This is a genomic window from Paraburkholderia sp. JHI869, from assembly GCF_038900775.1.
Classification (GTDB): domain Bacteria; phylum Pseudomonadota; class Gammaproteobacteria; order Burkholderiales; family Burkholderiaceae; genus Paraburkholderia.
On sequence record NZ_JAYMSC010000015.1, the window covers coordinates 173015 to 218377 of the forward strand.

Below are 45363 nucleotides of genomic sequence, written 5' to 3' on the forward strand. Positions count from 1 at the left end.
CCGCCTGAACAGCGTGCGCGCCGGTTTGCTCGACTTCAAGGAGCGCGCCGCGTTGGTCCGCGTTCGTGCGGCGCTCTACGTGACGATCGACCAACCCGATATCGCGGTGGCGGTCGGCCTGCGCTATCTCGCCGAAGAAGCCGAAGTCGCGCTGCCGCTCATGCCGACAGCGGAAGACGTCGATCGCGAATACGAGCGGTTTCGCCAGTTCCATGCGGGACGCAGCATCGACGCGCTGCTCGGTTTGCCCATGCTGCAGGACGAAGGCATGCGCAACGCGATGGACGTACTCGCCGACCTGATTCCGGCGGCGTTGTTCACCAGCCAGCGTCTCTTCGAACTGCTCATTCTGCGCATGACGAATATGGGCCTGCAGCATGGCCATTCCGATGCGTCGTGTTACGCCTATGTTTGCCTCGGCTGCGTGGTCGGCGCGCGCTATAGCGATTACCCGACTGTCGCGCGATTCGGCGAACTGGCCATGCGCTTGCCGGCGGAGCGCGGCATTGCGCAATACCAGGGGCGCGTGCAGATGTGCTACGGCACGGTCAACCTGCCCTGGACCGGTGTGGCGTCGTCGGCGCGGCGCCATATCGAGGAATCGATACGCCGGACCGCGCAGGAAGGCGACATTACCTTCTCGGTCTACGCGCGGCGCAACCTGGGCGCGAACCTGATATTCGCGGGCGTATCGCTTTCCGATGCGCAGCAGTGCGTGGAAGACGCCATCAAGGTGGCTCGCCAGGCGGGATTTTCACTGGTCATCGATGCCGTGCTCGCCCAGGCGTGGTTGATTCGCGCCATGCGCGGCTTGCCCGTGGACGTGGGGGTAGAAGACCCGAACGCCGATTACATGGCATTGCTCAAGGAGTGTTTGAGCCGTGAGTCGAACCGCGACCTCGCGGCGTTTTCGTTCTGGACTTACCAGCTTCAAACGGCCTATTTGTTCGGGCACTACGCAACGGCGTTGCGCGCCGAGGATGAGGCCAGCCGCACGGCCTGGTCGTCGCCGGCGTTCATCGAAATGGTGGATTTCATCTTCTACCGCGCGCTGCTGCGGCTCAAGCTGAGCCGTCAATCGGCGGGCCAGGCGCGCGATGCGCATCTGCAGGTCGTGCACGAACAATTAGCGGTGCTTGACGTATGGGCGGACGAGTCGCCCGACAATTTCCGCTCGCGCGAGCGGCTGGTGCGGGCCGAACTGGCGTTCGCGCGGGGAGACACGGCGGGCGCGCAAGGGCTGTACGAGGAAGCGATAGCGCTCGCCGAGCAAACGCAGGCGTTCCATCTTCAAGGCCTTGCCCGCGAACTGGCGGCGCGCTTTTGTGCGCATCAGGGCTGGCATGCCGCGGAGCAGGGCTACCTCTTGCAGGCGCGCAGCGCCTATGCGTGCTGGGGCGCCGATGCGAAGGTCAGGCAGCTCGAAGACGAATTCCCTTCGCTGGGCATAGCGCGTGCCGCGACGCCGCGGGCCACGGGCCTCACGCTCGGCGGAACGGAGCATCAGTTCGACGTGGACGCGGTGATCCGCGCGGCGCAAGCCTTGTCGGGTGAAATCTCGCTGCCGCAACTCATTCAGGTCTTGCTGGACATTGCGCTTCAGTATGCTGGCGCCGACCGCGTCGTGCTGTGCCTGCTCGAACAAGGCATGCTCAATGTCGTTGCACAGGCAACGGTTGGCAACGGTGCGGTGGAAGTGAGCTTCGAGCGCACGACGGCGTTATCGGACATCGTGGCCGCCTCCATTGCGTACACCACGCTGCGCACCAAGGAATCGGTCCTGCTGGACGACGCGCTGGCCGATTCGCACTATGGCATCGACGCGTATGTTCGGTCGCACCGCTCGCGCTCGATCATGTGCGTCCCGCTCATCAAGCAAGGTGAGCTCACGGGCTTGCTTTATCTGGAGAATAGCCAGATTTCAGGCACGTTTACGCTGGCGCGATTGCGCATACTCGAAGTGCTCGCCTCGCAGGCGGCCATTTCGCTCGAGAACGCGAAGCTCTATCAGAATATCGAGTCAGAGCACGAGCGGCGCGCGGCGGCGGAACGGCATCTTCGCGACACGCAAGGCAAGCTGGACCGCGCCGCGAATCTCACGGCGCTCGGCGAACTCGTGGCGTTTATCGTGCACGAAGTCAGTCAGCCGGTCAGTGCGATCGGCATGAGTTCGATCGCCGCCATGCAGTGGCTCGAACGCGATGTGCCTAATCTGGGCGAGGCGATCGCCATGCTCGAACAGATTTCCACGAGCAGCCAGCGCGCGGCCAATATCGTCGAGAGCATCCGGGCGATGGTCAGGAAGTCGCCGCCGAAGATCGGGCCCATGGATATCCACGAAGCGATCCGCGAAGTCGTGGGGCTGCTGCGCGAGCAGATACAGAGTAGCGGCGTGCGGGTTATAGGCAACTTCTCGGCACAGACGCTCCTCGTTGAAGGCGACCGCATCCTGCTTCAGCAGGTGATCATGAACCTGATATTGAATGCGCTCGAAGCGATGAGCGAAGCCTCAGGGCGCGAAAAGCAGATCGAGATCCAGACGAGCGGTGACGCGCATGCGGCGCTTTGGGTGTCGGTCACGGACACGGGCCCGGGCATCGCCGCAAAGGTCGTGCACAACCTTTTCGACTCGCTCGCGACTACGAAAGACGCGGGCATGGGAATGGGGCTGTCGATCTGCAAGTCGATCGTCGAGGCTCACGGCGGCCAGATCGAAGCGACTTCGCTGGAGGGCAAGGGGGCGTGCTTCCGGTTTTCGCTGCCGCAGGACAAGGGCAGCGACACGGGCCACAACAAGCGCACTGGGTCGCTGTCCTGATTGCAGGCGGATGGACCCGCTTGTGTGATGGCTTATGTGCTGGAGCGGGAGACGAGTCTCGAACTCGCGACCTCAACCTTGGCAAGGTTGCGCTCTACCAACTGAGCTACTCCCGCATGTCTGGCTCCCCGACCTGGGCTCGAACCAGGGACCTACGGATTAACAGTCCGGCGCTCTACCGACTGAGCTATCGGGGAATCAAGGAGGCCGGATTGTACAGGAGATTTTTCGATATTGCAGCTTTTTCCTGATGAATCTCGCTCGGGTGGATTTAGAGCGATGGAGTCATGAATCTAACGGTTTACGGTGTATTACCTACGCTAGAAGGTCCGGCAGCCACTCCGTGGCCCCACCGCACAAAGCAAGTCTGGATCTACCCATGGGGCCACGCGTTGTCTATCGTAGGCGGCATCGCAACCCGAACCGTAGAGGAAGCAAACCGATGTCCCTTGCCGATGCCGTCAACGATCCCGCCGCCGACAACAGCGCGGCGCCTTCGCAACGTACGCGCGTGCGCCGGGTGGCGCGACGCGCGCACTACGACGCGGCGACGCTGCACGCGATTCTTGACGACGCCTACGTCTGCCATGTCGCCTTCGCCGACGAGCACGGCGTGCATTGCATACCCACCGCATGCTGGCGCGAGGGAGATCATCTCTACATTCATGGTTCGAACGGCAGCCGCATGCTGCGCCTCGCCGCCGATGGCGCCCAGGTTTGCGTGACCGTTACGCATCTGGACGGTCTGGTGCTCGCGCGCTCGGCGTTCAATCATTCGATGAACTATCGCTCCGCCGTAATTTACGGCGTGTTCGAGGTGGTGAAGGAGGCGCACATGGCTGCCGTGCTCGACGCCTTCATGGACCACATCGCGCCGGGCCGCAAGCATGAAGTGCGGGCGGGCAATCGCAAGGAGATGGCGGCGACCACAGTGATGCGCATTGCGCTCGCGGAGTCCGTGACGAAGATTCGCACGGGCGGCCCGAAGGACGACGAGGAGGATATGGATCGGCCCGTCTGGGCAGGCGTGCTGCCGTTGACGCTTGCACCGTTGCCGCCCGAGGCCGACACCGCAACGCCGGAGCGCGAGGCCCCCGCGTACGTGAAGGCCTGGACAAACCGGCACTGCGGCTGAGCATCGATTGCGGCGTTCAGCGTCTACCGCGCCGACGTGAGGGCGTGCACCTTCGCGCGCAGCGGGTCGATGGCGAACTCGCGCGCTCTACGCAACACGCGTCGAAGCTGCTCCCCCGCAAGGGGGAATTCAGCGAGCCTGCCGCGCCATGTGAGGACGACGAAATGCGACTCATACCAGCCTTTATGATTTGACCACCGCTCCTTGTAGCTCGAGAAGTATGGCCGGAAGTCAAAATCGCGGCCGTTCTCGAGCGCCCATCTGGCCATGCTATCGACCAGCAGGTTGCCGACGGAGCGCGCGGCATAGGCTTCGTCGTAGGTCGTGATGAAATATTCCAGTTTGCGCGGTCCGACCAGGTTGACGGCCGCCGCAATGGGCACGCCGTCGAGTTTGACGAATGAGACTAAAGGCGTCGCGGCGAGATCGGTCCGCTCGGCGAGGTCGATGAAGAAGTCGCGGACGTCGTCATTCATCAGATAGGGGGCGTCGAGGCCGCGCGCGAGCACCCAGTTGCGCTTTCTCTCAAAGAGCCAGGTCAATACCGCACGCGCGTCGCTTGCGTCCTGACACCAACCGTATTCGACTGCGCCATCCTCCGATAGCCGCCTGGCCAGTCGTCGCAATGGGCGACGCAGCGAGTCGGGCCGCGTGGCGATGAAGGCGTCAAAGGTGGGGAAGCGCGACAGCTCCATAGCGTAGCCGGACAGCAAACGCCAGCGCTCCGGAAGCGAGCGCAAGACCCACGACTGCGGCGCACGCAAAAGCGCCTCGTGAAGGAGACCCTTGCACTCGACGAAGCGTATCTCCAGCAAGTCGGCGTCGACGCAACGCAATGCCCGGTAGTCCGATTCGGCGGAGCGTCAATTTCACATTCGGCTCATCAATATGTACTTCGAAAGAGATGCATATGAATATCGGAGACATATCCATATGATCCATCGAAATAAGCGATGCAGCGCGCCAAAGTATTCCGATTGCTTGAAATTGGCGGGGGACGACTAATGCGTGGAAGAGGCGTGGTAAGAGGAATGCGCGCGTGCGGTAAAACGCACCGAACCATTCGCTGAATGCGTTTGCCGTTCAGTATGTGTTGCCGGTCGATTATTCAGTTGAATGATCAACCATATGGAGATCCGACCGACGGGAAATGCTGCGCCTGGCTGAACCCGCAAGGCTTGTGTGCGGATGGACGCGAGCGGTCGCGCTCAGTAGATGGCGGACCAGAGCATGGTGGCAATGGCGGCGACGTAGATCACTGCTGTGATGATTGCCGCTACGCGTAGCGGCCGGCCGACTGCCGAACTGCTGGTGATAATGACGAGGCTTATCCCGATGCCGATCAGGGCGAGCACGAAGAGTCGCGGCAGCAGGCTCCAGCCATCCAGCCCGACCTTGAAGATAGACCAGATCAGGGCAGCGGCGAACATGGCGAAATACCACCATAGTCCGGCAGAGCGGTTCCAAAGCATCAGGATGCCCGCGCCGATCAGTGCAACACCGGCTACGAAGTAGTAAGGCGCGTGGCCCATCCAGGGTATCCATCCGCCCAGCACTGCGAAAGCCGCGCCGACGAGGATGATCCATTCTGCGGTCTCGGCAGGAGACGTCCAGCGGCGGTAAGACATAAAAGCCCCCTAGTGCAAACAAAGCGGGCTTTGCGGGCAGCATCGCTGAAGTCGGAACTCGACTCACAATGAAACGGGTCAAAGCAAAGTCCGCAGGTCGATCGTAAGCAGCCCTCGTGCCCAGGTCAAGGGTGATAACCCCTTGAATTTGTAAGAACTTCGGAACGTATTCGCATTCAAATTACTCGCGCGAAAGAAATGCGCGTCGAAGGGATTGGCGATAGTCGACATTACCGGGTCGACGCCATTCGCCCGGCAAGAGTTGCGAAGCAAACCACGTGCGCGAAGGCGCAGGCGTCAACATTACTGCCGGCGCCTGTGGCGAGCATGGCGCGCTTCATCGCTGTATCTCAAGCGCTCATAACGTGGGGAAACCCGTGCCGTTGGTCCATATCGTTAGCGGCGCTTTCGATCTGAGAAATGCTTGGTTCCTTCGCACGCGTCGTACCGATAGGCTGCGTACTTCGCCAGCGCGAATGTCCGGTGTCAGCGCAACGGCAACAATAAGAAGGAAATTCGAAAATGAGAAAAAGCATCTGGGGCGCAGTGCCAGGCGCACTGTTGACGGCGCTTCTGGTCGTGGCATCGAGTGCTGCGCATGCGGATCGTTTGGACGACATCAAGCGGGCGGGCGTGTTGCGCGTGGCTGCATTCGACAGCAATCCGCCGTTCGGTTTCGTCGATCCGAAAGACAATCAGATCGCTGGGCTCGACGTGGATTATGCGCGCGCCGTGGCGAAGAGCCTCGGTGTGAAGCTCGAAATTCAGCCCACCAATCCCGCCAATCGCATCGCGTTCCTGAAGTCGGGCAAAGTCGATCTGGTATTTGCCAACTTTACGATTACCGACGATCGCAAAAAGGAAGTGGATTTCAGTACGCCGTATTTCGCGTCCGGCACGCAGTTCATTGCGAAGAAGGGCGTGCTCAAGTCTTCGGAACAACTCAACGGCCTGCGTATCGGCGCAGACAAAGGCACGACCAACGAGCAGCAGGTACGCGCGAAATTCCCGAACGCCACCATCGTCGCCTATGACGACACGCCGTTCGCATTCGCGGCGCTGCGCACGGGCAACGTGCAGGCCATTACGCAGGACGGTCCGAAACTCGTCGCGCTGCTTGCGCGTGCGCCGGACAAGGCGAACTACGAAATTTCCCCGTTCACGATCTCGAACGACTACGAAGGCGTTGGCGTGCCCAAAGGCGAAACGCGCTTGCTCGACGTGGTGAACAGCACGCTGACGCATCTGGAAGCCGACGGCGAAGCCGCGCAGATTTACGACAAATGGTTCGGCCCGAAGAGTGCGGCTCCGCTGCCCCGTCTCTTCAAGATCGGCGATCCGCAAAAGAACAGTTGAGCGCTGCGCCCGATTCATGCATAACTGGCTTGAACCGAAGTATCTCGCGTGGCTCGAACAGGGCTTCTTCGTTACGCTGATGCTCTCTGCCTGCGCGGCGTCGTGCGCGACGCCGCTGGGCTTTCTGCTGGCGGTTGCGCGCACCGCCCGCACCCGCGCGATTGCACGCGGGGCGGCGCTCTATGTGTTTGTCTTTCGCAATTCGCCGCTCCTCGTTCAATTGCTGTTTTGGTACTTCGGCGCCGCGGCCGTGTTGCCAGCCGCCTGGATGACCTGGCTTAACACCCCGCACGTGGCAACGCTCGGGCCGCTCGCGCTCCGCTGGCCGAGTTTCGAATGGTTCGCTGGCTGGGTCGGACTGACCTGCTATACCACCGCTTTCATCGGCGAAGAGTTTCTTGCGGGCATGCGCGGCGTGAACGGCGCCCAGTGGCACGCCGCTGCGGCGCTTGGCATGGGCCGCTACGCGACCCTGCGCCATGTGATCCTGCCGCAGGCATTGCGCATTGCGACGCCGCCGCTCGCCGGCCAATACATGAATGTGATCAAGAACTCGTCGCTGACGATGGCGATAGGCGTTGGCGAACTGTCGTACATGTCGCGCCAGGTCGACACCGAAAGCTTCAGGACGTTTCAGGCATTCGGAACCGCGACCGTATTCTATGTGCTGGCCATCGCGGTGATCGAGGTCGCGCTGGTGGTCTGGCAACGCGCAGGCCTGCGCGGTTGGCAGCGAGGCCGTGCATGAACGAATTCGAGTGGCTTCCTGCTTTGCGCTATCTGATGATCGGCGCGTTTCCCGCGGGGCCGCTGGGCGGCGTCGCGCTGACGATCGCGCTCTCGGTCGTCTCGGCGCTGCTCTCGGCGTTGATCGGACTCGCCGTTGGCGGCGCGCTCGCCATGACGCGCTCAGGCGTGCGTCTCGCACTGACCGCCGTTGTCGCGTTCTTTCGCGCGATACCCGTGCTGATGCTGATTTTCTGGACCTTCTTCCTGATGCCGATCTTGCTGCACGTGGACGTTCCGGGTCTTGCGGCCGTCGTATGCGCGCTCGCGCTGATCGGCGGCGCGTATCTTTCGCACTCGGTCTATGCGGGCATCGCGTCGATCAGCGAAGGGCAGCGCCAGGCAGCGCTCTCGCTTGGCCTGACGCCCTGGCAGGCATTACGCGAAGTCATCCTGCCGCAAGCCGTGCGGGTCATGATGCCGTCGTTCGTCAACCAGTGGGTCGCCTTGATCAAGGACACGTCGCTCGCCTATATCGTCGGCGTGCCGGAATTCACCTTCCTCGCCAATCAGCTCAACAATCGGCTGCTCGTGTATCCGGCGCAAATCTTCCTGTTCGTCGGGTTCGTTTATCTGCTGCTGTGCGGTGCGCTGCAGTGGTTTGCCAATACGCTGCTCGCGCGCCGCAAGCTGACGCGGCGAAACGGGAGCGAAACTGCTGCAGGCGTTGCACACTCCGGGCAACGCAACGAAGCTATCGGTTCGGACGAGCCAGTGGTGGACTTGTCAACGCGTCACCCAGCTTCTCAATGAGAAATTCGGCGAAGACGGCTACCGCGGGCGGCACGGGTGGACGGCTCGTGTAGACGAGCTGCAAGCCGAGGTTGGTGCTCGAGCGTCGATAAGTGGGAAGCACGCGCACCAGTTTCCCTTCCGCCAAGACGGGCTCGACGAGCAGCTGCGGCAGCAGCGCGATACCGAGTCCGGCGATGCAGGCCTGCGTCAGCACTCGCATGTCGTTGACCGCGAACCGGCTATTGATCGACACGTCCTGACTGCCGCGCGCACTCTGCAAGTGCCAGGTGTTGCGACCCTGGCGATTCGAAATCGTCAGGCAGTCGTGTTCGGCGAGTTCACGCAGCGTACGCGGAGCGGGGCGCCGTTTCAGATAGGCCGGGCTCGCCGCGAGGATCATCTCGCTCGGCGCCAGCCTGCGCACCCTGAAGCCGCTGCCGGTCTCGACGCCCATGCGCAAGGCCAGGTCGATACGCTCGGCGATCAGGTCGGACGGCGTATCGTCGAGTACGAACTCAATGCTGATGTGGGGATAGCGCGCGTAGAATTCGACCAGCCATTCCATGTGGAAGACTTCGAACAGGCCGGCCAAAGCGGTGATGCGAACCGAGCCGGAGGGCGTCTGCTCGTCGGCATGGAGCCGCCCGATTTCGAGGATCTGGTCGATCGCCGGCGCATAGCGCTCGAACAGCGTTTGCCCTTCCGTGCTGAGCGTGAGCTTGCGCGTCGAGCGATGCAACAGGCGAGTGCTTAGTTGTCCTTCGAGCTGATCGATGCGCCGGCTCAGTGTATTGGCCGGCATGCGCAGACGCCGCGCCGCCTCGGAAAAGCTTCCCGCGCGAACTACCTCCACGAACAACGCCAGATCATTCAGATCGAGCATGCTATTGCTCCATAAATGGATAAATGCAATCCGATTCTACCATCTAGTGTGAAGCGTTTCTCGATCCCATACTTGGGATTCGTAGCGATTGCGCCCACCGGCGCCGCAACCTAACGTCTTAAGGAAACGCTCATGAAACTCTTGCACGTAGACTCCAGCATCCTCGGTCAAGGCTCCGTCAGCCGTGAGTTGTCGGCGAATGTCGTCGCGACGTTCCGGGGCAGCCATCGGGACCTGACGGTCACACGCCTCGACCTGGCCGCCACGCCGATCGGCCATCTTACGGCGGCACACCTCGCGGCCGCGCAAGGCGCACCAGTCGACGACGAACTGAAAACCGACATTGCCTTGGGCGCGGCCGCGCTGGATGCGTTCCTCGCCGCCGATATCGTGGTGATCGGCGCGCCGATGTACAACCTCGGCGTGCCCTCGCAACTGAAGGCCTGGATCGACCGCATCTCCGTTGCTGGGAAGACGTTCCGCTACGGAGACCAGGGCCCGGTCGGACTGTGTGGCGGCAAGAAACTCGTCATTGCCTCGTCGCGTGGCGGCGTATACAGCGAAGGTTCGCCCGCTGCGCTGTTCGATCATCAGGAAACCTATCTAAAGGTCGCCTTCGGATTTCTGGGTATCACGGATATCACGTTCATTCGCGCGGAAGGTGTGGCAATGGGCACGGAGGCGCGTGATGGTGCGATGGATGCGGCGAGGAAAGACACCGCCGCACTCGCGGCGTGAGCCAACGCCGCCAGTCATCGAAATTCACGCCAGCAGGCGACGAAGTTTGCCGCATGAGTCAAGGCGAACTTCGCAATGCCTGCGCTCAACTGAAAAGACAAACCCCGGAAATCTGGAGAACGACCCATGAATGCCGTCATTCCAACTCCGCCCGCACCCAACGTCATTAGCGGACGTAACGTGATCTTTCGCACGCGCGGACGTGCGCACGGGCCGGTCGTGCGCATGGTCAGCCCCAACGACATTGGCGAGATGATCAAGCCGTTCGTATTTCTCGATCTCATCGATACGCAAGAGGCGATTGGCGAGCCGGGTTTCGGCTGGCATCCGCATTCGGGCATCGCGACCTTGACCCTCGCGATGGAAGGACGCGGGCGCTATGCCGAATCGACCGGCCATGAAGGAACGATGGGGCCGGGCGACATCGAATGGATGAGCGCTGGCCGCGGCGTGTGGCATACCGGCTCGGTCGAGCCTCCGATCAAGGCGTTCCAGTTGTGGGTTGCCTTGCCGCCCGAGCGCGAACTGGCGCCCGCGTTCAGCCAGCATCTATCTGCTGGCGAGATCCCATCGGACGGCCCGGCGCGCGTGCTCCTCGGTCGTAGCGGCAACGCGGTCAGCCCGGTCGATGCGCCTGGCGGCATCAACTATTTCGTCGTGCAGCTCAAGGCTGGCGAGCACTGGACCTGCCAGCCGCCGCGGGGCCACGATGTCGGCTGGGTCGCGGTGATGGACGGCAGCCTGCGTACGCCCGAGCCCGTCGGCGAAGGTGAACTGGCCGTATTCGACCGCTCCGATGCGGCGATCGAGTTCCGGGCGATGACCGACGTGCGCTTCGTGCTCGGTACGGCGATTGCGCATCCGCACGATCTACACGTCGGCTACTACTCGGTGCATACTAGCCCCGCCGCACTGATCGAAGGCGAAAGGGAGATCGCGCGCATCGGTCGCGATCTGCGCGCCAGCGGCGTGGTGCGCTGATGCACACGCGTGGGCAGGAGCCGTGATATGACGCATGGAATCGACGAACGAAAACGCTGGCTGGCACTCATGGTGCTGTGCCTCGGCGTGCTGATGATCGTGCTGGACACGACCATCGTGAACGTTGCACTGCCGTCCATCCGGGCGGACCTGAAATTCACCGAGACCTCGCTCGTGTGGGTCGTCAACGCCTATATGCTGACGTTCGGCGGCTTCCTGCTGCTGGGCGGGCGGCTCGGCGACCTGTTTGGCCATCGGTGTTTGTTCCTGCTGGGTATCACGGTGTTTACGCTGGCTTCGGCGGCCTGCGGCGTCGCTAATTCGCAAGGAATCCTGATTGCGGCACGCGCCGTTCAAGGCTTGGGCGGCGCGGTGGTTTCGGCCGTGTCGCTCTCACTCATCATGAGCCTGTTCACTTCGCCGGCGGACCGCGCGAAGGCCATGGGCATCTACGGGTTCGTGGGCGGGGGCGGCGGCAGTATCGGCGTGCTGCTGGGCGGCTTGCTCACCAGTGCGCTGAGCTGGCACTGGATCTTCCTCGTCAACCTGCCGATCGGCGTGGCCGTGTATGCGGGGTGCGTGGCGCTGCTGCCGGCGGGCAAGCCGCTCGCGGATCGCGCGCGGCTGGATGTGGCGGGCGCGATCGCCGTGACCGCTTCGCTCATGCTGGCCGTGTACGCCGTCGTGCATGGCAACGAAGCGGGCTGGACGTCCGCACAAACGCTCGTCCAGCTAGGGATTGCCATCGCGCTCCTGATCGTGTTCCTCGTGATCGAATCGCGCGTGTCGCATCCGCTCATGCCGCTGCACATGTTCGCGCTGCGCAACGTGGCCACGGCCAATGTGGTGGGCGTGCTGTGGGCCGCTGCGCTGTTCGCGTGGTTCTTCATCTCCGCGCTCTACATGCAGCGCTTGCTGAACTACAGCGCAATGCAGGTGGGGCTCGCGTTCCTGCCGTCCAACATCATCATGGCGGCCTTTTCGCTGGGGCTTTCGGCAAGGCTGGTGATGCGCTTTGGGATTCGCGCGCCGCTGACGGTCGGTTTGCTGCTGGCGGCAGCCGGGCTGGCGCTGTTCGCGCGTGCGCCGGTCGGGGGCAGCTACATGTTCGACGTGTTGCCGGGCATGGTGCTGATGGGTCTCGGGGCGGGCGTGGCCTTCAACCCGGTCTTGCTGGCCGCGATGAGCGATGTCGCGCCGGACGAGTCGGGCCTGGCCTCGGGCGTGGTCAACACGTCGTTCATGATGGGCGGAGCGCTGGGCCTCGCCATCCTCGCGAGCCTCGCGGCCGCGCGCACGGACAAACTGGCCGCGGCGGGCGCCGAAGCCGCTGCGGCCCTCAACGGCGGCTATCACCTCGCATTCCTGCTGGGGGCCATTGCGGCATTGCTGGCCTCGGCTCTTGCCGCGGCGTTCGTGCGCACGCGCACCCACGGTCAGGGGCAGCGGGAGGCGCAAGACGAGGCTTCCAGCGTTCTCGGCTCCTGATCCGCGTGGTGTTCGTTATCGTTTCGCAGAAGGCAACGTCGCTCAGTGTGGCGGCCATTGCATCTCCATGTTTGCCGCTATGTGCCGCGAACCTGATTGAGGGAAGCATGGCGGAACGAAACTGTGTCGTCGTTCATCAAAGGCTGACGATACGGACCAATTCGAGGTACGTGGCGCTGTACTGATCGCCGTGTATTTGCAGATGGGCAGTTGAGTTACCCGTTATTCCAGGCGTCACAAACCTCCCGATCCCGGCGTCGCCGGAAACGTTGAAAGGAGCCTGTTATGTCGAAAGTTCTGGTGCTGTACTACTCCACCTATGGGCATGTCGAAGCCATGGCCGAGGCCGTTGCAGAGGGCGCCCGCGCCGCGGGTGCCAGCGCCGACGTCAAGCGTGTACCTGAAACCGTGCCACAGGATATCGCCGCAGCCGGCCATTTCAAGCTCGACCAGAAGGCGCCGGTCGCAGTCGTTGCGGATCTCGCCAATTACGACGCCATCGTCATCGGAACGCCGACCCGCTTTGGGCGCATGTCGTCGCAGATGGCGGCGTTTCTGGACCAGGCCGGCGGCCTGTGGATGAGCGGTGCGCTCAACGGCAAGGTCGGCGGTGCTTTCACATCGACGGCCACGCAGCACGGCGGGCAGGAGGCCACGCTCTTTTCGGTCATCGCCAACCTGTTGCACTTCGGCATGGTCGTCATCGGTCTGCCATACAGCTATCAAGCGCAGATGACGCTGGATGAGATCGCGGGCGGGGCTCCCTACGGCGCGACGACGATTGCTGGCGGACAGGGACAGCGGCAGCCGAGCAAGATCGACCTGGACGGCGCCCGCTTCCAGGGGGAATTGATCGCGAAGGCAGCGAACAAGCTGTTCGGCTAACCGGCCGCCTGCGGGTCGGTTCTGGACGATATTCCGAGCTGCCTGTGAAGGGGATTCGCTAGCGAAGCGTGGCCCGTGACGGATCCCCCTTCGCTAGCGTCATGGTGGCGCCGTGCGCGTGACGCGCATTCGCCTCAGTCTTGACATCGAACGAGCGTAAACAGCGAGCAGGAGCCTTGCACCGTGAAATCAGATGGAGAATATTCATTCGAGTTGGGATCCTCCGAAAACAACAAGTGGAGGGTGTCGGAATCGGAGATTGATCTGAGCGTTAGCGCTCGACCAACCAGAAAGATAAGGCTTGCCGCGGAGCCGAAAAACATCGTGCTTGACACTTCGCGCAGCGCGATCGTCGTGATCGACATGCAGAACGACTTCTGCTCGAAGGAAGGTCGAGTCGATCGCCAGGGTGGAGACATTTCGAAGCTTCGTGGACCGATTGCGGGACTCAATCAGATCCTCCCGGTTTTCCGCGACTGGGGTTCGCCGGTCATCTGGGTGAATTGGGGTCTTCGCCCGGACCTTGCAAACAGCTTCCCGACCCACTTTAATGGCTTCAAGAAAGATGCTTCAGCAATCGGTCCCGGCGAATCGTACTCCGATGAATCGGGGAGGGCGCTGGTGGCCGGTTCATGGGATTCGGCTATCACAGAGGGTCTTGCGCCGCAGCCGGGTGATATGGCTGTCGATAAATACCGGGTCAGTGCGTTTTGGGACACTCCTCTCGACAGCATGCTGCGGAACCACAAGATCGACACTGTGTTTTTCGCTGGAGTCAACATCGATCAGTGCGTTCTGCATTCGCTGGTTGACGCTCACTGCCTGGGCTATAACTGCGTCCTGCTCGCTGACTGTAGCGCGACGACCTCGCCAGATTTTTGCGTCGAAGCGACCTGCTATAACGTCAAGCGGTGCTTTGGTTTTGTGTCGAACGCCGTCGATATCCTCAAGGCGGACATTAGCCTCTAGTCGATCAAGCATCGCGGTGGGCCATTCCGGCTTATTTCCAGCCACGCACCGGAAATGGCCCTGCCTGATAGAACGGTTGCCTGAGCGGTTGCCTGAGCGGCTCCGATTATCGAACCACGGTCTTGTCATTCCATGCGTTCTGGCCGTACTGGCGCACCGTTATTGCCCCGTTCTTGATGTCACCCTTGTCATCGAACTGAATGCGACCGGTCACGCCTTCGACCGTGTCGCTGCGCAGTTTCGCCAGGTAGACTTTGGGATCCACGGAGTTGGCTGCTTGCATGGCGTTTGCCATTGCGAGCACCGCATCATACGCGTAGGGGGCATACAGTTGTACCGGTGTGCCGAAGCGCTCCTGAAAGCGTTTGAAGAATGCCGGACCCTGGGGCATGCTCGCAGTCGGAACGCCCGCGAGCGTGCAATAGACGTTGTCGTTCATTGCGGACCCTGCAAGTTTGATTAGCTGCAACGTGCATGCCGCGTCGCCGACAATGACAGGCGCCGTCAATCCGAGCGCCCGAGCCTGCTTGAGAAATGCCGCAGCAGACGTGTCGACGCTAACGAAGGCAATGCCGTCCGGCCGGTGGTTTTTTACAGTGGTGAGGACTGCCATCCAGTTGACCGTTTTATCAGTGCCGTACTCTCGATCGACCACTTCGCCTCCGGCGGCCACGACAGCCTTGGCGACCTCATCTGCCAGGCCCTGGCCATATGCAGTGCGATCGTCGACGATGGCAATCTTCTTGCCCTGGAGGTTTTTAACCAGGTAAGTACCGATGACAGATCCTTGACGGCTATCGTTCGCGACCATTCGGAAGACGGTTTTAAAGCCTTGATTCGTTAGCGTGGGATTCGTTGCGGACTCGGTGATCATAGGTATCCCAGCTTCGGCGTAGACTTTTGACGCCGGGATCGAAGTGCCCGAATTCTGGTGGCCAACGACGCCGGCAACACGATCGTCGACGAGTTTTTGCGCGACAGTGACAGCCGTCTTCGGGTCAGCCGCGTCATCCTGGGAATCCAGGGCGAAGATCACCGTCTGTCCGCCGATCCTGATTTTCTTTGCGTTCAGGTCTTCGATTGCCAGTCGTGCGCCGTCTTCGCTGTCCTTGCCAATATGAGCGATTTCTCCCGTCAGGGGGGCCGCCACGCCAATCTTGACGGTCGTATCTGCGTGCGCCACGCAGGTTTGTGCAACGGCAAAAACAGCGAGTGCATGCAGCGCGATTCGCGAATAGTTCATGGTCGGATCTCAAGCAGGTTGGTGAGAGGCTGTCGCCCGTACGGTCCTTCGTTTCGAAGGCCCCTTTGACACATCGCCAATCCTACGAACGCGTGATGATCGCCAAAATTATCTGTCGCGATGCAAATGCAAAATTAGATCGTCTGGCGCACGCCAGACGATATTTTTTCTCTGTGAGAGCGACGTCGTAATGAGCAACCACGATGCAGTCCCGGCATTGACCGCCGCAAGGCATTTGACAGCGAACTGCCGGCCATCCTCGTTGGCTACCCAATTCCGCGTCGAAGCGCCACGGCATCTGCCCGATGCGGCCGGCGTGCGATTTGCGCGCGCGTGACCTATTCTGAAGAGATCACCGGCGGCTGGTTTTCTTCTACGCATTCGACAGGAGGTGTGCCATGTCGATGTCGATCACTTTGCAGGAGCGCCTGCGCAGCAAGGGCTCACGCTACGAAATCGTGCGCCACCCATACAGTCATTCGAGCATGGAGAGCGCTGCTGCGGCGCACATTCCCGGCGACCGTCTCGCCAAAACAGTGCTGCTCGAAGACGAGCACGGCTACGTGGCCGTCGTGCTGCCTTCAACCTATGCCGTGCAATTGTCTGAGCTTTGGAGCAAGACAGGGCGCCGGCTCGGCCTGGCTACCGAGGCTGAACTGCGCGAACTGTTCAAGGACTGCGACGCAGGGGCGCTGCCGCCAATCTGCGCGGCGTATGGCATGAAGACCTACCTCGAGGCGAACCTGGCCAGCCAGCCGGACATCTACTTCGAGGCCGGCGATCACGAAGAACTGGTTCATATGGAAGCGGACCAGTTTCTGGCGCTGATGGACGACGCGGAGCGCGCCCATTTCGCAAGGCGCATGCGAGGCATGAGCGTACGCGCGTGAGTGAGCGCAGCGAGGCCGGCGGTTGAAACAGCGCGGCCTTCAGGGTATTTCGAGCGCGATGTCGTCGGACAGCGCGGCCGCGACGTGCGCTGTCCGATCCCAGCAAACGCTGATTATGAAAGGGGAAGGTTATGCCTCGGCTGCGTCAGCATCGTTGGCTTCAGAATGTCTTCGAGTTGGGCCTGTGTGAGTAGTCCTCTCTCGATGACGATTTCTGCGACGCTTCTTCCCGATGCGAGCGCTTCCTGGGCCACCTGGGTTGCATTCGTATAGCCGATATACGGGTTCAGTGCAGTCACGATGCCGATCGAGTTTTCAACGAGCGAGCGAAGCCGATCGCGATTGGCCGTAATCCCGTCGACACACCTGGAAGCCAGGGTGAGGCACCCCGCACGCAGGTGTGCAACGCTCTTGAACAGGCTGTGCGCAATGACCGGCTCGAATGCGTTCAGCTGCAGTTGGCCAGCTTCCGCGGCAAAACTCACCGTCACGTCGTTGCCGATGACTTCGAAAGCGATCTGGTTCACGACCTCCGGAATGACTGGGTTGACCTTGCCCGGCATGATGCTGGAGCCTGCCTGAACCGCCGGCAGGTTGATTTCGCCAAAGCCCGCGCGCGGCCCGCTCGAAAGCAGGCGAAGATCATTGCAGGTCTTCGAGAGCTTGACGGCCACGCGCTTGAGCACCCCCGACAGCTGGACGAATGAGCCCACGTCCTGGGTCGCCTCCACCAGATTGGGCGACGTCGTAACGGGGATGCCCGTGACGCTGGCCAAATAGCGGCAGGCGAGCGGCGCATAGTCGGGCGATGTGTTGATACCCGTGCCGATCGCCGTGGCGCCCAGGTTGATTTCGCAAATCAGCTTCGACGCTTCGCGCAGACGCTCCTGATCTTCTTCGAGCATGACCGCGAAGGTGCTGAACTCCTGTCCCAATGTCATGGGGACCGCGTCCTGCAACTGTGTTCGTCCCATCTTCAGATCGTCGCGAAACTCCTGCGCTTTGCGTTCGAACGACGCGCGCAAGACGCCCATCGCATCGACCAGTTGTGCAATGCCCATATAAGTGGCGATTTTCAACGCGGTGGGATAAACGTCGTTCGTGCTTTGCCCGAGATTCACGTCTTCGTTTGGATGCAATACCGCATAGTCGCCTCGCTCGTGGCCGAGATGTTCTAGCGCGAGATTGGCGATCACCTCGTTCGCGTTCATATTGGTTGACGTGCCGGCGCCGCCTTGAATGACGTCGACGACGAACTGGTCGTGGGCAACGCCGTCACGGATCTGCTGGCACGCATGAACGATGGCCTTCATTTTGTGCTCGGGAAGCAGGTGTAATTCATGGTTCGCCAGCGCCGCCGCCTCTTTCACACTCGCCAGGGCGTTGACCAGATTCGGGTAGGTCGAAATCGGAATGCCGGTAATCGGGAAGTTACTCAGCGCGCGAAGCGTATGGACTCCGTAATAAGCTTCGTTGGGAACGGCGAGGTCGCCAAGAAGATCGTGTTCGATGCGTTCAGAGCGATTAGACATGGCTTTTCTCCATGGGACAAGGATCCGGTCAACCAGCGGCCGCTTCAGCCGACAAGGCATACGTGATGCACCGGCGAGCGAGAACATCGGTGGGATCGACGAGCCTGACGCGCGCGCCGCTCGTGCCCACGTATTCACTACCGGTTAAAAGGAGGGGGAGTTCGGTGCACCCGAGGACAACGACTTCAACGCCTTCGGCTATCAGCCCTTCCATGGCGGCAGCGATGTCTGCCTGGCACTGCCCCGTGGTGAATCCCGCTTTAACACCGTGTTTGCCATAGATGGCTTCCATCACGCGCCCCTGTAGCTCAGGCGAGGGCACGACCTGACGAAGGCCCTGCGATTCGAGCGCCTTGCGATAGACCCCGCTTTCGATCGTGCCCGATGTCGCCAGCACGCCGATATCACGAAGCGCCGGATAATTCTCGCGCAAATAGCTGACTGTGACCGTCAACATGTTCACGATCGGGATGTTGAGGTACGGCTGGATGCGCTCGACGAAAGCGTGAGCCGTGTTGCACGGAATTGCGATGATGTCCGCGCCGCCGTCTTCGAGCCGTTTGGACGTCGCATACAGCGAGACGGTCGGGTCCGCGCCGTCGCCGATCAGGTTCTCGGTGCGGTCCGGAATCTGCGGGTTTTGCTCGACCAGCAGCTTGATGTGATCCTGATCGCGCGTGGCGGGCGTATTGCGGACGATCTTCTGCAGAAAATCGACTGTCGCCGCGGGGCCGACACCGCCCACGACGCCGACCTTGAAGGCGTGCGACGGCGAACCGTAACCGCCCGTATTGGCGTACTGCGCTATGTACTGCGCATACGCGAGGTTGGCATCGACGAGCGGCACGCCCAACGGCCCGATTTCATCCGCGACCAGCGCGACTTCGGTCATGCCGGGCACGATCACCTGGGCACCTTGTTCGATCAGATCCCGGCAAGCCTCACGCAATAGCTCGACAGGACGCCCGCGCAGGTTCCCGCTCTTGATGCCGTCCGCTCCATACACGGCTTGCGTAACCGGATCGAAGCGCTCGTCGCATCGGGGGTGGAGGACTTCGAACTCGGGGGACGCAAAGTACCGTTCGAACAGGCGCTTTTGCCGCGTGTAATCGGAGGCGAGCATGCCGATGCGGCTCGCACCGGGGAACTTGCGCCGAACATGGCTGCGAACCGCCTCGATCATGTCCACGATCTGCAAGCGCGTATTCGCGCGCAGCTCGTCGATGAAGGTGTGACTGAGAAAGCACGGCAGCACGACGGTCGTCACGCCGCGCTTCTCGAAGTCCCGAATCATCTCGAAGATGTACAGCTTGCGTTCGGTCGTAGCGGCGCTTCCGGAGCCAGCGCTGGGAAATGGCGACTGCTGAAAGATGGCGTCGAAGTGGTCGGCATCGGTCGATGCGGGCGTCGCCTTCACCAGTTTGAAGAAGACGTCCGCACTCGCCAGCGGACCCAGACCGCCGACAATGCCGAATTTGCGCTTGTGGCCGGCGACATCGGAAGTCATTTTGCGCCACCTTGCGCGGGGCGGAAAACGGGCTCGTCCTCCTCGATGAAGTCGGCGGCGTTGCTCACTCGCGCGCCTTCCCACTTCGCGATCACGGCGGTCGCCACGCTGTTGCCGATCACGTTGGTCATCGTGCGGCCCATGTCGAGGATCTGGTCGATCGCGAGCACCATCGCAACCCCTTCGACCGGCAGATGGAACATCGGCGCCACTGCCGCGACCACCACCACCGAGCCGCGCGGCACGCTGGCCATGCCCTTGCTGCTGAGCATCAGCACGAGCAGCATGAAGAACTGCTGCGAGATCGGCATGTTGATGCCGAACGCCTGGGCAATGAAGATGGCCGCGAAGGCCTGATACATCATCGAGCCGTCCAGATTGAACGCATAGCCCAACGGCAGCGTGAAGCCGACGACTTTCTTGTCGACGCCAAAGCGCTCCAACTGCTCGGTCAGGCGCGGATAGGCCGCTTCGCTGCTCGCGGTCGCAAATGCGATCATCGCCGGTTCACGCACCGCCTTGAGCAAGGTGCCGACGCGGCGGCCGAGGAAGAGATAGCCAACGAAAATCAGGATTGCCCAGAGCACGACCAGCCCCAGATAGAAGGAGCCAATCAACTTGCCATACGTGTAGATGACGTCCAGGCCGCGCAGCGTCACCGCCGAAGCGATCGCGCCGAACACGCCGAAGGGTGCCGCGCGCATGACGTAATTCGTCACGCGCAGCATGACGGGCACCATGCCTTCGATCACCTCGATCACGACCTTGACGCGGGCGTCCCGCTTCGTTGCGCTCAGTCCAATGCCGAGGAAAACGGAGAAGACCAGGATCTGCAGGATGTCGTTACGCGCCATGGCGTCGAGCAGGCTGGTCGGAAAGGCGTGAGTCAGGACGTCCTTGAAGTTCAGGGCCGAGGTGTTCAGACCGGTTTCGACCTCGGCGGTACCCGCGACCATGTGCAGGCCAGCGCCCGGCTGCAGAAGATTGGCGAAGACGAGGCCCACCGTGAGCGAAATCAGCGACGCGCAAACGAACCAGCCCACCGACCGCAAACCGATGCGGCCTACGTCCTGACCACTGTCCATGCCGGCCAGTCCCGACACCAGCGTGACGAACACCAGTGGCGCGATGATCATCTTGATGAGGCGCAGGAAGATGTCCGTGACGATCGAGAAGTATCCTGCGATGGCTTTGAGCGTGGCCGGATCGGATGTGCTGGCGTGGCAAGCGTAGCCCGCAATGACGCCCAGTATCATGCCAACGGCGATATAAAAGGTAAGGCGATTTTTCATTTCCGTTCGTCCCTGTATGACGCAAGGCGGTCAAGACATGACCGGTATACGTTGAAAGGCGCCTGAAGCGAGATCGGCTGCGACTCGGTCAAGCGTTGAGACGCATACTAGGGACGACAAAATAATCGATGATGCCGTTGTGGCATGTGCGTATGCGAATTTTGCATAACGCGGGAAAACCGGGGGGAAACCCTAGGCGCCGGACTGTGAAACCGCGCGAAGATGCTGCCAGAGCGTGTCGAGAAACTCGCTGCGGTTCGATGCGTCGCGGTAGACCCGAAGCTCGATATCCAGATTCCAGGCGGGCGGTCCTGCGGGCACCAGTTCCCCAGCGTCCAGTTCCGCTGCGATCGCGCTCTTTGGCAGCCATGCCATCCCTTCGCCTTCCATGACCATTTTTTTGAGCACCTCGGCCATGTCCGATTCATAGTGAAGCAGCAAGGACGGCGCAGAGGGGGCTCGGCCAAGCAGCACCGCAAGGCAACGCCCGAAATAGCTCGTTTCCGTATAGGAAATGTGAGGCAATGGTTGCTTTGCCGTTCCCGGCAGTCGATACATCGGCGCGCTACGCTGGTTTGGCCTGGTGGCCGGCATGAGCGTGTCGATACCCACGGTGAGATGCTCGTACTTCGCGGGATCGAGATGCAAAGGCATCTCGGGGTGGTGGTAGGCGAACATCAATTCGCAGTTGCCGTTCACGAGCATCAAGATCGAGTCGTGCACGTTGGTCGGCACCACGCGCGCGCGCACGTCGCCGAAGTGGGCGGAAAGCGCCTTGAGCCAGGCGGGCAAAAAATTCAGCGCGATCGTGTGCCCAGCCGCAATCTGGAGGCTCTTGCCGCCAATGCGTTTTTCTGTGCGGATGATGGCGCGGGTATCGAAGAGTCTGTCGAGGATATCTTCAGCGGCTTCGCGAAAGAGTTGACCTGCGGGCGTTAACACGGGAGGGAAACTGCTGCGGTCGATTAATTCCGCGCCGACCCATTGCTCCAGTGATTGAATGCGCCGGCTGAACCCCGATTGCGTCACATTGCGGAACTCCGCTGCGCGCGAAAAGCTCTGGTACTGAGCAAGGGCGATGAAGTCCTCGACCCATTTGATTTCCATACGTAAGGCCCGCCTTTTGCGTTGCGATACACCGGTTACAGGAGGCTCCAATCTTACGCTGGTAGCGTTGTACCCGGTCGCATGCAGGACCGCGCCCGCACTCACGCAATGCGGACGCCATCTTCACCGGCTTCGCTCAGTAAGTCGCAGAAAACGCTGCCTGCACCTGAGCAGGCGACGTGATCCCATTGGCAATCAGCAGTTGCGTGAGCAAACGCGCCTTTTCTGGATTGAGATCGAGGGAGGCGACGAATCCGCTCTTGTCATCGTCGACTTCGACATTGCGGTTCACGAAGCCCGATCCCACCCGCGACGACCGGACGACAACGACACCCAGTTTTGCGGCGCGCTGCATCGCAAGCATGGCTTGGTTGGAAACGTCGCCATCGCCGACTCCGGCGATGACGATCCCCTTCGCCTTGTCTGCGATCGCGTGATCGATTTGTGTCGCGTCCATGTTGCTGTGCGCGAAGACGATTTCGACCCGAGGCAATTGTCCGTCGACGGGCAGCGTGTACGGAGGCTTGCGAGCCGCGAGGACGGGCGCAACGAAGCGGATCGACGCCGGATCCACATAGCCGATCGGCCCGGCGTTGGGAGAGAGGAAGGTCTGAAGCGACGTGGTGTTCGTTTTCGTGATCCAGCGCGGATCATGAATCGTATCGTTCATGACCACCATCACGCCACGCCCCTGCGACTGCGGGCTGGCCGCGACCTCGACGGCTTCGAGCAGGTTATTGGGACCGTCGGCACTGGTGACGCCGCCCGGCCGCATCGATCCCACCAGAACGACTGGCTTGTTGGAATGGATGACGTTCTTCAGAAAGAATGCGGTTTCCTCCATGGTGTCGGTGCCGTGCGTGATCACGACGCCGTCCGCCTCGCTGCGATCAAAAATCTCGTTGATGCGCCTGGCCAACTGGAACCAGACTTTGTCGTTCATGTCCTGCGAGCCGATATTCGAAATCTGCTCCGCCGAGATCGTGGCGAATTTGTCGATGCCGGGCACATCCCGGATCAACTGTTGTCCGGTCCGCTCGCCAGAGTTGTATCCGATAGCGGAGCGCGCATCTGCCGTTCCGGAAATCGTGCCTCCGGTTGCAAGCACGGCGACGCGCGGCAATTGCCGCGTCTGGACGGCAACGTTGGTTGGTTGATCCGGGCTGGTGTCTGCCGCTGCGGCGGACGTGGAGGACAGGGGAAGGGCGGTGAATACCGCAAGCGCCACGATAATGGTCGTACGAAAACGAACCGGAACGAGATGAGCGAATTTATTCATGATCGCGTGCAAATGAAGGAGACCTTGGACGGAAGGGACGGCGATTTCACCCAACCTGGTCGTTGACCTGACCAAAGCGGGCGATCCCACGACTCCGAATTGGATGGGCGGCGGAATGGATCACGCTTTGCACCAGAGTCAGACCGGATGGTAGAAGCGGTCAAAAAGAGGGCGATGCGGGGGTGGCATGTTCCTATGCGAGACCCGCATAACGTGGGAAAACCCTGGCCGCAGGAGCCGTCATTTCGTCGCGGCGGCGGCAAGCACGCCACCGGTCCTGAGCGCGATCGACGTCGCGCCTCAGCTTCAGCGATACGAATCCGGACTGTCGAGGCCGTCGCGCCCCGGCAGTCCAGCGCTCAGTTCAATGATCGTGCCTGACCTGGCTCATGACAGGCTGCTGGCTTGCCTTTCGGCTCAGCAGCAGCGTCACGAGCGCCGAAACCGCGAGCGTCGCAGCGACGACATAGAGCCCGGCCGTGTAACTACCCGTCGTTTGTTTCAGCCACCCGATCACGGCGGGGCCGACAAAGCCGCCCAGGTTGCCGATGGAGTTGATCGAAGCGATGCCTGCCGCCGCGCCTGCACCCGAAAGAAACATGCTCGGCATGGCCCAGAGCGGGGCTTTTGCGGCACTGATGCCGACGTTCACCACGATCAGCGCGAGCACGATCATCAGCGCGGTGGTTGCCTGGCCCGCAACAACGAATGCGAGGCACGCAAGCACGCAAGGGATGACCACGTGCCAGGTGCGCTCACCCGTGCGGTCGGAGTGTCGTGCCCACAGCACCATGACGACGATGGCGATGATGCTCGGAATGGCGTTGATGAGCCCCGTTTGCAGCGAGTCGAAACCGAACTGGCGGATCATCAGCGGAGCCCACAGGCCGAGCGTGTAGAGACCCGCCGACGTGCCGAAGTAAATCAGCGCAAGTGCGAGCACGCGCGGATCGAGCAGGGCTTTCAGCGCGCCGGTCGTATGACCCGCGTGTCCTTCGCGAAGGTCTGCCTCCTCCTTTAGCCTGGCGATGAGCCAGTCACGTTCTTCCGCTTGCAGCCAGGTCGCCTGCTTCGGTGAGTCAATGAGACGCTTGAAGACCACGAAGCCGAGCACCACGGCCGGAACGGCCTCGATGATGTAAAGAAGCTGCCAGTCCGCAAGACCGAACATTGGCGGCAGTTGCATGATCGCACCCGAGATCGGCGAGCCGAGCGCGGTCGACAGCGGTGCGGCTGCCATGAACCACGCGGCCGCTACAGCGCGTTGCTTCGTCGGAAACCAGAGGCTCAAATAAAGAATGATGCCGGGGAAGAAGCCGGCTTCCGCCACGCCGAGCAGGAAACGCAGGACATAAAAGCTGGTCGGCCCAGACACGAAAGCCGACGCGGCCGACACGATGCCCCACGTGATCATGACCCGCGCAATCCATATCCGCGCACCCACGCGATGCAGGATCAGATTGGACGGCACCTCGAACAGGAAGTAGCCGACGAAGAACAAACCGCCGCCGAGTCCGAACGCCGCCGGCGAGAGTCCGATGTCCTTGTTCATCGTCATCGCCGCGAAGCCTACGTTGACGCGATCGAGAAAGCTGACGAAGTAGAGCAGCATCACGAACGGAATGATGCGCCACATGAGTTTGCGGGAAACCCGGGATTCGAGATCCTGATCTGAATGCATTGTCTCCTCCTTAAAAGGAAGTCGCACCGGTTGTTTGAACGCGTTGTGGCGGTGCGGTGGTGGAATCGCGAGAAAGCCGTTGTTATCGATGCGTGCTGAAGCGGCTGAATACGTCGCCAGGCGTCCACGCCGCGGCGTCGCCCAGTTCCGCTTCGATCATGAGCAGGCGGTTGTACTTCGCCACACGGTCCGAGCGGCACAGCGAGCCCGTCTTGATCTGCGAGGCGGACGTGCAAACGCTGAGATCGGCGATGGTGGTGTCTTCGCTGTCGCCGGAGCGATGCGAGACGACCGAGGTATAGCCGGCAGCCGTCGCGGTCGCAATCGCGTCGAGCGTTTCGGTGAGCGTGCCGATCTGGTTGGGCTTGATGAGAATGGCGTTGGCGATTTGCTGGCCAATGCCTTCCTGCAGCGTGCATGCGTCGGTGACGAAGAGATCGTCGCCCACGAGCTGCACGCGCTGGCCAAGCCGTTGCGTCAACACGCGCCAGCCGTTCCAGTCGTTTTCCGCCATGCCGTCTTCGATGGAGACGATCGGGTAGTTGTTGATGAGCGCTTCGAGATACGCCGCGAATCCATCGGCGTCGAAGCTGCGTTTTTCCGAGGCGAGCGTATAGCGGCCTTCGGCATAAAACTCGGAGCTGGCGACGTCGAGTGCGAGCGATACATCGCGGCCGGGCCTGAAGCCGGCTAGCGCAATCGCGTCCATGATCGTGTCGAGCGCGGCGGCGCTGGAAGGAAGGTCGGGCGCAAAACCGCCTTCGTCGCCTACGCCAGTGCTTAGCCCCTGTTTGCGCAGCGTGCTGCGCAACGCATGGAACACTTCCACGCCCCAGCGGGTCGCCTCGGCGAAGCTCGGCGCGCCAACCGGCAATATCATGAACTCCTGAATATCGACGCTGTTGTCCGCGTGCGCGCCGCCGTTGAGGATGTTCATCATCGGCAACGGCAAACTGGGCGAGGCGTTCATCGAGAGGGCGCGGTAAAGCGGGGCGCCTGCGGCCTGCGCAGCCGCTCTTGCGTTCGCGAGGGAGACCGCGAGCAGCGCGTTCGCTCCGAGCCGCTGCTTGCCCGGCGAGCCGTCCAGATCGATCATGATGCGGTCGATGTGCCCCTGCTCCGAGGCGTCCTGATCCAGCAGCGCAGTGCGCAACGCGCCATTCACGTGCGCCACGGCCTGACGCACGCCCTTGCCGCCATATCGCTGCGGGTCCTTGTCGCGCAGTTCGACGGCTTCGCGCTCTCCGGTTGACGCGCCGGACGGCACGATGGCGAAGCCCTGCGAACCGTCATGCAGACTCACACGCGCGGCGACGGTAGGGTTGCCGCGCGAATCGAGAAGCTCGAAACCTTCGATGTTTCGGATACGTGCCATGTCGATGCTCACTGGATTTGCGCGATGCGCATGAGGTTGGTCGTGCCGGCGGCGCCGAACGGCATGCCGGCGGAAATGACGACGGTCTGTCCGCTCACGCCGATGCCTGCGCTGCGCACGGTCTCGCATGCCAGCTCGCTGACCGCCTCGACATTTCCGGCTTCCTCGCTCACGACCGGATGGACGCCCCAGGCGAGCGTGAGCTGGCGCGCAACCGCGAGATGCGGCGTCATGCCGACAATCGGTACGCAGGGCCGCTCGCGCGCCATACGCAGCGCGGAGTAGCCCGAACTCGTGTAGGCAACCGTTGCCACCGCGTCGAGCAACTGGGTGACGTGGCGCACCGCGAACCCGATCGCATCGGGCACGACGGCGCGCGGCGCGGCGTGTGAGGCGGCAATGACTTCTCGGTAGTACGGGTCGCTTTCCGTGCGTGCGATGATGCGGTCCATCGTGTGCACGGCTTCGACGGGGTACTGGCCGCTCGCGGATTCGGCCGAGAGCATGACGGCGTCGGCGCCGTCGTAGATTGCCGTGGCGACGTCGGAGGCTTCCGCGCGCGTGGGCACCGGCGCGCTTACCATCGATTCGAGCATCTGCGTGGCGACGATCACGGGCTTGCCGAGCTTGCGGCAGGTCCGCACGATGCGCTTCTGGATGGCCGGAACCTGTTCGGCAGGCACCTCGACGCCCAGGTCGCCTCGCGCGACCATGATCGCATCGGCTTCCTCGACGATCGCTTCGAGGCTGCCAATGGCGGCGGGCTTTTCCAGCTTGGCGAGAAGGGCGGCGCGGCCCTGCACGATTTCGCGCACTTCGCGCAGGTCTTCCACGCGCTGCACGAACGAGAGCGCGACCCAGTCGACGCCCAGTTCGAGACCGAACGCAAGATCGCGCCGGTCTTTTTCCGTCAACGCCGAAAGCGGCAGCACCACGTCGGGCACGTTCACGCCTTTGCGCTCGGAGAGCATGCCGCCGACCACGACAACCGTGTCGGCCGATTGCGCGTCGCAACGTTCGACGCGCAACTGAACGCGGCCGTCGTCGAGCAGCAGGGTCGTGCCAGGCTTGATCGCCGCGAAGATTTCCGGATGCGGGAGCGCGACGCGCTCGACGCTGCCCGGCTGCTCGCGTACGAGGTCGAGCCGGAACGGCGCGCCGGCTTCGAGGCGCACGGGTCCGTTCGCGAACGTGCCGATGCGCAGCTTCGGCCCCTGCAGATCGAGCAGCACGCCGATTGGGCGGCCGACTTCTCGCTCGATTGCACGGATGACTTCGAGCCGGGCAAGATGGTCCTCATGGGTGCCGTGACTGAAGTTCAGGCGGAACACATCGGCGCCCGCATGAAAGAGCGCTTCGATGGTTTCGCGTCGCGTGCTGGCGGGTCCCAGTGTGGCGACAATTTTGGCATTGCGGGTACGGCGCATGACGAGGGTTCCTTAAGCCGTGGCGGATTCACCGCCGATGTAGATCGCGCGAAAGTCGTTGACGTTGGTGAGCGTCGGGCCGGTGACGAGAGCGTCGCCGAGTGCCTGAAAGAAGCCGTGGCCGTCGTTGTTGTCGAGGCTGGCGGCCGGGTCGATTCCCGCGGCGCGCGCGCGAGCGAGCGTGTCTGGCGCGAGGCGTGCGCCCGCGATTTCCTCCTGGCCGTCGACGCCGTCGGTGTCGCCCGCGAGCGCATGGATGTCGGGCAGGCCGTTGAGTGCGAGCCCGAGCGAAAGCAGGAACTCGACATTGCGGCCGCCGCGACCCGTGCCCCGCACGGTCACCGTGGTCTCGCCCCCGGAGAGCAGAATGCAAGGTGTCCTGAATGGTTGGCTGCGCTGCGCGACCTGCTTCGCGATACCCGCCATGACGGTGCCGACTTCGCGCGCCTCGCCTTCAATCGAATCGCCGAGAATATGCACGTCGATGCCTTGCTTCGCGGCGCATTGCGCGGCGGCTTCGAGCGCCATTTGCGGCGTGGCGATGAAATGGGTTTGAACGCGCGATAGACGGGCGTCACTGGGTTTGAGCGTTTCCAGTTCGGCTGATTTCAGTTGCGTGCGCAACGTATCCGGCACGGCAATCTCGTAGCGGTCGAGAATGTCGAGCGCGTCGGCGCAGGTCGTCACGTCGGCAACCGTCGGCCCGGAAGCGACGTCGGCGGCGCTGTCGGCGGGGACATCGGAGATGATCAGGTTGACGACGCGCGCGGGATGGCACGCGGCCGCGAGACGCCCACCCTTGATCGCGGAAAGATGGCGGCGCACACAGTTCATCTCGGCAATCGTCGCGCCGCTCGCCAGCAGCGCGCGGTTGATTGCCTGCTTGTCTTCGAGCGTGAGGCCGGGCGCGGGCAGCGGCAGCAGCGCGGAGCCACCGCCCGAAATCAGGCAGATCACGAGATCGTCTTCGCTCAGGCCCGAAACGCGTTCGAGCATGCGCTGCGAGGCGCGCAGCCCGGCTTCGTCGGGTACCGGATGCGCGGCTTCGACGATCTCGATGCGCTCGCACGGCACGCCATAGCCGTAGCGCGTAACGACGAGGCCTTCGAGCGGCCCGCGCCAGTGGTCCTCGAGCGCGCGAGCCATGGCGGCGGACGCCTTGCCCGCGCCGATCACGAGCGTCCTGCCTCGCGGCGGCTCGGGTAGGAAGGCACTCACGCGCAACGCGGGCTGGGCGACGGCCACGGCGGCGGCGAACATGTCTTCCAGCAGCCGGGGAATGTCGACCGGAGCGGGCTCGCGGGGCGAGGTGGGGGAACGGCTTTGCATGTGCGGTTCAGGTTTCTTGAGGGCGAGCGTCACCACGACGGCGCGCGCGCCGTCGAATCGCGGTGAGGAGGAGTCGTCGCCGCTGACGGTGGCGCAGCGCTAGCGCGTGGCCGTCAGGGCGAAGTCAGGATGCGGTGACGCTCAGGCGGGCGCCGTCGTCTTTTCGAGGAGGGCGCAGACGGCGTCGGTTACCTGCTTCGTGGTGGCCTTGCCGCCCAGGTCGCCGGTGTGCAGCGCGGGGTTGGCCGTGACGGCAACGACCGCCTGCATCACGCGCGTGGCAGCCTCGTTTTCGCCGAGGTGTTCGAGCAGCATCACGACGGACCAGAACGTGCCGACCGGATTCGCGAGCCCCTTGCCCATGATGTCGAAGGCCGAACCGTGGATCGGCTCGAACATCGACGGATAACGGCGCTCGGGGTCGATATTGCCCGTCGGCGCAATGCCCAGGCTGCCCGCGAGCGCGGCGGCGAGGTCGCTGAGAATGTCGGCGTGCAGGTTGGTCGCGACGATCGTGTCGAGCGAGGCGGGGCGGTTGACCATGCGCGCCGTGGCGGCGTCCACGAGCTCCTTGTCCCACTTCACGTCCGGGAACTCCTTGGAAACCTGCAGCGCGATTTCGTCCCACATGACCATCGCGTGGCGCTGCGCATTGCTCTTGGTGATGACCGTGAGCAGCTTGCGGGGACGCGATTGAGCAAGGCGGAACGCAAAGCGCAGGATGCGTTCGACGCCGGCGCGCGTGAGGATCGAGACATCGGTTGCCGCTTCGAGCGGATGGCCCTGGTGTACACGGCCGCCCACGCCGGAATATTCGCCTTCGGAGTTCTCGCGCACGATCACCCAGTTCAGGTCTTCGGGCTTGCAGCGCTTCAACGGCGCGTCAATGCCGGGAAGAATGCGGGTGGGGCGCACGTTCGCGTACTGGTCGAAGCCCTGGCAGATCTTCAGGCGCAAGCCCCAGAGCGTGATGTGATCGGGCACATCGGGGTCGCCCGCGGAGCCGAACAGGATCGCATCCTTGTTGCGAATGGCGTCGAGGCCATCGGCGGGCATCATCACGCCATGCTGGCGGTAGTAGTCGGCGCCCCAGTCGAAGTCCTCGAACTCGAAGGCGAATTGATCGCTGTGTTTTGCCAGCACTTCGAGCACTTGCTTGCCCGCGGGCACGACTTCCTTGCCAATGCCGTCGCCAGGAATGGTTGCGATGCGATAGGTCTTCATGTCTCCGTCCTCATGTGTAGTCAGTGGATGGCACTTTACCGCTACCGGAAGTCCAGGAATCGGGCCGATATTCAAAGCATCTTTAACTTTGAATCACAAGTGAGCAGCACGCTCAGCGGGGGCGGGTCCATGTGCGTTGCGCGAGGCGAACTACACTTCAATTCAACGAGGCCCGCGCTCTATGGGAGGCGAATATGAAAAAGGAAAGAAAGACAGCCAGGCAACTACTGTCCGAAACCGCCCGTGAGGTGATCTCGGTCGACCCCGCCGATACCGTGCTAACGGCGCTGCGTCTGATGGCCGACAAGGATGTCACCACCGTGCTGGTGCTGCAGAGCAGCAATCTCGTCGGCATCCTGTCCCAGCGCGACTATGCCCGCAAGGTCGAACTGGCCGGCCGCAGCGCCGTCGAGACGAAGGTCGGCGAGATCATGACCACCCAGGTGTTTTACGTCACGCCCGAGCACACCTGCGATCAGTGCCTCGCGTTGATGCACACCAAACGGATCCGGCATCTGCCGGTCATGGATGCGGGACGGGTGATCGGCGTGCTGTCCAACAGCGACGTGCTCGAGGAACTAATCGTCGAGGACGAGCATTTCATCAGCATCCTCGAACACGACATGCTCTACCTCACCATCGACACCGGCGGCGCCTATTAGGTGATGTGTCGCGCCGCGTCATGCGGCCGGCTCCTTCTTGCCGAGCGTCTCGAGATGTTTTCGCGCATCGGTCTCGCTTTCGAAGATGTGAGGCGCCACACCGCGTTCAAGTAGCGCGTCTTGCAGTTTCGCGCGCAGGAAAGCGCTCGTGGTGTAGCGCGTCACGCCGGAGTAGTAGCGCGAGACGACGTCGCGCACCATGTCGGAGTAGGCATCGAGCACGTCCGGTAGCACCGTGAAGTTGTCGTAAGCGATCAGGGCGGGAACCTTGCCGGATAGCCCCGCGAGCTTTTCGTCGACCGCAGCGCGGATCGCCGCGATGTCGCCGATGTTTCTTACCGTCAGGCCAGCGAAGTTGATGAAGAAAATGTGCTGAACGGGGTCGTACATGAAGCGATCCGGAAGCGGCATTCGCAGCAGCGTTTCGCGCAGTCCCATTGGCTCGGGAGCGAAAATGGCCGCATCCATGACCTTGATCTGGGCCGCAAGCGCGGGAAGAAACGCCATTTTCGAAAGCACGTCGCGCTCGAGGTCGATACCGGGTGCGATTTCTGTTAGTTCGAGCCCTTGCTCCGTGAGACGAAACACACAACGCTCGGTAACGTATAGCGTCTCCTGTGCGCGCCGCAACGCCACCGCGCCGCTATAGGTGACGTGCTCGACCTGCTCGACGAACTTGCACACGCTTCCCTCGCGGCGAATCATCATCTTGCCGTCCAGCACCTCCGTCTCGAGTCCGCACGCGTTGAAGGTGCCGACGAACACGACCTTTCTTGCACTCTGGCTGATGTTGATGAAGCCGCCTGCGCCTGCGAGCCGGGTGCCAAACCGGCTGACATTCAGGTTCCCTTCGCGGTCGGCCTGCGCGAGCCCGAGAAACGCCACGTCGAGGCCGCCACCGTCATAGAAGTCGAACTGGTATGGCTGGTCGATGACCGCCTGCGCGTTGAGCGCCGCGCCGAAGTCGAGTCCGCTGGCCGGAATGCCGCCGATCACACCGGGCTCCGCGGTCAGCGTAAGCAGATCGTCGATCCTTTCCTCCGCGGCGACGACCGCGATACCTTCCGGCATGCCGATGCCCAGATTGACCACGCTATTGGCCTTCAATTCCATCGCTGCACGCCGCGCGATGATCTTGCGTTCGTCGAGCGGCAGCGGCTGTCTGCCGCTTGCGGGCGCCCGGATTTCCCCCGTGAAGGCAGGACTATAGGGTGTACTGAATGTTTGCCAATGATTTTCCGGCCGGGCGACGACGATGCAGTCGACGAGGATGCCGGGAATCTTCACCTGACGTGGATGCAAGGTGCCGCGCTCGGTAATGCGCTCGACCTGCGCGATCACAATGCCGCCGCTATTGCGCGCGGCCATCGCGATCGACAGGGACTCGAGCGTCAACGCTTCCCGCTCCATCGAGAGGTTGCCGTCGAGGTCCGCCGTGGTCCCGCGGATAATGGCGACATCGACGGGAAAGGCCTTGTAGAACAGGCTTTCTTCGCCGCCAAGGTGACAAAGCTGCACGAGCTCCTCGGTCGTGCGCGCGTTCATCCTTCCGCCGCCGTTGCGCGGATCGACAAAGGTGCCAAGGCCTATGCGGCTCAGATGTCCGGGCCTGCCGCCTGCGATGTCGCGGAAGAGGCATGAGATCACGCCCTGCGGCAGGTTGTACGCCTCGACGCGGTTCTCGATGGCGAGGCGCCCAAGCTGCGGCACGAGTCCCCAGTGGCCGCCGATCACGCGCCGCAACAAGCCGTCGTGCGCCAAATGGTTCAAGCCCCGGCTCTTGCCGTCGCCTTGTCCGGCAGCGTACACGAGCGTCAGGTCACGCGGCTCATGCTGTGACAGGTAACGGTCCTCCAGCGCCAACGCCACCTCTTCGGCAAATCCGATGCCAACGAAACCGGAGGTGGCGACCGTGTCGCCACTGCGGATCAAACGGACCGCGTCGGCAGACGTGACGATTTTTCCGCCCCCGGCGGGGGCGACCGGCAATGATCGATTTGGCATGCTGAATGTCTCCGCGGGCGCTTGTTCAGCGTGTTTCGCTTGTTCCGCTTGTTCGCTTTCTTTTCCATCTCCACGACCGCGGGACGCGCGCTAGCGCGATGACGAGGCCCGCGGCCATCACGAAACAGCATACTGCTATCGTCCGGCGCGAGCGCAGATGATTGATGCGTCCAGGACCCTCAAGCCTGCACCGTCGTTTCCGCGGCGCTGTCGCGTTCCAGCAGGGGATAGGCCAGCGCGCAAATATGCGACTGGATGCGCACGAGGTCGCGCAGCACGTCGAGGTGCAGCGAACTCGAGGCCATGCTGTCCGGCTGTCCGTCGCGTAGCCGTTCGAGGTGGCGTTCGCGCGCCGATCGCTCAAGCAGCCTGAGCGCCTGCTTGTCGGCGATGAGTTGCGCCGCGGTCTGCGGCCGCCCGGAGACGAGCAGTGCCTGTGCGCGATGAAAGCTGCCGGTCACCGAGCGGTGCAGCATGCGCAGTTCTTCAGTGCCTTCCGCCGAAAAGCTCAGTTGCATCTTGATCTTCTTCTGCGCGCTCTCGAGCAGATTCTTCTCGATGATGTCGCCGATATGCTCGAGATTGATGACGGCCGTCATGATGTCCGATGCCCAGCGCCGGTCCTCTTCGCTGAGCGGCTCCCGGGTCACTTTGGTGACGTAGCGTTTGATCGCGTCGTGGAGCACGTCCACGGTGTCGTCGCGGCCCGCGATCTCGCTCACGGCGCGCCGGTCATTGGCGAGCAGAACAGGCACGCTCTCGCACAGCATCGCCTCCACGACCTCGCTCATTCTGATCACTTCACGCGCGGCGCACGCGAGCGCGAGCGACGGTGTCTGCAGCGCGTTTTCATCGAGGTAGCGTGGCGAGCCGGTGTCGTCGGCCGCGGGCCGCGAGGGCAACAGGCGCTCGAGCAGGCGGGCGACCGGATCGAGCAGTCCGATGAACACGACTGCGATGGCGACGTTCAGGCCGGTGTGAAAATCGGCGATGGTTCGGCTGGCGTCGCCGGGCACGTTATCGAGCAGGCGCGCGAGCGGAGAACACACGGTGAGCAACAGCACGCATACGCCGCCGCGCAGCAGCAGATTGCCGGCGGGCAATCTGCGGCGGCTGCGGTCGTCGCCCTTCGCGGCCTCGAAATACGGGTTGAGCGCGCTGCCGACGTTCGCGCCGAGCACCATGGCAATCGCGATATCCAGAGGCACGGTATGCAGTTTCGCGAGCGACATCACGAACAACACGACCGGTATGCTCGAATGCGCCGCCCACGTGAGCACGCACGCGAGCGCCGCGTTGAGCGCGGGCTCGCCCGACAGCGCGCCGAGCACCGTGCGCAGCGCGGGCGCGGTTTCCGCGGGCTGCACCGTGGAAACGAGCAGCGTGAGCGCAAGCAGCATCAGGCCGAGCCCGATCGATGCGCGGCCGATGTCGCGGTTGCGCGAACCTTTGCCCCTCTCGAACAGCGCCATGCCGATCAGCAGGCACGCGGGCGAGATCCAGCTGAGGTCGAGCGAGAACGCCTGCACGATGAGTGTCGAGCCCACGTTCGCGCCGAGCATGACGGCGAGTCCGGTCACCGACCCCATCAGCCCGCGCGCCGCGAAGGACGACGCGATCATGCCGGTTGCGGTGCTGCTCTGCAGCGCGCCGGTAATCGCGAGCCCCGCGCAAAACGCATTGAAACGGTTGCCGAGGCTTCTTGCCATGAAGCGCCTGAGCGAGGCGCCAAACGCGCGCATGAGCCCGGACTCGACCATATGCAAGCCCCACGTGAGCAGCGCGACTCCGCCTGCGAGATGAAGCACGATCAGGATCATCCGGCGCCTCCCTTGCTTTGTTATTGGCTACATCGTTTGCATGCCCGCCTCGATCGCCTCTTCGAGTATCGCCAGCGCGTCGAGCATTTGCGCGGCCGTGACAGTGAGCGGCGGCGTGAGTGTGAGCACGTTGCCCATCGTCGTCTTGAACGACAGGCCGCGATCGAGCGCGCGGTACAGCACCGCCTCGGCGAGGTCCGGGTCGGGCGTCTTGTCCGCGCGGCTTTTCACGAGTTCGACGCCGAGCATCAGCCCGCGCCCGCGTACGTCGCCGATGGCGGAGAGCCGGCGCTTCATGTCATTCAACCGGTCGAGTGCGAGCGAGCCGACGCGCATGGCGTTCTCGACGAGCCCTTCGTCCTCGATGATTTCGATCGTGGTGAGCGCCGCGCGCGTGGTGACGGGATTCTTCTCGTGCGTGTAGTGGCCGAAGGCCCAGTCGCCCGCAACGTCGAGTTCGGGCCGCGCGATGCACGCAGCGATCGGCAGGATGCCGCCGCCGAGCGCCTTGCCCATGACGAGGATGTCCGGCACGACGCCGTCGTGGTCGCAGGCGAACATGCGGCCCGTCTTGCCGAGACCGGTAGGGATTTCGTCGAAGATGAGCAACGTGCCGTGCCGGCGGCAGGCTTCGTGCACCCGCTTCCAGTAGCCGGGCGGGGGCAGGTAGGGCACGCAGCGCGCGGGTTCGGCGATCAGGGCCGCCACATCGCCTTCGCGCTCGAGCACGTAGTCGACCATGGTCGCGCAGGCCATGCCGCACTGGTCGAGCCGTGGGGCGCCGTTCTCGTCGCAGGCGTGTCCGTAGGGGCATCGGTAGCACGCGAACGGCGCCACGTGCTGGGAGCCCGCCACGAGCGGCGCGGCCGGCCCGGAGCGGAACAGCGCCTCGCCAGAAAGGCTCGAAGCGCCGATACCCGCACCGTGGAACGCGTCCCAGAACGACAGCGTCTTGAAGCGCCCCGTTGCCGTGCGGGCGAGCTTGACCGCCACTTCGTTGGCGTCGGACCCGCCCGTCGTCAGAAGGACCTTGGAGAGCGTGCCCGGCGCGATCGCCGCGAGCTTCTCGGCCAGCAGGACCGCGCTCTCGCACGCGTAGCGGCGTGGCGCGAACGGCAGTGCATCCATTTGCGCGGCGATGGCGGCTTTCAGGCGCGGATGGCCATAGCCGATGTGGTGCACGTTGTTGCCGTGGAAGTCCATGTAGCGGCGGCCTGCCACGTCCTCGATCCAGATGCCTTCGGCCTTCGCGATGGCATTCAGGCACGGTGTCGATACCGACTGGCGCAGGAACGCCGCCGAATCGCGCGCGAGCAGGGCGTGGCTGCGCGCGTCGAGTGCCTCGCGCTGCCATGCTCGGCGGCGGCCGGTGAGGTTCGTATCGCTCTCGGACTGGGCGACCGCGCGGAGGGTCGTCGTGCTCATCAGCGCACCGCCGCTTTGGTCGAGACGCGCGAGAGCGCGAGCAGAACGAGGAGCGTGCCGCCACCGAGCACCATGGTGAGCGTCGACGCATCGAAGATCGCGCCACGGTCGGACAAAGCGAAGATGCCGACGGGCAGCGTGACCCAGCCCGGCGGGTAGATCATCAATGTCGCGCCCAGTTCGCCCATCGACAACGCAAAGCTCAGGCTGAACGACGCCAGCAGATACGGCGCGATGAGCGGCAGCGTCACGCGGGTCAGTTCGTAGAACGGCCGTGCGCCGAGGCTTTCGGCGACCTCGCCGTACTCCGGCGCGACCCGCGCGAGCCCGGCCGACACGTTGCCGTACGTGAATGCCGAAATCAGCAGGAAGTGCGCCAGAAACACGATCGTCGCGGTGCCGTTGAGCAGCACGGGCGGCTGGCTGAACGCGACGAGCAGTCCAAGCCCGATGGAGACCGAAGGCACCGCGCTCGGCACGAAGAAGACGACATCGAGCACGCGCCTGGGCATGCCCTTCATCCCGCGCAGCGCGAGTGCCGCCCATGTGCCGCTCACGAGCGCAGCCGCGCTCGCCAGCGCCCCGGTGAGCACGCTCACGCGCAACTGGTCGGCCGAATCGGTATGCAACACGCGGGCGTAGTGAGCGAGCGTCAGGTGGCTCGGCAAGATGCCGTTCCACTGTCCGCTCACGCTGGCGAGCGCGATCATCGCGACCGGCAGTCCATAGACTGCGGCGAATAGCAGCGCTGTCGCGCTCCAGGTCGATACCTTCGCCCATTTAGCCCAGAGCAGCACGGCGACCTCCGCAAAGTGACACGACTGTCCGGTAGCAGGCATAGAGCCCGAGCGACAGCGCGATATTGATGACGGCGATCACGCAGGCCGTGGTGTAGTCGAACTCCTGAATCGCCTTGCCGTAGATGAGAAGCGGCAGGGTGATCACGTCTTTCGCGCCGATGAACAGCACGATGCCGAACTCGTTGACGGTCAGCAGCAGGCAGAGGCTGCCGCCGGCGAGCAGCGCGGGCAGGGCCGCGGGCAGGATGATCTGCCTGATGATGCGCAGCGGCTTCGCGCCGAGACTGCTTGCCACCTCGATCTGCGCGTTGTCGATCTGCGAGAAGCAGGCGAGCAGCGGGCGCATGATGAACGGGGTATAGACCGTCACCTCGGAGAGCACGACACCCCACTGCGTGTACAGAAAGTCGACCGGCGGCAGATTCAGATGGAAGAGCGACATCAGCGACTGGTTCAACAAGCCGGCCGATCCATACACGAACGTGAAGGCGAGGGCGACGAGAAAGGTTGGCAGCGCGATGAATGTATCGATCAGACGACCGACGAAGCGCGCCCCGGGAAACGGCACGAACGCAATCACGAGCGAGAACACGAAGCCCAGCACGAGGCAGCCCGCCGACGCGCTGACCGCAATGGCGATCGTGTGATAGAGGCCGCTCAGGAACTGACGCGAATGCAGCACCGCGGCAAAGTTTGCGAGCGTGAGCGAGTGGCTGGCGGAGTCGGACCCGCCGCCCAGCGCCTGCAGCGCGATGAGGCCGAACGGGTAGAAGAAGATCGCCGCCAGCACCACGAGCGGCGGCGCGATCCAGAGCCCGCGCCAGCTAGCCGGGGAGCGGCCGGCCGGCGCGGGGGAAGCGATGACGAGATCAGCCATGGCCTTCGACCTCCGGTACGAGCGTGACGTCCGCGGCGTCGAAATAGACGGTGAGCGCAGTGCCCGGCTCCGGCGGACTCTCGAGCGGCGCGCGGGTCAGGCGCAGTGTCTCGCCGCCGACGTCGAGCACCACACTGTGCAGCTCGCCGAGCCACTGCACGCTCTGCACGACGCCCGTCACACAGTTGGACGTTTCGCTGCGCGGCCGGAAGTGCAGGTCGTGCGGCCGCACGCAGACGTAACATTCGCTGCCGGCGGCCAGGCCGTGATGGTTGCGTCCCTCGATCGAAACGTCTTTGCAGCGCACCCGCGCGAGGCCGTCCGCTGTCGGTTCGAGTTGTTGCGCGGGCAGCACGTTCGCACGCCCGAGGAACTCGGCCGCGAAGCGGTTGGGCGGATGCCGGTAGAGCCCCTGCGTCTCGCCATGGGCCACGAGCTTGCCGTCGCGCATGATGCCGATGTGGTTCGCGAGTGTGAGCGCTTCGGTCTGATCGTGCGTCACATAGAGGACGGTCAGCGAAGGCAGGCTGCGGTGCAGCTTCGCCAACTCGTCGAGCATCGAGCGGCGGATCTGCGCGTCGAGCGCCGAGAGCGGTTCGTCGAGCAGCAGCACCTGAGGCCGGATCGCAAGCGCACGGGCGATCGCGACGCGCTGCTGCTGCCCGCCGGAAAGCTCGCGCGGATAGCGCTTCGCATACTTCGACATGCCGACGAGGCCGAGGCACTCGGGCACCCGCGCGCGGATCACGTCCGCATCGGTGCCCTTTGCACGCAGTCCGAACGCAACATTGTCCTCCACGCGCATATGCGGAAAGAGCGCGTAGTTCTGCACGACCATGCCGATGTTGCGTGCATACGGCGGCAGACGCGTCACGTCCCGTTCCCCGATCACGATGCGGCCCGCGCTGGGCTGCACGAAGCCCGCAACGGCCCGCAGCGCGGTCGTCTTGCCGGAGCCCGAGGGGCCGATGAGCGCGACGATTTCGCCGGGCTTCACGGTGAGCGTGAGCGAGTCGAGGATGGTCTGACCGCCGTACGTGACCGAGACGTTCTCGAAGCCGATTCCGCTTGCGCCGTGCGCGATAGCCGCCGGCACCGTGGAGGCCTGCTGGGGCGGCCTCCGTTCCATGGTGAAGGTATTGGCCATTAGTTGCTCGAGATCGCCTGGTTGTACGTCGCCACGTCGGACTTCAGGTCGTGCAGGACCTGGTTCCAGTCGGGCGTCCAGATGTCGACGCCCTGCAGCATCGCGCTGAGCGTCTTGAAGTTGTTGTCGGCGGGATGGACGTCGGTGCGCACGGGCATGCCATACGCGGTCTTGCTCACATCCTGCTGGGCCTCGGCGCTCAGGAGGAAGTCGATCAGCTTCTTGCCGTTGTCCGTATGCGGCGCGCCGGCGACGAGACCGATGTAGTAGGGCAGCGAGAACGTGGCGGGGCGGCCGCTCGGGCCAGCGGGGAAGAAGACCGAAATGTTCGGGTTGTCGCGCATCTGCGAGAGGTTCATCTGCAGATCGCCGTTGGCGACGTAAAGCTCACCCTTGTTCACGAGCGCCGTGAGCTTGCCCGTAGAAGCGGAGGGCCCAAGGTTGTTCACCTGGAGCTTGCGCAGATAGGCGAAGCCGCCCTCTTTGCCGTCGAATGCGTGGAAGGTCTGCAGCATCAGCGCCGTGCCGTCGCCCGCCTGACCCGGCGTCGAGTACTGCACCTTCTGCTTGAATTGCGGCGCGAGCAGGTCCGTGTAGGCCTTGGGCGCGCTCTTGAGCACGGCAGAGTTGTAGATGAACGTGGGGTAGTTGTCGACCACGGCGACGTACAGCCCCTTGGCGTCCTTGTCGCGCGCGGCGATCTTGTCGGCGCCGGCCGGCGTGTACGGCTGCAGCAGGCCGTCCGCCGCCGCCTTCTGCATGAACGGCGGGAGGGTCACGAGCACATCGGCCTGGATATTCGACTTCTCCTTGCCGAGGCGGTCCACCACGCCGCTCGACCCCGCCTCGATATATTGCACCTTGATGCCCGTTGCCTTCGTGAAGGCTTCGAACTGGTTGCCGAACCAGCTAGGCGTTCCGTCGTGCAGACCGTCCGCGCTGTAGATGGTCACGACGTTGGATTGTGCATAGACGTGGCCCGCTGCGAAGGCGAATGCACAGGTCACCGCTGCGATCAGTTGAGTTTTCATAATCATCCTTCCTTGGGTTCGGATGCTGAAAAAAACCTCGTATGGCCGCGCAATGGCGGCTTGCGTCGCGAATTTTCCGGTCGATGCCGGTGGCTTGCGTCACTCCCAGGGCATGGACCAGGTCCTGACGTTGGTGTAGCTCTTCATCGCCTCGACCATGCCTTCCTTGTAGCCGTTGCCGGAGTCCTTGATGCCGCCGAACGGCGACATCTCGGTGCGGTAGCCCGGCACCTCCCAGACGTTCACGGTGCCGACTTCCAGTTCCTTGACGAACTTCGTCGTATAGTCGAGCCGGTTCGTGCAGACGCCCGATGAGAGGCCGTAGGCCGTCGAGTTCGAGATGCGGATCACCTCGTCGAGCTGGTTCGGCACGCGAATGATCGGGATCACCGGGCCAAACGTCTCCTCATGCACGAGTTCGCAGTCGTAGGGCACGTAGTCGACGACGGTGGGGGCAAAGAGCGCGCCCCGGCGCGGCGCGCCGTACAGCACGCGTGCGCCGTGCGCCTCGGCGTCGGCCACGCGGCGCTCGAACAGTTGTGCGGCGGCCTCGTTGATGACGGTCCCCACATCGATGCTCGGGTCCATCGGGTCGCCGCACTTGAGCTTTTTCGCATGCACGAGCACACGTTCGACGAAGGCGTCCGCGACGCTCTCGACCACGAGAATGCGCTTGACCGCCGTGCAGCGCTGTCCGGAATTCTTCGTTGCGCCCGTCACAGCCAGCAGGGCGGCGCGGTCGAGGTCGGCGTCTTCCATCACGATGAGCGGGTCGTTGCCGCCCAGTTCCAGCACTGTGCGGCGATAGCCCGCGTGCTGCGCGATGTACTTGCCCACGCGCACCGAACCCGTGAACGTCACCAGGTCGCAATGCGGGTCCGTGATCATGGCGTCGCCCATCGTGCGTGGATTGCCGGTGACGACGCTCAGCATCTCGGGCGGCAGGCCCGCTTCGTAGAGCACGTCGGCGAGTGCGAGTGCCGTGAGCGGCGTGAGCTCGGTGGGCTTGAGCACGACGCGGTTGTTCGTCGCGATCGCCGGCGCGAGCTTGTGGCTCACCATGTTCAGCGGATGGTTGAACGGCGTGATGGCGGAAATCACGCCGAGCAGCGGCAGGCGCGTCGTGAAGATCTTGCGGTTCTTCCCGTTCGGGCTGATGTCGCACGAGTAGACTTCGCCATCGTCCTTGATCGTGAGCTGCGCCGCGAACGACCAGACATCGTAGGCGCGGCTTGCTTCGTAGAGCGAATCTTTCCAGCACAGACCCGACTCCGCGGTGATGAGGCGCGCGAAGTCTTCCTTGCGATCGCGCAGCGCTTCGGCAGTGGTCTGCAAAATGCGCTGGCGCTCGAAGCGCGTGAGATGCGGGCGTGCAGCGTGCGCCTTTGCGAAGGCATCCTGAACGTGCTCGGCGCGACCCGCGGGTACGGTGCCGACCACTTCGTTCGTATAGGGGTTCAACACTTCGATCACTTCGTCGGTCGAAACCTGCCGGCCGGCGATGCGCATGGACTCCTGCTTGAATGCGGGTTTGGTCATGACGTTCATCGCATACCTCGTTCTATGATCCGGTGAGGCACGCCCGTTCGCGCATGCGAGCGGCGGCGTGCGGGGGCATCCGTCTGCTATGCGGCGGCAAGCGCGTGGTTCAGCGCGACGTCGAAGATGTCGAAGTTGCGCAGCGCGCGGCCCTGCGGCCAGTCGGTCTTGCGGTTGACGATGAGCGGCACGTCCTGTTCAGAGATCCCGCCATGCGAGCGCAGCGGTTCGGTCAAGCCGGAAAAGTCGTGGCGCGCGGCGCTCGTGCCGAACACCTTGCCGCGCGTACCGACCACGACGATGTCGCCGATGCGGTCGGGCGGCAACTCGAAACGCTCGCATGCCGCATCGCTCGCAAGTGCGAGTTGCACACCTTCGGTGTTGCGCAGCTTGTCGAGCAGCGTTGCCGCGCCTGCCGCATCGGTGCCTTCGGGCAGGTAGACCGTGGCGAACGAGCCGAGCGCGCCGTGATGCGCGACGTAGGGATCGGTGATCGGCAGGATTACGCGCGCACGGCCTGGGCCGGTCCACTCGTCGAACAGGTCCTGCAGGTAGAGCACGTCGGGCTCGCCATTCGTGCGGTGCTTGTCGTTCATGCCGTGATCGGCCGTGATCGCGAGCACGCAGCCAGCCGCGTCGAGTTCGCCCACGTAACGGTCGAACATCGCGTAGAAGTCGTTGGCTTTTGGCGCACCGGGTGCGGCCTTGTGCTGCACGTAATCGGTCGTCGAGAGATACATCAGGTCGGGGCGGAAGGTATCGAGAAGCTTCACGCCAGCGGCGAATACGAACTCGGAGAGATCGGCGGAATAGACGTCGGGCAGCGGCTTGCCGACGAACGCGAGCACGTCGCCGAGGCCATTCTGTGCGCGCGTTGCCTGATCTGCCTTTTCGGCCGAGAACGCGATGGCGCGGCCGCTCGCGAAGTCGAGGCCCTTGCCCAGCAGCGTACGCAACTTGTCCTTCGCGGTGACGACGGCCACCTTCGCACCGGCGTCGTGGAACGCCGCGAAGATCGTGGGTGCGCGCAGGAAACGCGCGTCGTTCATCATCACTTCTTCGCCGCTTGCGCGGTCGTAGAAGTAATTCCCCGCGATGCCGTGCACTTTCGGCGGGCGGCCGGTGAGGATCGAGAGGTTGTTCGGATTGGTGAAGCTGGGAATCACGCACTGGGCAATGCGGCTCGTGCCGGTGCGCAGCAACTTCGCCAGATGCGGTGCGCGCCCCGCCTTGATGGCCTCCTCGATATACGCGGGCTCGGAGCCGTCGAGGCAGATCACGACGACGGGCGCGGCGGGAAAGCGGTATTCGCGGCCGTTCACGTCCACTACGGTGTCATTGAGCGTGCTCATTGCGTCTCCGTTCAGGCAGTCTTCTCGATCTGGCCGTGTGCACCCACGCCGGCCATTCCCATGTCTTCAAGGACTTCGCCGATCGCGGTGAGCGCGGCGCGCATTTCCTTTTCGCCGATGCGGCCAATGCAGCCGATGCGGAACGAGTCGGCCACGGTGAGCTTGCCGGGATAGATCACGAAGCCGCGTACCTTCAAACTCTCGTAAAACTCGGCAAATACGAAGCGCGGGTCCTCAGGCATGTGGAAGGTGACGATGATCGGCGCCTGAAGCGCGTCCGCAAGCAGCGGCTTGAAGCCGAGCGCGCGCATGCCTTCGAGCAGGATGCGGCAGTTGTGGCGATAGCGTCCCCCGCGACCGGCTACGCCGCCTTCGGCATCGAATTCGTTGAGCGCCTGGTGAAATGCCACGATCACGTGCGTGGGCGGCGTGAAGCGGTACTGGCTCGTCTTCTCCATGTTGAGCCACTGGTCGTGCAGGTCGAGCACGAGCGTCGTGGCGTTGCCCTGGGTGCCTTTGAGCGCCTCGCGCCGGCAGATCACGAAGCCTAAGCCCGGTACGCCTTCGATGCACTTGTTGGACGATGCGGCGACCGCGTCGATGTGCATGGCTTGCACGTCGATCGGCAACGCGCCGAAGGCGCTCATCGAATCGACGAGATAGCCCTTGCCGTATCTGGCCGCGAGCGCGCCGATCTGCGCAATCGGGTTGAGGATGCCCGAGGTGGTCTCGCAGTGCACGGTGAACACGTGCGTGATAGACGGGTTGCTCGCCAGCAGCGCCTCGACCGCGGCGAGGTCCGGCGGCGTGTCTTCGGCGGTTTCGTGCACCAAGGTTTTGCGCCCGGCGATGTCGAGAATGCGCTTCGCCCGCTTGCCATAGGCGCCGTTGATCAGCACCAGCACTTCACCATCGGCGGGTACGAAGGTGGTGAGCATCGCCTCGACGGCGAATGTGCCCGAGCCTTGCATCGGCACCGTCACCCAGTCATTCGATCCATTCGCAATCCTGACGAGTCGCGTGAGAACTGAGCGATTGATTTCGATGAAGTTCGCGTCGCGCGATCCCCAGTCGTGAACCATTGCGGCTTTGACGGTGCGCGAAGTCGTGAGTGGACCGGGCGTGAGGAGGAGCGGGTCGCCGGTTTCTGAAACTGCAGGGGAGGAAGCCGTGGAAGATGCCGTCATGGGTGTCTCCGTGAGGGTCTGTTCTGACTGCGTGGCTGCGTGTTGTTGCGTGTTGAACCCACTTTAGGACGTGCAACAAAAACAGTCAATACGCCACTATTTGCCACATTACCAGGGGATACGCTTAAGGCGCTGGCCGCTTTGCGTCAGATGTGCCGTGGCAGGCGGCTGCGCGGCCTGGCGCTGCGTGCGAGTAGGGGAATGACCTGGGAAGGCGCGGGCAAAAGCCCGCGCGTGACGCTCAAGCGTGGGCGTTAGCGACGATCACGCGCCACTGCTGTTGCTCGAACGCGCGAGCGATACGCGCGGGCGGCGGCGCGTCGACGACGACGCCTGCGATGTGCGGCACAGGCGTGATGCGCACGGGCGTGCCGTGTTCGAACTTGGTGTGGTCGACAAGGACATACACCTCTTTGCCGGCATTCATCATCAGATGCCGCTGCTCGGCGGCGAGGCGCGAGTAGTCGGTGAGTTCGCCTTCGGGCGAGATACCGCTCACGCCGAGAAAAACGAGGTCCACGCGATAGTGGGCGAGCGCGGTCATCGTCTCGATGCCGAATGCCGCTTCGTCGTTCGGTTCGATGTCGCCGCCGAGCACGATCACTTTCACGCCAGGCGCGCGGCACAGGAGCAGCCCGATTGGCAGGCTGTTGGTGATGACGGTGAGGTCGCTGTGGTTCGTGAGCGCAGCGGCGAGGCTCAGCGTGGTGGAGCCCGAGTCGATCAGCACGACCATGCCGTCGGCGACGAGCTGCGCCGCCGCCGCGCCGATAGCCGCCTTGCCCGCGGCGTTCGCCGCTTCGCGTGTGGCAAGCGACGGTTCGGCAGCCGCGCGCTTCGCGGCGCCGCCATGTACCAGACTCACGCGGCCCTGTTCTGCGAGTGCTTTCAGGTCACGGCGGATCGTTTCGCGCGAGACGCCTAGCGTCATGCTCATGTCGGCGACGCTCACCGAGCCGCTTGCGTCGAGGCTTTGCAGGATGTAATCGGTGCGTCCGATTGCGAGACGGCGGTTCAGTGAAGCGGGTGGAGCGAGGGGTGGGGCGGCGCGGTCATCTGGCATGGTGTTGCCTTTTTCGGAAAGGAAAGCGCGGCGGTGCCCGTGAACTGGACGATCCAACGAATTGCATGCGGCGTCGCAAGGCTCAAGCCACAAAATACCACAAAGATCCGGAGGCATCGTGGCGGATTTGTGGCAATTCGAGTTGTATTTTGTGGCGTTATGTTGCAT

General features: G+C 63.2%; 37 protein-coding genes and 2 tRNA genes (1 of these 39 running past the window's edge). 12 read left to right on the forward strand and 27 right to left on the reverse strand.

Going from position 1 to position 45363, the window contains the following annotated elements; genetic code table 11:
- Positions 1-2818, forward strand: the 3' portion of a protein-coding gene (locus VSR72_RS24740) for an AAA family ATPase (RefSeq protein ID WP_342954972.1). Its footprint begins 2417 nt before the window's first position; 2818 of the gene's 5235 nt are visible here — the last part of the coding sequence; its start codon lies beyond the left edge, outside the window; it ends in the stop codon at positions 2816-2818.
- A 40-nt stretch (positions 2819-2858) separates the two neighbouring features.
- On the opposite strand, the gene VSR72_RS24745 is transcribed toward VSR72_RS24740, so the two are convergent.
- A tRNA-Gly gene (locus VSR72_RS24745) sits at positions 2859-2934 on the reverse strand.
- A gap of 5 nt (positions 2935-2939) precedes the next feature.
- Positions 2940-3015: transfer RNA gene (locus VSR72_RS24750), tRNA-Asn, on the reverse strand.
- A gap of 182 nt (positions 3016-3197) precedes the next feature.
- Between VSR72_RS24750 and VSR72_RS24755 the strand changes: the two genes are divergently transcribed.
- Positions 3198-3953, forward strand: a complete 756-nt coding sequence (locus VSR72_RS24755) for a pyridoxamine 5'-phosphate oxidase family protein (protein ID WP_342954973.1) — start codon at positions 3198-3200, stop codon at positions 3951-3953.
- A 23-nt stretch (positions 3954-3976) separates the two neighbouring features.
- Here the strand turns inward: VSR72_RS24755 and VSR72_RS24760 are convergent, their stop codons facing one another.
- Positions 3977-4768, reverse strand: coding sequence for a GNAT family N-acetyltransferase (locus VSR72_RS24760; RefSeq protein ID WP_342954974.1), 792 nt, complete (start codon positions 4766-4768; stop codon positions 3977-3979).
- Positions 4769-5161: 393 nt separating this feature from the next.
- Positions 5162-5581: a hypothetical protein gene (locus VSR72_RS24765; protein ID WP_342954975.1), complete on the reverse strand. Its 420-nt coding sequence runs from the start codon at positions 5579-5581 to the stop codon at positions 5162-5164.
- A gap of 522 nt (positions 5582-6103) precedes the next feature.
- Between VSR72_RS24765 and VSR72_RS24770 the strand changes: the two genes are divergently transcribed.
- Genes VSR72_RS24770 through VSR72_RS24780 form a run of 3 tightly spaced genes read left to right on the forward strand, consistent with a single transcriptional unit; the run spans position 6104 to position 8476 of the window.
- On the forward strand, positions 6104-6937 hold the full coding sequence (locus tag VSR72_RS24770; RefSeq protein ID WP_342954976.1) for an ABC transporter substrate-binding protein: 834 nt from the start codon (positions 6104-6106) through the stop codon (positions 6935-6937).
- Positions 6938-6953: 16 nt separating this feature from the next.
- On the forward strand, positions 6954-7685 hold the full coding sequence (locus VSR72_RS24775; protein ID WP_342954977.1) for an amino acid ABC transporter permease: 732 nt from the start codon (positions 6954-6956) through the stop codon (positions 7683-7685).
- Positions 7682-8476, forward strand: a complete 795-nt coding sequence (locus tag VSR72_RS24780; protein WP_342954978.1) for an amino acid ABC transporter permease — start codon at positions 7682-7684, stop codon at positions 8474-8476. The genes VSR72_RS24775 and VSR72_RS24780 overlap by 4 nt, the downstream gene beginning before the upstream one ends.
- On the opposite strand, the gene VSR72_RS24785 is transcribed toward VSR72_RS24780, so the two are convergent.
- Entirely contained in the window at positions 8418-9341 is a 924-nt protein-coding gene (locus tag VSR72_RS24785; protein ID WP_342954979.1) for a LysR family transcriptional regulator, read from the reverse strand. The genes VSR72_RS24780 and VSR72_RS24785 overlap by 59 nt on opposite strands.
- 132 nt (positions 9342-9473) lie before the next feature.
- On the opposite strand from VSR72_RS24785, the gene VSR72_RS24790 reads away from it, so the two are divergent.
- From VSR72_RS24790 to VSR72_RS24810, 5 genes are all read left to right on the forward strand, one after another.
- A complete protein-coding gene (locus VSR72_RS24790; RefSeq protein WP_342954980.1) occupies positions 9474-10079 on the forward strand; it encodes an NAD(P)H-dependent oxidoreductase in 606 nt (201 codons plus the stop codon).
- A gap of 126 nt (positions 10080-10205) precedes the next feature.
- Positions 10206-11060, forward strand: coding sequence for a pirin family protein (locus VSR72_RS24795; RefSeq protein ID WP_342954981.1), 855 nt, complete (start codon positions 10206-10208; stop codon positions 11058-11060).
- Positions 11061-11087: 27 nt separating this feature from the next.
- Entirely contained in the window at positions 11088-12548 is a 1461-nt protein-coding gene (locus VSR72_RS24800; RefSeq protein WP_342954982.1) for a DHA2 family efflux MFS transporter permease subunit, read from the forward strand.
- A gap of 285 nt (positions 12549-12833) precedes the next feature.
- Positions 12834-13433, forward strand: coding sequence for an NAD(P)H:quinone oxidoreductase (gene wrbA / locus VSR72_RS24805; protein WP_342954983.1), 600 nt, complete (start codon positions 12834-12836; stop codon positions 13431-13433).
- A 183-nt stretch (positions 13434-13616) separates the two neighbouring features.
- Positions 13617-14402 carry a cysteine hydrolase family protein gene (locus VSR72_RS24810; protein ID WP_342954984.1) on the forward strand — a complete coding sequence of 262 codons (786 nt, stop codon included), beginning with the start codon at positions 13617-13619 and terminating at the stop codon, positions 14400-14402.
- A gap of 106 nt (positions 14403-14508) precedes the next feature.
- Here VSR72_RS24810 and VSR72_RS24815 read toward each other — a convergent pair whose 3' ends face one another.
- Complete coding sequence (locus VSR72_RS24815; RefSeq protein ID WP_342954985.1) at positions 14509-15645, reverse strand: branched-chain amino acid ABC transporter substrate-binding protein; 1137 nt, start codon at positions 15643-15645, stop codon at positions 14509-14511.
- 398 nt (positions 15646-16043) lie between these two features.
- On the opposite strand from VSR72_RS24815, the gene VSR72_RS24820 reads away from it, so the two are divergent.
- The gene (locus VSR72_RS24820; protein ID WP_342954986.1) at positions 16044-16535 is read left to right on the forward strand and encodes a YbaK/EbsC family protein; all 492 of its coding nucleotides are present in this window, start codon (positions 16044-16046) and stop codon (positions 16533-16535) included.
- Positions 16536-16648: 113 nt separating this feature from the next.
- On the opposite strand, the gene aspA is transcribed toward VSR72_RS24820, so the two are convergent.
- The 10 genes from aspA to VSR72_RS24870 all read right to left on the reverse strand — a co-directional run bounded on the left by aspA (position 16649) and on the right by VSR72_RS24870 (position 30288).
- On the reverse strand, positions 16649-18067 hold the full coding sequence (gene aspA / locus VSR72_RS24825) for an aspartate ammonia-lyase (RefSeq protein WP_342955017.1): 1419 nt from the start codon (positions 18065-18067) through the stop codon (positions 16649-16651).
- Between the two features lie 28 nt (positions 18068-18095).
- Positions 18096-19574 carry an amino acid racemase gene (locus VSR72_RS24830; protein WP_342954987.1) on the reverse strand — a complete coding sequence of 493 codons (1479 nt, stop codon included), beginning with the start codon at positions 19572-19574 and terminating at the stop codon, positions 18096-18098.
- A complete protein-coding gene (locus VSR72_RS24835; protein ID WP_342954988.1) occupies positions 19571-20866 on the reverse strand; it encodes a dicarboxylate/amino acid:cation symporter in 1296 nt (431 codons plus the stop codon). The genes VSR72_RS24830 and VSR72_RS24835 overlap by 4 nt, the downstream gene beginning before the upstream one ends.
- Before the next feature lie 192 nt (positions 20867-21058).
- Positions 21059-21973, reverse strand: a complete 915-nt coding sequence (locus tag VSR72_RS24840) for a LysR substrate-binding domain-containing protein (RefSeq protein WP_342955018.1) — start codon at positions 21971-21973, stop codon at positions 21059-21061.
- A gap of 136 nt (positions 21974-22109) precedes the next feature.
- On the reverse strand, positions 22110-23252 hold the full coding sequence (locus VSR72_RS24845; protein WP_342954989.1) for an asparaginase: 1143 nt from the start codon (positions 23250-23252) through the stop codon (positions 22110-22112).
- 364 nt (positions 23253-23616) lie between these two features.
- On the reverse strand, positions 23617-24933 hold the full coding sequence (locus VSR72_RS24850) for an MFS transporter (RefSeq protein WP_342954990.1): 1317 nt from the start codon (positions 24931-24933) through the stop codon (positions 23617-23619).
- Between the two features lie 82 nt (positions 24934-25015).
- The gene (gene eno, locus VSR72_RS24855; protein ID WP_342954991.1) at positions 25016-26308 is read right to left on the reverse strand and encodes a phosphopyruvate hydratase; all 1293 of its coding nucleotides are present in this window, start codon (positions 26306-26308) and stop codon (positions 25016-25018) included.
- Between the two features lie 8 nt (positions 26309-26316).
- The gene (pyk, locus tag VSR72_RS24860; protein WP_342954992.1) at positions 26317-27735 is read right to left on the reverse strand and encodes a pyruvate kinase; all 1419 of its coding nucleotides are present in this window, start codon (positions 27733-27735) and stop codon (positions 26317-26319) included.
- A 12-nt stretch (positions 27736-27747) separates the two neighbouring features.
- The gene (locus tag VSR72_RS24865; protein ID WP_342954993.1) at positions 27748-29064 is read right to left on the reverse strand and encodes a glycerate kinase; all 1317 of its coding nucleotides are present in this window, start codon (positions 29062-29064) and stop codon (positions 27748-27750) included.
- A gap of 141 nt (positions 29065-29205) precedes the next feature.
- Positions 29206-30288 (reverse strand): tartrate dehydrogenase, encoded by a 1083-nt coding sequence (locus VSR72_RS24870; RefSeq protein ID WP_342954994.1) that lies wholly within the window; start codon positions 30286-30288, stop codon positions 29206-29208.
- A gap of 194 nt (positions 30289-30482) precedes the next feature.
- Between VSR72_RS24870 and VSR72_RS24875 the strand changes: the two genes are divergently transcribed.
- Positions 30483-30950: a CBS domain-containing protein gene (locus VSR72_RS24875; RefSeq protein WP_342954995.1), complete on the forward strand. Its 468-nt coding sequence runs from the start codon at positions 30483-30485 to the stop codon at positions 30948-30950.
- Positions 30951-30968: 18 nt separating this feature from the next.
- Here the strand turns inward: VSR72_RS24875 and VSR72_RS24880 are convergent, their stop codons facing one another.
- The 11 genes from VSR72_RS24880 to VSR72_RS24930 form a co-directional block, all read right to left on the reverse strand.
- Positions 30969-32954, reverse strand: coding sequence for an acyl CoA:acetate/3-ketoacid CoA transferase (locus VSR72_RS24880; RefSeq protein WP_342954996.1), 1986 nt, complete (start codon positions 32952-32954; stop codon positions 30969-30971).
- 179 nt (positions 32955-33133) lie between these two features.
- Positions 33134-34774 (reverse strand): Na/Pi cotransporter family protein, encoded by a 1641-nt coding sequence (locus VSR72_RS24885; RefSeq protein WP_342954997.1) that lies wholly within the window; start codon positions 34772-34774, stop codon positions 33134-33136.
- Between the two features lie 27 nt (positions 34775-34801).
- Positions 34802-36199 carry an aspartate aminotransferase family protein gene (locus tag VSR72_RS24890; RefSeq protein WP_342954998.1) on the reverse strand — a complete coding sequence of 466 codons (1398 nt, stop codon included), beginning with the start codon at positions 36197-36199 and terminating at the stop codon, positions 34802-34804.
- Positions 36199-36996, reverse strand: a complete 798-nt coding sequence (locus tag VSR72_RS24895) for an ABC transporter permease subunit (protein ID WP_342954999.1) — start codon at positions 36994-36996, stop codon at positions 36199-36201. The genes VSR72_RS24890 and VSR72_RS24895 overlap by 1 nt, the downstream gene beginning before the upstream one ends.
- Complete coding sequence (locus VSR72_RS24900; protein WP_342955000.1) at positions 36980-37876, reverse strand: 2-aminoethylphosphonate ABC transporter permease subunit; 897 nt, start codon at positions 37874-37876, stop codon at positions 36980-36982. The genes VSR72_RS24895 and VSR72_RS24900 overlap by 17 nt, the downstream gene beginning before the upstream one ends.
- Positions 37869-39023 (reverse strand): ABC transporter ATP-binding protein, encoded by a 1155-nt coding sequence (locus tag VSR72_RS24905; RefSeq protein WP_342955001.1) that lies wholly within the window; start codon positions 39021-39023, stop codon positions 37869-37871. The genes VSR72_RS24900 and VSR72_RS24905 overlap by 8 nt, the downstream gene beginning before the upstream one ends.
- Positions 39023-40054, reverse strand: coding sequence for a 2-aminoethylphosphonate ABC transporter substrate-binding protein (locus tag VSR72_RS24910; protein ID WP_342955002.1), 1032 nt, complete (start codon positions 40052-40054; stop codon positions 39023-39025). The genes VSR72_RS24905 and VSR72_RS24910 overlap by 1 nt, the downstream gene beginning before the upstream one ends.
- Before the next feature lie 99 nt (positions 40055-40153).
- A complete protein-coding gene (gene phnY / locus VSR72_RS24915) occupies positions 40154-41602 on the reverse strand; it encodes a phosphonoacetaldehyde dehydrogenase (RefSeq protein WP_342955003.1) in 1449 nt (482 codons plus the stop codon).
- Between the two features lie 77 nt (positions 41603-41679).
- Entirely contained in the window at positions 41680-42945 is a 1266-nt protein-coding gene (phnA, locus tag VSR72_RS24920; protein ID WP_342955004.1) for a phosphonoacetate hydrolase, read from the reverse strand.
- A gap of 11 nt (positions 42946-42956) precedes the next feature.
- On the reverse strand, positions 42957-44132 hold the full coding sequence (locus VSR72_RS24925) for a 2-aminoethylphosphonate--pyruvate transaminase (RefSeq protein ID WP_342955005.1): 1176 nt from the start codon (positions 44130-44132) through the stop codon (positions 42957-42959).
- Positions 44133-44373: 241 nt separating this feature from the next.
- Positions 44374-45195 (reverse strand): DeoR/GlpR family DNA-binding transcription regulator, encoded by an 822-nt coding sequence (locus tag VSR72_RS24930; RefSeq protein ID WP_342955006.1) that lies wholly within the window; start codon positions 45193-45195, stop codon positions 44374-44376.
- Positions 45196-45363 lie beyond the last annotated feature (168 nt).

What these genes read in the sequence shown, in the direction of transcription:
- VSR72_RS24755 (WP_342954973.1), top strand. Translation starts at nt 3,198, where the DNA reads ATGGGGCCACGCGTTGTCTATCGTAGGCGGCATCGCAACCCGAACCGT.
- VSR72_RS24765 (WP_342954975.1), bottom strand. Translation starts at nt 5,581, where the DNA reads ATGTCTTACCGCCGCTGGACGTCTCCTGCCGAGACCGCAGAATGGATC.
- VSR72_RS24770 (WP_342954976.1), top strand. Translation starts at nt 6,104, where the DNA reads ATGAGAAAAAGCATCTGGGGCGCAGTGCCAGGCGCACTGTTGACGGCG.
- VSR72_RS24775 (WP_342954977.1), top strand. Translation starts at nt 6,954, where the DNA reads ATGCATAACTGGCTTGAACCGAAGTATCTCGCGTGGCTCGAACAGGGC.
- VSR72_RS24780 (WP_342954978.1), top strand. Translation starts at nt 7,682, where the DNA reads ATGAACGAATTCGAGTGGCTTCCTGCTTTGCGCTATCTGATGATCGGC.
- VSR72_RS24785 (WP_342954979.1), bottom strand. Translation starts at nt 9,341, where the DNA reads ATGCTCGATCTGAATGATCTGGCGTTGTTCGTGGAGGTAGTTCGCGCG.
- VSR72_RS24790 (WP_342954980.1), top strand. Translation starts at nt 9,474, where the DNA reads ATGAAACTCTTGCACGTAGACTCCAGCATCCTCGGTCAAGGCTCCGTC.
- VSR72_RS24795 (WP_342954981.1), top strand. Translation starts at nt 10,206, where the DNA reads ATGAATGCCGTCATTCCAACTCCGCCCGCACCCAACGTCATTAGCGGA.
- VSR72_RS24800 (WP_342954982.1), top strand. Translation starts at nt 11,088, where the DNA reads ATGACGCATGGAATCGACGAACGAAAACGCTGGCTGGCACTCATGGTG.
- wrbA (WP_342954983.1), top strand. Translation starts at nt 12,834, where the DNA reads ATGTCGAAAGTTCTGGTGCTGTACTACTCCACCTATGGGCATGTCGAA.
- VSR72_RS24815 (WP_342954985.1), bottom strand. Translation starts at nt 15,645, where the DNA reads ATGAACTATTCGCGAATCGCGCTGCATGCACTCGCTGTTTTTGCCGTT.
- VSR72_RS24820 (WP_342954986.1), top strand. Translation starts at nt 16,044, where the DNA reads ATGTCGATGTCGATCACTTTGCAGGAGCGCCTGCGCAGCAAGGGCTCA.
- aspA (WP_342955017.1), bottom strand. Translation starts at nt 18,067, where the DNA reads ATGTCTAATCGCTCTGAACGCATCGAACACGATCTTCTTGGCGACCTC.
- VSR72_RS24830 (WP_342954987.1), bottom strand. Translation starts at nt 19,574, where the DNA reads ATGACTTCCGATGTCGCCGGCCACAAGCGCAAATTCGGCATTGTCGGC.
- VSR72_RS24835 (WP_342954988.1), bottom strand. Translation starts at nt 20,866, where the DNA reads ATGAAAAATCGCCTTACCTTTTATATCGCCGTTGGCATGATACTGGGC.
- VSR72_RS24840 (WP_342955018.1), bottom strand. Translation starts at nt 21,973, where the DNA reads ATGGAAATCAAATGGGTCGAGGACTTCATCGCCCTTGCTCAGTACCAG.
- VSR72_RS24845 (WP_342954989.1), bottom strand. Translation starts at nt 23,252, where the DNA reads ATGAATAAATTCGCTCATCTCGTTCCGGTTCGTTTTCGTACGACCATT.
- VSR72_RS24850 (WP_342954990.1), bottom strand. Translation starts at nt 24,933, where the DNA reads ATGCATTCAGATCAGGATCTCGAATCCCGGGTTTCCCGCAAACTCATG.
- eno (WP_342954991.1), bottom strand. Translation starts at nt 26,308, where the DNA reads ATGGCACGTATCCGAAACATCGAAGGTTTCGAGCTTCTCGATTCGCGC.
- pyk (WP_342954992.1), bottom strand. Translation starts at nt 27,735, where the DNA reads ATGCGCCGTACCCGCAATGCCAAAATTGTCGCCACACTGGGACCCGCC.
- VSR72_RS24865 (WP_342954993.1), bottom strand. Translation starts at nt 29,064, where the DNA reads ATGCAAAGCCGTTCCCCCACCTCGCCCCGCGAGCCCGCTCCGGTCGAC.
- VSR72_RS24870 (WP_342954994.1), bottom strand. Translation starts at nt 30,288, where the DNA reads ATGAAGACCTATCGCATCGCAACCATTCCTGGCGACGGCATTGGCAAG.
- VSR72_RS24875 (WP_342954995.1), top strand. Translation starts at nt 30,483, where the DNA reads ATGAAAAAGGAAAGAAAGACAGCCAGGCAACTACTGTCCGAAACCGCC.
- VSR72_RS24880 (WP_342954996.1), bottom strand. Translation starts at nt 32,954, where the DNA reads ATGCCAAATCGATCATTGCCGGTCGCCCCCGCCGGGGGCGGAAAAATC.
- VSR72_RS24885 (WP_342954997.1), bottom strand. Translation starts at nt 34,774, where the DNA reads ATGATCCTGATCGTGCTTCATCTCGCAGGCGGAGTCGCGCTGCTCACG.
- VSR72_RS24890 (WP_342954998.1), bottom strand. Translation starts at nt 36,199, where the DNA reads ATGAGCACGACGACCCTCCGCGCGGTCGCCCAGTCCGAGAGCGATACG.
- VSR72_RS24900 (WP_342955000.1), bottom strand. Translation starts at nt 37,876, where the DNA reads ATGGCTGATCTCGTCATCGCTTCCCCCGCGCCGGCCGGCCGCTCCCCG.
- VSR72_RS24905 (WP_342955001.1), bottom strand. Translation starts at nt 39,023, where the DNA reads ATGGCCAATACCTTCACCATGGAACGGAGGCCGCCCCAGCAGGCCTCC.
- VSR72_RS24910 (WP_342955002.1), bottom strand. Translation starts at nt 40,054, where the DNA reads ATGAAAACTCAACTGATCGCAGCGGTGACCTGTGCATTCGCCTTCGCA.
- phnY (WP_342955003.1), bottom strand. Translation starts at nt 41,602, where the DNA reads ATGAACGTCATGACCAAACCCGCATTCAAGCAGGAGTCCATGCGCATC.
- phnA (WP_342955004.1), bottom strand. Translation starts at nt 42,945, where the DNA reads ATGAGCACGCTCAATGACACCGTAGTGGACGTGAACGGCCGCGAATAC.
- VSR72_RS24925 (WP_342955005.1), bottom strand. Translation starts at nt 44,132, where the DNA reads ATGACGGCATCTTCCACGGCTTCCTCCCCTGCAGTTTCAGAAACCGGC.
- VSR72_RS24930 (WP_342955006.1), bottom strand. Translation starts at nt 45,195, where the DNA reads ATGCCAGATGACCGCGCCGCCCCACCCCTCGCTCCACCCGCTTCACTG.